Genomic DNA, 57,671 nt, shown 5'->3' with positions numbered 1-57,671 from the left:
GCCGTATCGGTCCGTGCTTTGCAGCCTAAGGTACGATACGTAAGAACGGCCCAGTACTTACCGGCCTCCGTGGCTCGAAGCGAATCTGTTATCTGACCAGTTAGGGACTGATTGTCTTTGTACCATTGGTAGGTAACGTCAGTAACACCCGTTGCCACCAATTTTATGGAACCAGTTGTGGCGCATAAATGCCCCGTTGCCGAAACTCGGGCATCACTCCCGATCACATCAACTTTGATTACATCTGAATTTCCCACTTTGCTGCAAACGGCTTTTTGAGAAACCACAACGCTATACTGACCCGATTCCCGAACAGCTAAGGTTGAATTAACGGCCCCCGCAATATTAATGTCGTCCTTCCGCCACTGGTAATTCCAGTTTGGATCCAGGGCGGCTACCAATACAGCCGAGTCACCCTGGCAAATGGTTGTTACGGCTTGTTTAGGTCGATTTTTTACCTGAACAGCCGGGTCGGGTGTTGTTTGGGGCGGGCAGTCGATCACCAGAAGCTGAAAGTCACGCCGTACTTCTCCGATTTTTACACCATTTCTGTACTCCTCAACCTTAACGGCAAAGACAAACAGACCCAGCTGAGTTGCCGTTACAGACAATTCGCCGGTTTTAGCGTCGACCCGCAGGCTTGGGCTACCCGGAATCGCATTGTCGGCGTCATAGCCTGAAAGCCAGTTTACATCGGGGTAGGGGCCTGCCGAAACCGGATTGGTTGTCCCGTTCTGGCCGATGGCTCCCTTTTGGTTAAGGGGAGTAATCATGGAGTAGCGCAACTCGTCGCCATCCGGATCGGTACCGCCAAAAGGAAAGGAGAATGCATCGCCTAAACAGATATATTCTCCATTGATAGGCCCAAAATGCGGGGAGGAGTTGCCAAACAACTGATTATTCTGCTGGATAGCCGGAAACTCCAGATAAAAGGTAAATCCCGTTTGATCGGGTATGCTTATGTTGTTAATGCCCACATTTCGGTTTCGAGTCTGATAGGACATATAATATCCCTCCGGGTCGCTATAGTTTCCGGGCGAGAGTTGAATATCCGCTTCATAAGTTAAGACAATGAACTTGAGGTTGCGTTGGGCTGCGCAAAATCCATTGGCATAAACGACGGGAACGCGGGAACCTGTTTGCCGGACGATGAAAGTTGTCATCAGCGCATTGTCCCGCTTTCGGAAGATACCTAATATCCCTGAAGTAGATTGATTGGCCGCCCCGCGCGTGCCATCTTCGAGGTAATTGATGACGGTAATCCGATACTGCCCGGCAGTGTTGCCCACGGCTTTCATCTCAATATGCCCACCAACCTGATGAGTACCCCTGGCTACCAACGGTACTCCTAAAATCAGAAACAGAACTAGTCGTCTTAAGGTAGATGTGCGCATAAGCAATCCGTTCTAAAACTTCACTTTCACTCATTGCAACTGGTATCAACTGGTTTACTGCGGGTTACGGACGAGGTGATCTTGTTTTGTCAACGGATACGCTTCATTATCTGGTCAAGAAGTTAATCCATATAATAAAAGGAAATTACCTTCTAAATATACGCACTCCATCACGGATAAACGCAAACCAGTGCTGCTCTGGTCGCAGGTATGACTCATTAGCTGTTTACGGAAGATAATGGCCTTTCTGATGCATGAATGCAGGGTTGTATTATGAGTTACGTAAACCCCAGACTTCAATCTGCGTGCCTGAATCCATACAGAGTCGGTATCGCGTATACCTCTGGTCAACATCGGGGTTGCACTGATGTTGACCAGGGTATAGGTTTACGGGAAAAGCCCGATTTCCTTCATGAGCAATATTTATATAAGGAATGTTCATAACTACAACCACCACTAGCTAAATAAGCAACACATTCGGGAAGAAATTATTGCTATTTTTTTTGGTGTTCCGGTTGAAGAAAAAGTCCAATTTACCGGCAAAATGATTAAATGGTTTTAGTGGCTTTGTATAAATCAATTAGGAACTTGAATAAATAATTCGGGAGAGGCAGAGAGACAATTTTATACAAAAAAGGTTTGGTAAAAATAGGAGTGAAGTACCAAAAAAAGATCACTTATACGATTTGATTTTAAAAAAATACCTATCTAGTTTTGATTCATAAATTCAGGTAATAATCTCATTATTAATTATTTAATCTCCTGAATTGTGGATCAAATTTCATTCATTTTCGGTAAATATGTTTATTTGATAATTAAATCTACAGGCCTAGTTTACTGCTTTGATTTACTCTCAGTTTTCATAGACTTGGTACGGTTAATGGTTGCATCGGCCTTAATAAAAATTCCTTATTGGTTAACGGTTTAGTGGTTGATAGTACGCCTGATAAGGAATATAGATTATTTCTTGAGTTACAAACACAATTATACCTTCACTCTTTTTAAATTTTTATAATTACCATGAAAAAAACTGTATTATCCGGCATTGCACTGATGTGTTTTTTTGCTTCCGCTTACGCTCAATCGAACACTGCAACCCTCGACCAGAATGGAACATCGCAGTCGGGAACCATCGGCCAAACGGGACAGCAGCAAACCGCTACGATCCTGCAGAAAGGCACTGGGAATTTAAGTAACAGTGGATTGATTACCCAATCATCCAAGTCCGCTCAAACCAGTACCATTAGTCAGTTGGATGGGGCTAAATCAAACAACGCTATCATAAATCAGACTGATTTGATTCCTGGATCGAGTAAAACTGATGCCAACACGGCTAGCATTCAGCAAATTACGGGTGCTGTCGGCGGTAGCGAATTTAACCTGGCTCAGATTACGCAGAGTGGCCGGGGGGCTACGGCCAGCATTGAGCAGAACAATTTCTCAACTAACAACCAGGCATTTGTTACCCAGGCATTGGATGCTGCGGGGACGGCTACCATTCGCCAGAATGGAGGTGCTTCGGCAAATACATTCTCGCTTAACCAGCGAGCAACCATTGATCAAACGGGGGGTAACCATTCGGCTACTATTGACCAAAATGCTTATAGCGCAAACAACCAGTCATACATAACGCAATCGGGTGGCGGTTCTACAACCGGCCATACGGCGATTACCCGGCAGAACAACACCTCGGGGCCAAACATAATCACGATAAATCAGTCGGGAACGTTGCAGAATGCCACAGTCGAGCAGTCGTTCGAAAGCTATAATAACGGTGTAGAACTTACACAGACGGGTTCGCAGAATAACGCAGTTATTACACAGACGCTGGTATCTGACGGAAACTCCGTTGAATCGTCGCAGTCTAGTACCCTCAACACTTTAAACGTGGAGCAGAAGAATACATCCATCAATAATGAAGTATATACGAATCAAGGTGGCTTTGTAGGAGCTATCGTAATTCAGCAAAATGGAGCAAGGGAAAGTATAGCGACCGTTAATCAGAACGTTAACTCAATTGGGATATTTAACCGGGTTGAGCTAGTACAAACGGGTAACGACCAGGCAGTAACAGCCACGCAGGAAAACAGTTTGAATACAATTCGTTTTAAACAGGAGGATGGTAACGGAACCACGGGAGGAAACGTAGCCACACTGACTCAGACCGGTGATACGAACCTGATTCAGGATATTAGCGGTACGGGCGGATATGGCTTACAAAGCGGTACGTCAAACGTGCTGACTATTTCGCAAAACTCGACGGGTGCTATTTTGTCGAACATTGCCAATGTAAGCCAGATCGGTACGAGCAACATTGGATCAATCACTCAGATGAAAGGTAACTAAACCGGATTTGCTCCCGTATTGGCAAGCCAGTAACAGGGTAACTACAATTTAATGCATACCAAAGCCAGACGAAGCCCGTTCGTCTGGCTTTGGTATGTACGGGGTATTTTGAAAAAATGACGTTGAGCTACAACTTTTGGATACCGACATACTGTCCCTGACGAAAATTTAAACCATTTTTCAGGATAAAACCGCTACCGGATGCTTTCCTGATAGAGCTGGTCGGTAAACGCTTTTACGAATCAGTTCATTTACCTGAAAACTTTATTATCTGCAATGAAGCTAAATCGCTGGTTGTGCCTGTCTTTGTTTTTCTCAACGCCAGTATGGGCGCAGTCCAATCTTAAACTATGGTACTCGAAACCCGCTGCGGTCTGGACCGAAGCCTTACCCATTGGCAATGGGCGGATTGGAGCCATGATCTTCGGGAAAGTAGAGGATGAACTCATCCAACTCAACGAAAGTACCCTGTGGTCGGGCGGGCCGGTTTCCGGAAATGTCAACCCCGAATCGCCGTCGTACCTGCCTCAGGTCCGGCAGGCCCTCGACCGGGAAGATTATAAGCAGGCCGTTACGCTGGTGAAAAAAATGCAGGGTCTTTATACCCAATCCTACATGCCGCTGGGCGACCTGTCCCTGAAACAAAACTTTAACGGAGCCACGCCAACCGGTTATTACCGGGATCTGGATATTCAGAAAGCCATTGCCACAACCCGCTTTTCGGTCAATGGCGTTACGTATAAACGCGAGTTGTTCACCTCTGCGCCCGATGGCGTGATGGTCATTCGCTTAACCGCCAGCAAACCCGGTCAGCTTAGTTTCGATGCCTCGACGAGCAGTCAGTTACGAACCGAAAACATGCGTGGAAGCAACGGTGATCTGGTTATGAAAGGCAAAGCACCCGCCCAGGTCGACCCGAATTATTATAACCCCAAAGACCGCGAGCACGTTATCTATGAAGACGCCACGGGCTGCAAAGGAATGCGGTTTCAACTGCGGCTGAAAGCCCTGAATTCGGGCGGTACGGTGCAGACCGACAAAGCCGGTATCCACGTTCGTAATGCGTCGGAGGTACTGCTGTTCGTGACGGCTACCACTAGTTTCAACGGCTACGATAAATGCCCGGACAAAGACGGTAAAGACGAAAACAAACTGGCCGAAGACCTCATCCGCAAAGCTACCGCCAGCAATTACCAGACGCTTCTCAACCGGCACGTAGCTGATTATCAGTCTTATTTTAACCGGTTTTCGTTTCAACTTACTGATACTACGGCTGTCAATAAAAACGCGGGCTTACCCTCCGACGACCGGCTGGAAATGTACAGCAAGGGTGTTTATGACCCCGGCGTTGAAACGTTGTATTGCCAGTATGGCCGCTATTTGTTGATTTCCAGTTCGCGGGTGACCGATGTGCCCGCTAACCTTCAGGGCATCTGGAACAAGGAACTGCGGGCACCCTGGAGTTCGAACTATACCATCAACATCAATACCCAGATGAACTACTGGCCGGTTGAGGTAACAAACCTATCGGAACTGCACCGGCCATTACTGAGCTTCATTGGTGAACTGGCCAAAACGGGAGCCGTAACCGCCAAAGAATTTTATAATATGAAGGGCTGGGTGGCGCACCACAACACCGATATCTGGGCCATTTCCAACCCCGTAGGCGACAAAGGACAGGGCGACCCTAAATGGGCCAACTGGAACCAGGGAGCGGGTTGGCTGAGCCAGCACCTGTGGGAGCATTACCGCTTCACGGGTGATAAGAAATTCCTGCGCGAATCAGCTTACCCAATTATGAAGGGGGCCGCTCAGTTTTATCTCGACTGGCTCATCGCCGACAAAGATGGCTACCTGGTGGTGTCGCCGTCGGTATCGCCGGAGAACGATTTCATCGATTCCAAAGGACAGCCCGCGTCGATTTCCACCGCGACAACTATGGATATGTCCATCATGTGGGATTTGTTCACCAACCTGATCGACGCATCAACGGCTTTGAACATCGAGCCGGACTTTCGGAAGCTGCTGATCGAGAAACGAAGTAAATTTTATCCGCTGCACATTGGCCATAAAGGAAACCTACAGGAATGGAATAAGGACTTTGAGGATGTCGATCCACAGCACCGGCACGTATCGCACCTGTTCGGCTTGCACCCCGGTCGGCAGATTTCGCCCATCAGCACGCCCGAATTTGCCGCTGCGGCTAAAAAAACGCTCGAACTCCGGGGCGATGCCGGAACAGGCTGGAGCCGGGCGTGGAAAGTGAACTTCTGGGCCAGACTGCTCGATGGCAACCATGCGTATATTCTCCTGCGTGAACTTCTGCGCTATACCAGCCAGACGAATACCAATTACAGCAGCCAGGGTGGGGGCGGAACTTACCCGAATTTCTTCGATGCTCATCCGCCATTTCAGATCGATGGTAATTTTGGCGGTACGGCGGGCATGGCGGAGATGTTGGTGCAGAGCCATCTGGAGGCCATTCATCTGCTGGCGGCTTTGCCGGATGCCTGGCGGGACGGCCGCGTTTCGGGCCTGCGGGCACGGGGTGGATTTGAGCTGGCCATGCAGTGGAAAAATCGCCAGTTAACGACCGCGACAGTCAAATCCCTGAACGGCGAACCCTGCACAATCCGAACGAGTCGACCGATTCGTGTAAAAGGTATCAAATCCGAATCGAAAGCAACCAATTTAGGCTACGTTACAACGTTTAATACAAAGACCGGTGCAGTGTATGAACTAACTGGCATGTAACTTTGTAGGTAAAGCCTTCTTAAATCAGGTTAAATCATGTACCGTAAATTTTTCTGCTTACTGGTCGGTCTGCATCTCTATGCGCTGAGCACGTTGGCACAATCGAGTGAACTGCCTTACTCAACCGTGAATCTCCAGAATCTGGCCGATTTCAAACCAACCGGTTCGAACTGGAAGATCGTGGGCGATGTCTTTTACGACCTCAACAAAGAGGGGAAAGGGACGACCAAAACCGGAATAGGGGTGCTGGTCAATGATCTGTCCGGCAAGAGTAAAGAGCAGCTTTTTACCAAACTGGAACACGGCGATCTGGAACTTGACCTCGACTTCATGATGGAGAAAGGGTCCAATTCGGGCATTTATCTTCAGGGGCGATACGAGGTTCAGTTGTTTGACAGCTGGGGTGTAAAAGTGCCCAAATCGAGCGATTGCGGGGCCATTTATGAACGCTGGGACGACAAACGACCCGATGGGCAGAAGGGCTACCAGGGGCATCCGCCAACCCAGAACGTAAGCAAGGCACCGGGACTATGGCAGCATTTCCATATCGTTTTCCGGGCTCCCCGCTTCAACCAGGCGGGCGAGAAAATTGCCAATGCGCGGTTCCTGAAAGTGATTATGAATGGTGTTACCGTTCAGGAGAACATTGAAGTGCTGGGACCAACGCGTTCGGCTGGTTTTCAAGACGAAAAACCCACAGGGCCGCTCATGATCCAGGGCGATCATGGGCCGGTGGCGTTTCGGAACATCCGCTACAAAGCATACGAAACAGAACTCGTTACGCTGTCGGATCTCAAGCTGAGTGCTTACGAGGGTAAATTTAAATCGGTGAGCGAGTTGGCTTCTCTGGCGCCTAAACGGCAGATGGCCATCGATATACTGGCCCATCAGGCACCCGGCAGCCGCGACAATTTTGCCGGTAAGATTACGGGAACCGTCCACATTCCCCGTGCTGGCGAATACGTGCTGTCGTTGCAACTGCCCTGGATTCCGGCGGAGGTGAACAAAACCGTGCGCAATGGGGCCGGTGAGCTGAAAATTGCCGGTAAAAAAATCTTGTCTATCGACACCGAAGATGGCGGTAAGGCATCGGCTAAGGTAAGCCTGCAGGCGGGCGATTTTCCGATCGAGCTGGCCTACTATAAGAATTTTGGGCTGTGGTACGCTCGTAGTAACGACATTACGCTGGCGGTAGAAGGTCCCGGTGTTCCGTACATGGCCCTCAACCAGATGATCCGCACGGAGGAGCCCGTCGGTGAGATTTCATTGCTGGCAAAAGACGAACCCATCATGCAGCGGGGCTTCGTTAACCACCACGGCATCAAGCACACGCATACGATCTCGGTGGGCGAACGGGGGGCGGCCAATTACACCGTCGACCTTCAGAAAGGGCAGTTCCTCCAGATCTGGCGGGGAGATTTTCTGGAAACGACGCCCATGTGGTACGGGCGTGGCGAAACGCAGTTATCCGTGCCTATTGGCAGCGTAATCGAGCTTGCGGGTAAGCCATCGCTGGCTATGCTGGCCAATCAGAATACCGCCTGGCCCGACTCCAATGCCACGTACACGAACCTGGGATATGATGTCGATAAAAACGGCCGACCCGTGTTCAAATACACCCTGGGGAGCGCTTCCGTTCGGGAGTCGTTTGCCGCCGAGGACAATGGCCGGAAGCTGGCGCACTCGTTTACCATAACATCGGGAACGGCTGGCAACGGCGAAATCTGGTGTCTGGTGGCCGAAGGAGCCGACATTCAGCAGTTGCCGAATGGATTATATGCCGTAAACGATAAGCAGTATTTTGTTGAACTGCCGGGAAATGAGAAACCCCTCATCCGGAGCACTCCCCGGAATACCAAAGAGCTGTTGCTGCCGATCAAAACGGCAACTAATACGGGCAGTGCGAATTATTCAATTATCTGGTAATCAGTCAACGTTTTGATTGTCCCTTTCATGCAACGTAATCAATCAACCATACATCATTTTGCCAGAATGGCCCTGTTGGTCGCTGGCCTTGCCTGGTTCGGCCAACCGGCTGCCTGGGCGCAGATTCAGTCCAAAACCGGGCTACCCGTTAGCTCCAGCAGCAAACAACCGGCACCAACCCCTAAAGGGCTGGCTAGAGTAGAAGCGGACCCCGAAAAAGAAGACGATTTCTACAAACTTATTTCGCTACCCGTTCCGGAAGATATTATCCTGGAAGTTGGTGGGATGGTTACCCTGCCCGATGGCAATCTGGCGGTCTGTACCCGCCGGGGCGAAGTCTGGATTGTTTCGAACCCCTACATTAGTGGCTCAGCCCGGCCCACCTACAAGCGGTTTGCCTATGGGCTTCACGAGCCGCTGGGACTGGCCTACAAGGATGGCGACATCTACGTAACGCAGCGTAGCGAAGTAACCCGCCTGCGCGATACCGACCAGGACGGACGGGCTGATTCCTACGATAAAATGTATTCCTGGCCCTTATCGGGCAATTACCACGAGTATTCCTACGGGCCGACTTTCCTGCCCAACGGGAATATGCTGGTTACGCTGAACGTGGGCTGGAGCAATAGCCTCGGGCATGGTGTGAGTCTGGTTCCCTGGCGCGGCTGGACGCTGGAAATTACCCCCGATGGTAAAATGATGCCCTTTGCGGCCGGGATGCGCTCTCCGGCAGGCTATGGCATGAATGCCGCCGGTGATTTTTTCTACACCGAAAATCAGGGTGACTGGGTTGGATCGGGTCGTATTTCGCAGGTGGAGAAAGGTGATTTTCTGGGTAATGCCGAGAGTTTACGCTGGACGGGCCTGCCGGGTTCGCCCCTCACCATTAAGCCGCAGGATGTGCCCAACACCGGCGAACCGCTTTACGATGTTGCTAAACAGTTTACAGCCCTGAAAGCCCCTGCCGTCTGGTTACCCCACGGTATTCTGGGTATTTCGACATCGGGTATGTTGCTGAATAATACCAAAGGCGGTTTTGGTCCGTTCGACAATCAGCTTTTTGTGGGCGATCAGGGGCAAAGTATCGTATCCCGCGTTGATTTTGAAAAAGTGAAGGGCAAGTACCAGGGCGTCGTTTTTCCCTTCCGGGAAGGATTCTCGTCGGGTGTACTGCGGATGGTGTGGGGCCACGATGCATCCATGTTTGTGGGCATGACGAGCCGGGGCTGGTCGTCGACCGGAAAAGAACTATTCAGTTTGCAACGGGTGGTCTGGACGGGTAAAATGCCCTTCGAGATGAAAACGATCCACGCCATGCCGGATGGGTTTGAGATCGAATTCACCGCGCCCGTCGATCAGGAGCTGGCGGCCGACCCTGCTTCGTATAAAGTAACGGGCTTCAACTATAAATACCACGCCACCTACGGCAGTCCGGTGATTAATCGGGCGGGCTGCCCGATTCGGGGAATCGTTGTCTCCAAAGATGGCCTGAAAGCCCGTCTGGTTGTGGACAGTTTACGGCTGGGCTACATTCACGAGATTACCACCGCCGGTATCCGCTCAACTACCGGAAGGAAGCTGTTACACAACGTGGGCTATTATACGCTGAATAATGTTCCAGATGGCGAAAAGCTTGCCGTTGCTCCGTTGCCCGCCAGGCATGACCACTCAGGCATGGTAACGGCATCGACCTCAACGGCACCGCCCGTGGGTCGTAAAGCTACGGGCCTGAAAACGACCTCGGCTAAACCGGCCGGTGTGGTTAACGCTTCGGGTAAGGCAGTGGCCAAGCGAATTACTGAGATGCCCGCTTCCTGGGGTGAGCCGGACTATACGATCAATGTGGGAACCAAACCCGGCCTCAAATTCTCGACCGAGCAGTTTCAGGTGAAAGCCGGTAGCAAGGTGCGGGTTGTCTTTAATAACGAAGACGACATGCTTCATAACTTCGTGGTAGTAATGCCCGGTTCGGCTATTCAGGTGGGCGAACTGGCTATGAAACTGGGACTGGAAGGACAGGAGAAGAACTACGTCCCGCAAACGGATAAAGTACTGTATCACACGAATCTGCTCCAGCCCAACACCAACGAGTCGATCTACTTTATCGCCCCCGATAAACCCGGCGACTACACATACGAATGTTCCGTGCCTGGTCACTTCTACGTAATGCAGGGGACCATGAAAGTAGTGAAGTAGTTGCTGGTTAATGGTTATTGAGTTAATGGTTATTAGTTATTGAGTTACTGAGTAAGACGCTGCTAGTCAAATTCCATCAACTGAATAACTAATGACCATTAACCAATAACTAATAACTAAAACTCCGGTAGGTATACGCTGAAGGTGGCCCCCTGGCCGAGCTGGCTGCTGGCACTGATGGCTCCCCCGTGGTTAGCCACTACTTTCTCACAAATAGCCAGACCGATACCCGTTCCAACAAATTCGTTTTTGCCATGGAGCCGCTGGAATACCTGAAAGATCCGGTCAACGTACTTCTCCTCAAAGCCAATCCCATTGTCGGCCACGTCGATTCGATGGTAGGCTTTCGTTTGCTGGGTTGGTTTGACGGATGCGGGTAACTGCCTGGCGGGCACTCGTTCGGCGCATACGCGAATAACGGGGCGCACGTCTGGACGGCGGAACTTTAACGCATTACTCACCAGGTTCTGAAATAACTGCTCCAACTGCGACTGGTCACCCTGGAGGCCCGGTAGTGGATCGATTGCGATAATTGCGTTTGTTTCCTGAATGCGCAGGTCCAGATCATTCAGCACATTTTTGAATACAGCCGCCAGCGAAACCGGCGCAATCGTATCCTGTTGAGTTGAAATACGAGAGAAGCTCAGCAGATCACGAATGAGCGTCGACATACGACTAGCTGCCGACTGCATTCGTTCGAGGTAATTAACGCCATCGCCCAATTGGTCGGCATAGCGGTTTTTGAGCAGATCACCGAATTGCTGGACCTTCCGCAAAGGTTCCTGCAAATCATGGCTGGCTACATAGGCAAATTGCTGGAGATTACTATTGGACCGGTTCAATGCCTGGTTGCTAATTTCCAGCGCTGTATTCGTTTGCGCCAGTTGCTCGTTCTTTACCTTCAACAGCTTCTCCGTCTCTTTCTGGGCCGTTAAGTCCGTTAGAATAAGACTCAGGCAATCTCCGCCATCCAACTGCATCGGCGTTACGGACAACTGGCAGGGCACGCGTTTACTAGTGGTAGTAGTCACCAAAAGCTCGGCTTTGTGATTTCCAGTCCAGCCTACTTTAAAAAGAGTATCGAATGCTTCCTGAGAGTGGTCGGCAACAAACTGCCGGAAGGATAAGCCAAATACTTTGGTAAGGGGTAAATCGACCATAGCTGCAAAAGCCGAGTTACTGTATAGAATAAGGCCTGACCGATTAAGGGTTACGGCCCCTTCGTTCATTGTTTCAATAAAGATACGATAGGTCTGATCGGCCGTTTTGAGCGTGTAGAGTTCATGCCCTTCCCTTCCCTGAACTACCAGCGCATCGATCTGGCCAGTTCGAATGGCCTGAATTGTTTCCGTTGCTTCGTCAAGTTGCCAGCGCAGGCTTTCATTTTCGGCCAGCAGTTGCTCATATGTTTTCGCCCCGTTCATCCTCTCAATTAATAATGCCTAAGCCTGATAAAACTTTTTTTGTGTCGGACAGGTCGCCTATCAACCTGCGTTCCGGGAGGGGTAAACGTTTGATCAGTAAGGGTAGGGCGATGAGCTGCTCTCGCTCGGCGAGTGTTTTTTGCTGATGAACATCAATAATTTCCAGCGAGTATTTACCCGGCAAATACTGTTCACAAATTTGCTTGATATTGGCAATCGCCCGTACCGAATTCAGAGAAATGCCGGTTACAAATAATTGTAAGACATAATGCTGACCTTCATCTTCCGGGTCAGTATTCTCCTGGGTTGGTGATTGATTGATCATTTACTTAATAGCCGGGCGAATATTCAAGCCTACCAGCACTTTCTCTTCATTCGATAAGTCGCCGATAATCTTCCGAATAGGTTCAGGTACTTTTTTTACAAGGGTTGGTACCGCAAATATCTGGTCGCCTTCTGCCAGTTGTGGTTTTACCAGCAGGTCAATGACCTCAATCAGGTATTTACCTTTTAGATGCTCTTCGCAGTACTTTTTTAAGTTCGAGAGGGCAAGTTGGGATTTAGGGGTATTACCAGCAATGTAGAGCCGCAGCTCCCACGTTTCATCGTTCGTTTCCATTCATTAAGTAAGTAATCATAAGCATTGGATTGCTGGCTATTCGCCCGAGCGGTTATTGGCTGACGATCAGCGGGTCATCCCATGACAACTAACCTTTGCGCTATTAAACAGTATTCAACGAGCCAGAAATGAATTATTCGTTGTGCCGACTCCGGGTCATCTGCTCCCGATTTTTCTGCATCACTTCCTTCCGTAACTCATCCTCAATGTAGGTCTTGTTCAATTCGTCCTGGACAGACTCAAATTCCTCTTTCAGGCTGGCAATCTTCGATTCCAGAATCAATTTTTTACGCTCAATTTCGCGGTCTTTCCGGGTGGTCGCGTATTCGCGTAAGACAATGCCCGTTTCTTCAAGCAGTTGCTGGGCTTCCCTCGCCGAACCGGTCAGAACCCCCTCCGAGCCAAGGTAAACATCAACCAGGTCGAGCCCTTTGTCGGTAATGATAAACTCCCGTACCTGATTGGAGTGTTTCATTCCCCTCGATTTCATGACATACAAGCCCCGGTTTCGTTCCCCATTGAACTCTATGTCTTTTACCAGTAACCAGGCGTCGACCAGCGACGAAACGCCTTCGTCGGTCTGCTCATTGATGACATTGTTGAGCGTCAGGGCCGTAAATAGAACCGTAATTTGCTCGGCCTGCAAAAAGTCGATTAACCGGATCAGCATCGATTTTACGTCACTCACCGTGCCAACAGTAATCAGATTGGTAATCGGGTCCAGAATAACGACCGATGGTTTAAATTCTTTTATCTGCCTGTGGATCGCTACCAGGTGCATTTCCAGCCCGTTCAAGGTAGGGCGGGAAGCCTGAAACTTCAACAGGCCTTTATCGATGTGCGTCTGAAGGTCGAAACCAATGGAGCGCATGTTGCGGATGATCTGATGCGAAGACTCTTCAAAAGCGAAATAGATACACCGTCTGTTTTGCAGGCAGGCTTCGTTGGCAAAGCTGGCCGCAATACTTGTTTTACCCGTACCAGCGGTGCCCGAAATCAGAATACTGCTACCCTTGAAAAAGCCCTGCCCGTCCAGCATTTTATCCAGCGCCGGAATCCCGGACGATATGCGATCAGACGATACCGGATGATCCAGCGTCAGGGAGGTGACGGGCAGCACAGAAATGCCTTTCTCATTGATCAGGAACGGGTACTCGTTCGTGCCATGCATAGACCCCCGGTATTTGACGATGCGTAGCAGCCGGGTCGAAATCTGGTTGCTCACCCGATGGTCCAGGAGTATAACGCAGTCCGACACGTATTCTTCCAACCCGTGTCGGGTCAATGTACCATCGCCCCGTTCGCCGGTAATGATGGTTGTTACTTTCCGTTCTTTAAGCCACTCGAAAAGGCGCCTTAATTCTGCCCGGAGAATTCCCTGATTGGTCAGACCGGAAAACAAGTTTTCAATGGTGTCCAGAACGACCCGTTTGGCGCCTATCTGATCAATGGCATAGCCGAGCCGGATAAACAGCCCATCGAGGTCATACTCGCCAGTTTCTTCTATTTCACTTCGTTCGATATGAACGTGATCCAGCCTGATGAGCTTATCCCGTTGTAATTGATTCAGGTCAAACCCCAGCGAGGCTACATTTTGGGCCAACTCTTCCGATTTTTCTTCAAAAGCCATAAAGACCCCCGGTTCATTAAATTCGAGGGCACCCCGTACGATAAATTCAATAGAAAAAAGCGTCTTACCGCAGCCAGCGCTACCGCAAATTAGGGTTGGACGGCCTTTCGGTAATCCACCTTTGGTAATTTCATCCAAACCTGTGATGCCGGTCAGCGTTTTAGGGAGAGATGATAAATAAGAATTTGACGTGTTAGCTGTTTCTAAACTCATTTACGTACAAAAAGGAGGAACGACTTTTACTGTTGACTTAGTAAAAAAAGTATCCGAATCTAACAAATAACAGGCTTACAACTGTTCGTTTTGACAATATTGTGTCTTTGTTAGTCGAACAGGGTTAAAAGTTTATGCCAAACAAGATAGTATATATACTATTAATCATGCTGAATAGTTTGAAGATCTGACCAGATCGAAGCCTGGAAGCAGGGGTTAATCAGGTCAGCCGTGGTTACAACTTAACTTTCAATTGAATAGAATATTTAAACTATTTTTTAACTAGAATAGTGATCTATGAAGATAGATAATCCATAACAAATTTAGGTGTTGACCGATACTACATCAGCGAGAGCTGGGTACAAGTGATGAACTTGTACCCAGCTCTCGCTGATGTAAAACGCATATTATGAAGCAGCCGGACGCTTACCCTTGACCGGCTCAGGTTCCAGAGGTAACAAACAGTTTTAATTGCAACTGGTCATTCTGCTTGAATTGATCCCCAAGCGCAGACCGCTGAAGTAACGTCCGAATTGTATAACCACCTTGAGGAGTTGGAACTCCAAGCAGGAGCGGTTGAGTAAGTGCTTTTTTCTTGATGATCTGGCCAATGTAATAGGTCAGATCGATCGTATAACTATCGGTAAACAGGATAGCTAACGGATCTACGAAGTAGTTGCCACTAGCAGCTTCACCTCCTGAAATACCACCCGGTATCGAAGCAATAAATTCGTTCTGATTATTGGTCTGGTACAGTTGCAGACTCGATAAGGGCGGACTATTGTCGCGTCTGTCGAGCCGAACGGAGTTGATGACTAAAAGTGCTCTGTTCAAATCGGCAAGGTTCTCTGGCCGGAAAAAATCATTCAGGTAGGGAAATTCGACCCGGGTTTGCAAACCGGCACCCACCGAAACAAAGGTCGTATTGTTGGTCAGGGTACTGCTAACAACGTCGGATTTGCTTTTCAGCGCGCTTAGTGGTGTACCGCTGCGGTCATTGATTATCTTGGTGAAATGCAGCGATGTAATCGGGAACAGAAGGGTAGCGGCCGTGCGATTCAGGTCTGTATCGTGGTAATACATACGTAAGCCACTAACGGTGCTGTTCGTCGATAAACCGAGCATTGTATTGGCCGTAGACGTGGAGGTCATGGCAAAACCTGGCAGGAAATCGTTCAGGTTTATGTTGTTGGTAATCTCTCCGCTAATCAGTTTGTTAAATAGGTTCTGCGCCAGAGAATCCGGCATGCGAACCTGCAGTTGACGAGTACCGCTCAGTGGACGAGGCAGAAACGAACGTTTGGCAATTGGTTTGGCCGCGTACCCAACCGAACTGGTGTTGTAATAGAACTGGGCCGGCATGGGTCTGTTCAGCAGACTGACATTCAGATCAAAAGTCGATGTTGTATCACCATAGACAAAGGAGTAGCCGAATTCCAGAACCAGTGAATCCAGTCGAAAATTTGTCTGGGATACTAACGAATTGGCGGGGTAATCAATAGCCGCAAACGATTGAACGGTTTGCTGTCCGGTTTGCGCGTCCTTCCAATAACCAACCGCTATATCCGGCTCAGAAGAGCCTGATGTCAGGAATGAATCGGTCCGCATAACTGTGGAGGTTTTCACCGTCATGGAGTCAAGGGAAAAAACCTGCAACTGCTGCGGATTTATAACCGACTGACCCACGTTGAGATCGCCCGACTGACAACCAAATAGCACGATACCGGTTAGCCAAAGCAAACCGGCGTACCAGAGAATACGCATAAGCAAATAATTCAGGGAATTTTTACGCCCAACTGGCGTAGTTCGTCATTCGTCAGGGTAGGCAGGGCCTTATCCTTTTGTATTTTCTCCACTACCCGTTCGCCAACGCGCTTTGCTTCGTCTTCGGAAGCAAAGCCTACGATTCCGGGCTGACCCGGAATCGTAGGCTGATGAATGAGCAGCTTGCCATTAGTTACGATTGAATAGCCCCAGCCACCGGTTGTTGCAAAAACCTCAACCGTATACGGATTCTGACGCTGGTAAACGAGCCTGACCGTTAAAATTGCCAGTACCAGTAACACCAGAAGTAATCCTTTCCGGACCAGATTTGACTGCATCGATGGGCCAGCTTTTTTCAATGAGCTATCCTGCACCTTACTTAGTTAATAACCTGTTCAATGGTTGGATCGAAATCCCACAGATCGTCGAAACGGCTCGTACCGCTGGCGCTACCGGTAGTTACGTATCCTTTGTTGCCAATGGCGAAACCAACCGCGTTCTGGCGGGGTGAGCCTTCAAACGAGCCGAGTTGTGCCCAGATATCAGTGGCTGGATTGTACTCCCAAACGGCTACGTTATCGCCAAGGGTTACATACCCTTTTCCGTTGATGGCAAACCCAATGCCATAGCTCCGCTGAACGGCCTGGTCGGTTAGGAAGTCAAGCTTCTGCGTCCACGTATCCGTAGCAGGGTCATATACGTACCAGTCGCGCTGGGCAATGCCATTGTTGTTTCCGGTGCCCGCATAGGCCTTACCCTCAATCACAAAAGCAACACCGCCAATGCGTTTTTCACCACCGTAGCTGGCTACTTTGGTCCAGGTATTGGCCGTTGGATCAAAGGCCCACATGTCTTTCAGGTAGTTGCCATCATTGCCGGTAGCTACATATCCTTTGTTGCCAATCCCGAAAGCAAGCGAACCATAGCGGGCGGTTCCACCAAAATCAGCCACCTTAACCCAGAGGTTAGTGGTTGGATCATAGCTCCAGAAATCCTTCAGCCTATCGCTGTTCAAATTGATGCCAGTGCCGATATAGCCTTTGTTACCAATGGAAAAACCTACGCCCGAATAACGGGCTAAGCCACCGTAGTTAGCTTTTTGGGTCCAGGCGTTTTTGGCCGGATCATAAGCCCAGAAATCCTGAAGCCGCTGGTTGCTGCCATCGAGGCCGGTACCCATGTACGCAATATTATTAATGACAAAACTGGAGGCACCGGAACGGCCTACGCCTTCGAATGCAGATCGTTTTGTCCAGTCGCCCAGAGTCGACACTGTAGTAGAACTATTACAGCCGATCAGCAGTCCCGCCCAGCCGATGGAAAGGGCACCCAGCACCCAGTTTATCCGTTGCTGTTTTTTGCCTGTCTTGGTTACGGGAGAGAGCGATGCCTCCTGGAGTACAGATTGCGGCTGGGAGTTGGTAGCCGAAAGAAATCGAAATGGTAAATGAATCATGAACAAGAGCGTAAACGAACGAACTAAAACGTAAAGTTATACCAATTTGAGTTAAGAACGATGATTTTGCCATCCCGGCGGGGATGAGTTAGCCCGGAAAGAAGCCTAAACGTATCACAAATGAGGTAAACTGGACAACCTTCAGCGTGAATGGGGACTCAAAAGCGTTCTGCAAAATTACGTCAAACAGCCCTTACATACCAACGAGCTACTTTCATAAAAATTCTTAATTATTGGCGAATAGACGAAGCAAACAAATAAGTAAGACGACTACCACACAAGGACCCGCCTGATGTGGTAGTCGTTGGAATCGTGCTAAAAAAAAGCAATTATAATTTCAGACTCTTGATGTCCCGTATCATGGATTGACCACCGGCTTTCCGTTGAATCGACGAACCCATCTGGATGAATGGGTTCCGCACAGCTGCCCGGCGTCCGCCCGCTACATTGCCCGAAATCTGATTCAGTGCTTCGTTGAGCATCGGTTCGTTCGTATCGCCCAGGGGCAACAGTGGCGACGTTTCATCTACCTCAACGTTGGGCGTAAATCCAGTTGCGTAATCGGACTGGCCCAGACTGTTGTACGACTTGAACACAATGGGCTGCATTCCCCATTTAATCTTGCCCGTCTCGTCGGCAATGGTAATTGACCCAACGTTTTTGCCATGGGTGGTTGTTCCTATCGTCGTGACGGGCATGTACGGACGCAGACCGTTAATGATCAATTCACTGGCCGAAGCAGTTAAATCTGTTGTGAGCACAAATACCCGCGACAAGTTATTGCCGATGTTCTGGGGTTTGTCGAGGAAGTTCTGAATGTTGAAATTACTGCCCCACTCCTGTTTTAAATAGGGCGTGACGGTGCTGTTCCACTCTTCGCGGAAGTAAAGTTTATTGGAACTGACACCCTTCCCGATCAGGCTGGCCAGATTGGCGGAAGACGACGTATAACCGCCTGGGTTATAGCGCAGATCCAACACTAACTCATTTACGCCCTGGGCTTTGAAGTTACTGAATATGGCATCGACCTGCGCGTCATATTCGTTGGCATTACTGCCATTGGCACCGCGAACAAACTGGTTGTACACCAGATAGCCGACTTTTTTGGTGCCAACGGTATAAATAGAATCCAGGAACACCGGATTTTCCTGAAACACCGTTGCCGTAACATTACGGGTTTGGTCGGAGTCTGCGATCGTTGTACCACTCACTGTACCCAGACCATACGTAAAGGTCGTGCCAGTGAACAACAGGTCCGAGTAATTTGTGGTGGTCATTAACTGACCGTTCACTTTCGTAATAATGTCGCCCCGTTTCAGGTTTGCTTTTTCGGCCGGAGAGCCGGGCAGTACGTACAACACCTGGGCAATGACCCCGCTTGACCCCCGCAAATACAGGTTAAAATCCATGCCGGTCGTGACCGATTCGCCACTCAGTTCCGCCGTTAGCGTGTTGGCATCGTTTTCTATCCACGAAAAACGGTCGCCATCCGGGTTCGTGGTCGCGTTGAATTTGTTCAGGATCGAGTCGAAGAATACATCGGGCGACAGGGTCGTGTCGGGGTTAGCCGGGATTTTGTCATTCCAGTAATATAAATCCCGCATATTGGCCAGTATCCAGTTGTCTACCGTACTGTTCTCGCTGGCTGCGGTTGTGGTCGTTTTTGGAGTTACGTCATCGGTTGTTTTTTTACATCCCGACAAAGACCCGATAAAACCAAGCAGCGCTACTGCCACAAATGATTTGTTTTGCTTGAAAACCTGATTTAAGGAAGCCCGCCGGGCTTTGTTCACAACGTGTTGTTTCATAGAGTTTTTAGGCGAGCTGAAAGAACTACCTGCCTACTCTAGTTTACGTATCACAAATGCTAAATGTTGCAGAAGTATACAAAAGAAACATGATTTAATTGGCATTTAACCCCTTTGATAAATACTAGTTGTGATTGTATTTACTAGTATAGTGATGTGGTAGTCTTTTCGGTTGTGGGCAGGGCATGTTTAGTGTATGAAGATAAGACTATAGGCTAGGGGATACCCTAAGATTGGCTTTAAATCAGGGATTTATAAAAAAAGTTGCTATACAATTCGCTCATTTATATCGTTTAAAGGGTATAATTCGTCCATGTTTGTTTTATATCTTTGACAGACTAATCAACGATTGTAGTAACTATTCCTGTGGAAAGACGTAATGCGTTAAAAACAATGGCGGGTGCCCTTGGCGGGCTTGTAAGCCTACCTGCCTGGGCAAATGGCTGGACGGCCGAAACTGTCCATTCACCCCAACAGATCCTCTCCCGAAGCCAGACCGACCTGCTGGCTGAATTTGTCGAAACGATCATTCCGACAACGGATACGCCGGGAGCAAAGGCCCTCAATGTACATCAGTTCGTGCAGAAAATGGTGGCCGACTGCTACCCGAAACCATCGCAGGAGACGCTTCAAAAAGGGCTCGATTCGCTGGATGGCCTGGCTAAAACCTCGTTTGGCAAGCCCTTTGCAGACGGAAACACCGCTCAGCGCACCGCCCTGCTCACTCAGTTATCAAAATCGTCGGATACCGCTCAGAAAGACTTTTACTCGCTGGTGAAGGGTCTAACCGTTCGGGGCTACATGACATCGGAATACGTCATGACCAACCTGACCCATTACCAGTTTATTCCCGGCCATTATTACGGGTGCGTTCCTGTTCAACCCAAGGCTGTTTCACAGACCAAATAAGTTGACTTTGCCAGCTTTCTTTACCTTAATCGGCTGGCAACGCTCAACGACTAACAAACCACGATAAACATGTCTTATTTTAATATAGATGCTCAGGCTCTCAACACCTACGACGCCATTGTCATTGGCTCGGGCATAAGTGGAGGATGGGCCGCCAAAGAATTGACCGGAAAAGGATTACGGACGCTCGTTCTCGAACGCGGTCGTGATGTCCGGCATATTACCGACTACCCAACAACCAACACCCAGCCCTGGGAATTCGAACACCGCAATCAACTCCGGCGGGAGGTCAAAGAAGCCAACCCGATCATCAGCAAATGCTACGCGTTTTACGAAGGTACCGAGCAGTTTTTCGTGAAGGATGCCGAGCACCCGTACATTCAGGAGAAACCGTTCGACTGGATTCGGGGCTATCAGGTGGGCGGCAAGTCGCTGATGTGGGCGCGGCAAACGCAGCGGTGGAGCGACTTCGATTTTGAAGGCCCCGCCCGCGATGGCTTTGCCGTCGATTGGCCCATTCGCTACGCCGATATTGCTCCCTGGTACAGTTACGTAGAACGCTTTGCCGGCATTTCGGGTAATAAAGACGGACTGGCGACGCTGCCCGATGGCGAGTTTCTGCCCCCGCACGAGTGGAACTGTGTGGAAAAGCATTTTCAGAAAAAAGTAGCCGGGAAGTACAAAGACCGGCACGTTATTATGGGGCGGGCGGCTCACATCACCAAGCCGCAGCAGGTGCACTACGACCAGGGCCGGGCGCAGTGCCAGCACCGCACCATTTGTGAGCGGGGTTGCCCGTTTGGTGGCTATTTCAGCAGTAACTCATCGACCATTCCCTGGGCGGCAAAAACGGGTAAAATGACCCTTCGGCCTAACTCGGTCGTGCATTCGATCATCTATGATGAGAAAAAAGGCCGGGCAACCGGGGTGCGGGTGGTCGATTCCCAAACCAAGAAGATGACCGAGTATTATGCCCGGATTATTTTCCTGAATGCAGCCGCGCTGAACTCGAATCTGGTGTTGCTGAACTCAACCTCCACCCGGTTCCCCAATGGCCTGGGCAACGATAGCGGTGTGCTGGGTAAATACGCTGCCTTCCACAACTACCGGGCGGGTATTTCGGCGGAATACGACGGTGAACTCGATTCAACAACCGACGGACGTCGGCCCAACAGCCCATACATTCCCCGTTTCCGCAATGTACTGAAGCAGGAAACAAACTTCCTGCGGGGGTATGCCGCCGGTTTCTCGGCCGGGCGTAGTTCGTATTCGGATCAGAACGCCGTGGGCGCTGATCTAAAGCAGAGCCTGCTCAACCCAAAACTGGGCGGCTGGTATGTGGGTTCGCACATGATGGGCGAAACCATTCCGAAAGAAAGCAACTACGTAGCGCTCGATTCGTCATTGAAAGACCCGTTCGGGATTCCGCAACTGAAGATAGCCATTGCCTACGACGACAACGACGATAAGATGGTGAAGGATTATCAGGAGCAGCTTACGGAGATGTTTACCGAAGCGGGCTTCAAGAATATCCGCGTTCGGGATAGCCACGCCAGCCCCGGCCTCGACATTCACGAAATGGGTGGCGTTCGGATGGGAAAAGACCCTAAAACGTCGATGCTCAACAAGTGGAACCAACTGCACGCCGTTAAAAACGTTTTCGTAACGGACGGCTCCTGCATGACCTCCACTTCTACGCAAAATCCGTCTCTCACCTACATGGCACTCACCGCTCGTGCGGCCGACTATGCCGTGAAGGCCATGAAGAAAGGTCTGGTGTAGAGTAACTTATTCTTTGAGACGCACAACGCCATACGTATATGTACGTATGGCGTTGTGTTTTTAATGGATTTTTTATTACATAAAACGACTGCTTCCGTACCTTTAGCTATTGAAAGCACGGGTACTTGGCCCGTTGCCCGTTAATCGATTTCTCTACATGAATCAGTCCACTAAAATTACCCGCCAGCAGTTTCTTAAGCTTGGTGCTTTAGCAACATCGGCTGTTTTTCTGCCGCAACTGGATGCGTTTGCAGCCTCGTCCAAAAAAGTTGGTTTGCAGTTGTACACCCTGCGTGACCTGATGGCTAAAGATCCTGAAGGAACCCTGCGAAAAGTTGCCCAGATCGGCTATAAAGAAGTTGAACCGTTTGGGTATTCGGATGGGAAATTCTTCGGTAAAACACCCAAAGAGTTTGCTGCCCTGATAAAAGAGTTGGGCATGACAGTACCCAGCGGTCACTACATGACGGGCAAAACGATGCCCAAAATGAAAGGAACACTGACGAACGACTGGAAGCGGGCCGTTGACGATGCGGCTGCCATTGGTCAGAAGTACATGGTTTGTGCGTATCTTTTTCCTGAAGAGCGGACCAAACTGGACGAATACAAAGCCTTTGCTGATCTCTTCAATAAATCGGCTGAGGTGTGTAAAGCGGCCGGAATTCAGTTTTGCTACCACAACCACGACTTTGAATTCCAGGAACTTGGTGGAAAAATTCCCTACGACGTCATAACGAGTGGTACCGATAAAAATCTGGTTAAACTCGAACTCGATCTATACTGGGCAACCCGGGCCAATCAGGACCCCGTCGCGTTATTCAAAAAGCACCCCGGACGGTTCCCGCTTTGGCACGTGAAAGATATGGAGAAAACACCCGAGAAGGCGTTTGCACCGGTGGGTACCGGCTCTATTGATTTTCAGCGCATTTTCGATGCAAAGAAAACGGCAGGTATGACTCACTACTTTGTGGAGCAGGATGTTTGCAAACTGCCACCTTTGGAGTCAATTGCCATCAGTATCAAAAATATTGATAAGCTGAAAGTATAAGACGCTTGTTGGCAGGACCGTTTGGCCCGTGTTCAGGTTCCAGACCACAGAATACGGGCCAGATAGTTCTGAAAGATCGAGCCAAAGTTGTTCTGATCAGATTGGGAGCGTTACGGTTAGTGTTGTGCCCACGTTGAGCTCACTAGATAGGTCTATTTGGCCCCCCATAAGCCCGACGTATCGATTTACGATATGAAGACCCAGACCGGTCCCCTGAATAGTCGATACGTTTTTGGCCCGGAAAAATCGCTCAAACAGATGTTTCTGGTCTTCCGGGGATATACCAATTCCCTGATCCTGAACGATCATTGTCAATAGTTTATCCGTACAGGAGATCCGTATCGTGATGACAGTGCCTCCGCCCGAATATTTTACGGCATTGGAGAGCAGGTTGATGAGGATTTTTCGGAATAGGGATGGGTCCAGTAGAATAGTACCCACGCATGAGAGAGCCACCTCAATCGTTTGCCTGGGCTCCAGTGCATCCTGAATGTAGTTTACGGTTTCACCGACCAGCTGCGACAGATCGACGGCAACAGGATGTGCGTTGATCTGCCCTTCCTGAAGTTTTTCCAGCGACAAAAACTCTTCCAGAATATCGTTGAGGTGTTTGACGGCAGTTTTTATCCGTTCGATATGTTTTACCTGCCTGTCCTGCTGGTTGTCAATTTCGGCATACTTCTCAAGGAGCGACGTAGAGGTCAGAATTGTGGTTAAAGGGGTCCTAAATTCATGGGAGGCCATAGAGACAAACCGGACTTTTAACTCGCTCAATTCCCGTTCAACAGCCAGTGCCCGTTCCAGTTCATTTCTTGACTGCTCCAATTCACTAAGCGTTCGGGAGAGCGCTTGTGTCCGGTCGGCTACTTCCTGTTCCAGTTCAGCGCTGTAGCGAGCCTGTTCTTCAGCCCGCCGTTGCTGAGTAACGTCAACAAACGTAATGATTGCACCCGTACCTAATTTTGAAATGACTGAAAAGATGACCTTGCCGTCGGGACTTTTTGTATCACGCCGAACCGTCTCGCCGGTTCCTACGACCCTGTTCAAAAGCTCGATCATCTGGTCCGCATTTCCCAAATGGTTAATGGAACGTACTGTCTGGTCTGGAATCTGGTACCACGATGCAGGTAGCGAACTTTTTGCCTGCTCGTTAAAATAAGTATACCGAAAATCAGTTATTCGTCCTGTTTCATCGCGAACGGGCTCGGTTGTCAGGATACCGATCTTCACCGACTCGCTGATGCGTAGCAAAAGATTGCTCTGTTGCAGACTGGCTTCTTCGGCCAGTTTTCGGGCAGTTATGTCTACATACGTAAGCATTAACCCGTCGCCGAGTGGTACGCCTACGATGTTGTACCATTTATTCAACGGCAAATAAAAATACTCAATTTCAAACGGGATACCCTTTTCGCAAACATTCGTGAAGCGGGTCATGGTTGCAGGAGTTACTGACTCCGGAAAAACATGCGTAAGCAGTTGACCGGTTACATTGGTTGAACCGCTAATCAACTCCTGACCGACTCGATTGATCTGTACAATGCGGAAGTCCGTTATATCACCCGTATGGTTTCGAACCGCCTGATAAACGATAATGCCCAGTAAGGTTGTCGAAAATACACGCTCCAGCAGGGTGTCTTGCTTCTCACGTTGAACTTCAGCTTCTTTTCGTTGAGATATATCGGTATAGGTAACGACAATAAACTCCTCAAATTGACGGAGAGACGCTTTTAGCCAAATGTAAACGCCATCCGTTCGGTAGGTGAACACTTCCCGATCGAGCGGTTGACCGGTTTCACTGATCAGTTTAAGTGCTTTGAATCGTTCGTCATGGACTCCTCCAGGAATCAACTCGCTGAATAATTGGCCGATAACATGATCGGTGGAAAAAGATAGGATTTGAGAAGACAGCTTATTGGTCATTATTAACCGGAAGTCTATAGGAGCGCCCAATTCATCGTAAACAGTTTCAAAAACACTAATAGCGTCGGGCGAAGCATCCAGAATTCCTTGAAGCAATAATCTGGTTTCCATGTTATGCACGGTGTAGAGAAAAAGAATAGCGGACTTTGATAATGTAAGAGGATTACTGTATGAGGCAGGATACGGATAGTTAAATGTAGTGAAATAGGTAAATAATCAAACTATTCAAGCTATTAGTGTAAACAAACCATGAATGGGTTTATAAATATGGGTATATATTTATGAAATCGGTTGTAGTGTAACACCTTCCAAAGGATTAACGCTGTAAAACGTCTGCCCTTTGGAAGGTTTTGTTTTTATCCGTCGCTGGCTGGTGTCTTCTCCTTAAGGGACTCCAGCTTTAAGATAACCGGCCAAAGCGCTCGAACGCCTGACGGTCCAGCTCTTCCCGGTGGTCGGGGTGGGCAATGTTAATGAGTGCCCTGGCACGCTGGCGCAGGTTCTGTCCATAGAGGTCAGCAATGCCGTATTCCGTAACGATGTAATGAACGTGGGCGCGGGTGGTCGTCACGCCAGCGCCTTCTTTCAGGAAGGGCACAATTTTGCTGAGGCCTTTACTGGTCGTTGAAGGTAGAGCAATTATGGGTTTTCCGCCTTCTGAAAGCGATGCGCCCCGCACAAAGTCCATTTGTCCGCCAACACCCGAATACTGATAAGTACCAATGGTATCGGCACAAACCTGACCGGTCAGGTCAATTTCAATGGCCGAATTGATGGCCGTAACTTTGGGGTTCCGTCGGATAATGGCCGTGTCGTTGGTAAAACTGGCCTGCTTCATGGCCACCCCCGGATTATCGTCGATGAAATCATACACGCGCTGGCTGCCCATCACAAAGGCCGAAACGATTCGGTAAGGCAGTACCGTTTTATGTTCGCCGGTAATGACACCCCGCTCTACCAGATCAATGACCCCGTCCGAGAACATTTCGGTATGAATACCCAGCCCTTTGTGGTGAATCAACTCGGCCAGGGTTGCGTTGGGAATCCCGCCGATCCCTAGTTGAAGCGTAGCGCCATCTTCCACCAGACTAGCTACGTACTGCCCGATTTTTCGATCATCGGCACTGATTTCTCCGGGCAGTACTTCATAAATGGGTTCATCGACTTCCACAGCCGCGTGTAACATCGACATCGGAATCAGGCCGTCGCCGTGGGTGCGCGGCACACGTGGGTTGATCTGGGCAATCACGTATTTAGCCGCGTGGATGGCCGACAGCGAAATATCGACTGATGGGCCTAAGGAACAGTACCCGTGTGCATCCGGCGGTGATACCTGAATAAGAGCCACGTCGATGGGTAATATATTCCGACGGAACAGGAGGGGGATCTCACTCAGAAAAACAGGTACGTAATCGCCTATTCCCTGATTGAGCTGCTTTCGCATATTGGCGCCGATGAAGAATGAATTAGGACGGAATGATGCCTGTAGGTTACTGTCCAGATAAGGCAGGGGACCTTCTGTATGCATATGGCATACTTCTACATTGGTTAATTCACTGGCCCGGTCCACCATGGCCTTTATGAGCACATGGGGTGTTTGAGCGACGCTGTGAATGAAAACACGATTGCCGGACTGGATGGCCGAAACGGCCTGCTCGGGAGTTGTAATAGGAAGGATGGATGGCATAATAGCTGACTTAAAACAGGCTTCGGCTGTTTTGTTCTACTGAAAAATGGTACTGAAACAGCCTGAGCCTGTTTCGGCTCTTAGCGGCCTATATACACAACGCTGGGATGAAGAAGGAGGTTTATAGAACACTACTATTAGTGAGTCTTTAGTACAGGATGGGCTAACATCTGCTGAAACCAGCGTCCCGAGGCCTTCACAATTCGTTGCTGCGTCCGGAAGTCGACATACACCAGGCCGAATCGGGGACGGTAGCCTTCGGCCCATTCGAAGTTGTCGAGGAAGGTCCAGGCAAAATACCCCGCTACCGGAACACCTTCCTGTTTGGCCCGAAGAACGTTACGCAGGTAGTTTTGATGATACTCCATCCGGGCAATGTCATTTACCCGGCCCTGCTCAACCCGGTCGTAGAAGGCGGCTCCACTTTCGGTAATGTATATTTTTTTGACGCCGTCGTACTGCGCAAACTGATTGATAATTCGGTACATACTTTCGGGGTACACTTCCCAGCCCATTTCGGTAATGGTCTGTACGTTTCGGCGGAGGGGCGAAACTTCCTTCGCCCATAAATAAGGTATAAAATACGACTGCTCGACTACGGCCCTGAAGTAGTGCTGCAACCCAATGAAGTCAAAATCAAAGGCTAGCCGCTCCAGATCACCGGGTTTGGCTACTTTTTTGGCTATACCAGCCAGAAACGGCAGTTCCTTTGTCGGGTAACCCAGTCCGAGGGTGGGTTCCAGAAAAAGTCGGTTGAGCAAGGCATCCACCCGGCTAGCGGCTGTCCGGTCGCCGGGGGTAAAGGGATCAATAGGGGAGCAGGAAAAGGTGGTGCCTACCTGCGCATCGGGGATATTCTGCCGTACGACCCGGCCTCCTTCGGCCTGCGCCAGAGCGGTATGGTGAATGGCTGGTAATAAATTCCGGAAGCTGCGTCGGCCCGGCGCGTGCTGGCCGGTGAAATACCCAAGAATAGACGAGGCCAGCGGTTCGTTGAGAATGAGCCAGTGCTTGACTTTATGCCCAAACGCTTTTGTACACACATCGGTGAAATCGGCGAACCAGTCAACAATTTGCCGATTGGGCCAGCCCCCTTTGTTTTCGAGCGCCTGCGGCAAATCCCAATGGTAGAGCGTAATCCAGGGGATTATTCCCAAGGATAGGCAGTGATCGATAAGCCGGTCGTAAAAGAGAAGTCCCGCTTCGTTGATGCGCCCCCCGTGTTTTGGTCCGACGCCATCGGGCAGGATGCGTGACCAGGAGAGCGAAAACCGAAAGGCATCGAAGCCCAGTTCTTTATGCAGCCGCAGGTCTGATTCATAGCGGTCGTAGAACTCGCAGGCGATGTCGCCGTGCTCGCCGGTTTTAATTTTACCTTTCTGATGGCTAAAGGTATCCCAGATGGACGGCCCCCGCCCGTCGCGGTCAACTGCCCCTTCAATCTGGTAGGCGGCTGTGGCCGTTCCCCAGACGAAATCGGGTCCGAAATCGTGCTTCATAGATCGTTTACAATCGACATTTTTCGGCCTGCCATCCAGACGTTAAGATTGGCGTTAGCCGTTGGTCAGCAATGCCATACTCTGCGTACATTTAAGGCAAAACTAAGGCGTTAAGTGGTTATGCCCATTATTACCCGAAAAAAGCAAATTTATTCGATAGGTAACCGGTTGAGGGACTACCTGGTTCAGTACAATCGCGAACACCCGCTGCCCATTCAGTATACCGATCTGCTCCGGTACGATAATTCAATTGCGCTCTTCGACAAACGCGACCGGGACACGCTTTGGGAAACAGTTTTTTATCCGGCCTCCGAAGTCGACGAGATTTTGCTGGCGCTCAAAACGATCTACGCCATTCTGAAAGCCGACGGCGACATGTCGGTAACCGGGCATTTAACCATCGACCGGGTCGATTTGTGCTCCTACGGCAACACAGTGCCCTTTCGCGTCCGGGTCCGAAACCTGGTAAACGATAATTTCGATTATTTCTACATCAAAAACGCCGATGCCTCCAGGGTGTATGGACTGGAACTGGAGCACATTTTGTCCCCTAATCGGATCAGTTATCTGACCAGTGGGAAGACGCTGATCGAAGAACATATTGCGGGAATACCGGGGGATATGTTTTTTGAGCAGCAGATGCAGGACCCTGATCGGAACCCGGTTCGGTTATGTAAAGAATTTGTGAAGTTTAATGAACGGTGCTTCCTGCGGCTGTTGGGGGATATGCACTCCAGCAATTTTGTGGTGGATATCACGCCGGATTTTGATGAAGTCTACTACCGAATCCGGGCCATCGACTTCGATCAGCAATCCTACGAAGGCCGAAAATCGGTGTACATGCCGCAGTATTACCGACAGAATCAATCCATCATCGACCTGGGCCGGGCCTGCCTGACGCCCGAAAGTGTACACCAGTATCAGGTTGAAGAGCGGTCGCTGGTGGCGGGGCGGTTGCGGGTCGAGCAGATTCGGATTCGCGAACTGATGACTGCCATGCGTCAGGATTCAATTGCCCCGATAGCCAACGTAGAGCAGCTTCGCGAAGCCCTGAACCGACATTACCACACCCGAAACTTTACCAAATGCCGCACAATGGGCGATATCGTCTGGCAAAGTCTGGAGGTCGTATCTGCCCATTAGCCCGTAACGATCAACGGCCCCAATCCTTAGCAGGGTGGGGCCGTTGATCGTTACGGTAGGATAGATAAAGCGCTGGGCTGATTAGCCGCGACGACCGTAGGGCATTGGGCGACCGGGTCGATTATTTTGCTGGTAAGCGAACAGTCGATCCCGTTGCGAAGAGGTCAGCACCGCCAGCACATCCTGCCGTTTACGAAGCTGAAGCTGACGGAAGCCATCGGGTGTCATGCGGGCACTGGCAAAAAGCTGGTCGTAGTTATTTTCGATCTTACGAAGCTGCTTTTCCTGCCTGCGGGACAGCCCTACGATGGCGTCGATCCGGTCAATCTTGAGTTCGTCCTGAACCTGGTCGTTGTTGTAACGACCCTGTGCCTGTGGAGCGCGATTGTCAAAAGGTCTTGAATAAACACCCTGGGCAAAGCTGGTAGCGGTGGTAAGGGCAAAGAAAGTAAGGGCGGCTGCGATTGTCTTTTTCATGATCAAGTTGTTTGTTTTTATGGGTTTCTTGATCGTTAGAGGTAAAACGGTGTGCAACGTTTAACGAAGCAGCAGGGCATACTCGCCGAATGCCCGTTTGCGCGCTCTGAATTGGCCTAAATTACGCCTGAATGGCCTTTTCTTTTTCTTCCTGCCGATGGGCCATGCCCTGGGCGATGATACTGGCAACAATTAATTGAAGCGCATGGTAAACCATAATGGGCAGCAGCACAACCCCGGCAATAGTGCCCGGGAAGAGCACCTTGGCCATGACACTGCCCTGCACCAGCGATTTTTTGGACCCACAGAACAGCGCCGTAATGCGGTCTTCGCGGTTAAAGTTGAAAAGACGGCTGATGAGGTGAACAAAGCCAAAGATAAGGAAGAATAAGCCCAGCATCATACCCGCCAGTTCGGCTAAATCGCCCGCCGAGTAGCTGGCGAATAAGTTAAGCGAGAACGATTCGCAGAACGCCGTGTAAACGATCAGCAGAATCGTTAACTGGTCGAAGTAGCGTAGATAGGATTTATATCGTTCGGCAAACCAGCCCAGCCTCCGATTCAGCAGCAAGCCCAGCACTACGGGCACAATAACCTGAATGGTCAATTTTCCGATGACGCTATTGAGATCGTACTGGCCATTGGTGCTGCTCAGTAAATAACTCATCCAGAGGGGGGTAATGAACACGCCAATCAGACTGGAGATACTGGCGTTGAAAATGGCGGCAGGAATGTTGCCACCGGCAATGGAGACCATCACAATGGATGAGGAGACGGTAGAGGGTAGCGCAGCCACGTAGAAAATGCCCAGCCAGAGTAATTCGGTATCGGGCGTAAGGAGAAACGAACGGGCGGCCAGCACAACGGCCGGAAAAACAATAAAGGTGGTTGTATGAATGAGTAGATGTAACCGGTAGTTACGCAGTCCTGCCTTTAGCTGGTCGAAATTCAGGCGAAGGCCATAAAAAAAGAAAATCAGGGTGACCCCGTAGTTGGCCAGCGAGGACGGGGAAAGGATTCCTTCCTGAATACCGGGTTCGGGCCAGACTTTCGCCAGTCCAATCATGGCCAGCAAAGCGAGAATAAACCAATCGAGCCCAACGCGGGCCATAAGAGTGCCTAATGAATTTTTTGCCATACAATCCGGAAACGTATCCGTAAACCTATCAAATAATTGCTCAGTCCTGACTGATCGGGCCTAAATCCCGTCCGATTTATAAAACAAAACGAAGCCGTGTTGTTAACCGGCAAGTCTACATCCTGAAGTATATGCCATTTACCTGTTCGTATAGCGCGTCACGACATCGAGTAAAACCTTATTGGCTTGTTGCGTCGACAAGGAATGGGTGTGCATAATCCCTTTCGCCAGAGCAGAATACAATAGGGTAATTCCATGGCGGCACCGGTTTATTTCGGGTGAATCGGCGAACTGTATTATCGGCGACTTCCCGATCAAATCATCGTAACGAAGCATCCTGCGTATAGGCTTCTCTGGTTTGGCAGGTTCTGACAGTTCCTCTAACGCCGATTCAAGCGTCGCCCGAAGTTTGATAATGCACAATACTTCACTCCGGTAACTTGGGTTGTTGAATACGGCCTCCACTAACTCGTCATGGGTTTGCATGGTGTTGTAAAGAGATCTATGAATTAAATTTAATTCGTTTGTCTGTTTCTGATAAAATTGACTCAGCGCTTCAGGGATTACTTCTATAACGGCTTCGGTTAACGAAAAGATTACCGCTTTGCCAAATTTTCGGATAGGCGGTTAGACCGGCCCCCCATCCTGCTTTAGCTAGTGTGGGCTTTGGCCAACCATGTAGGTGTAAAATGCATTCGAACAATCCTCTATTTTCATGTTTCCACTACTAAATTATTTTACCCTGGGTGGCGCATTGGTCAGTGTCTTAGGTTTGCTGACTGGTGAGTCTGGTAAACGAAATAAGTCGCTACCTAAACCAATGGTGGCGCAGGTCGATACCACAAAGCGGCCGGAAGAAAACCGCTTCACCAAAACGGTGCTGTCCAACGACCTGAACGAGCCTATGGAACTGGCCGTAGCTCCCGATGGCCGCGTGTTCTTCGTTGAACGGGGTGGTAAATTCTACATGTACGATCCGGTGCAGCGAAAAACCCGTTTGCTGTATGATTTCCCGGTAAAAGCCGTCGATAAATACCTGAACGGGCTGCTCGGTATGACCATCGACCCGAATTTCAGCAAAAACCACTACCTGTATTTCTTTTACACTATTCAGGATAAGGAACAGACAAGGCAGCGGATTGCCCGGTTCGTGATGAACAATGACAATACGCTCGATATTGCCAGTGAAAAGTCCATCATCGAATTTCCGATCGACCTCGAAGTGAGTGCCCACACGGGGGGCTCGATGGCCTGGGATACCCACGGCAACCTGTTTATTTCGACCGGCGACAACACCGTACCCTTCGAATCGAACGGGTTTGCGCCCATCGACGAGCGGGCCGGTCGGTTAACGTTCGATGCCCAGCGGTCGGCGGGGAACCCGAACGATCTGCGGGGTAAAATTCTCAGAATTCATGTCGAAGCCGATGGGTCTTACACCATTCCGGATGGCAATCTTTTTCCGAAAGGTACAACAGGAACGCGCCCTGAAATTTATGTGATGGGTTGCCGAAATCCGTACCGTATTTCGGTCGATCCGGCTACGTCTATTGTCTACTGGGGCGAAATCGGGCCGGATTCCGGTACCGACGGGCCGCAGGGACCACGGGGCTATGATGAGTTCAACCAGGCGAAAAAGGCCGGTAACTACGGCTGGCCGTATTTTGTGGGCGATAGCAAGGCCTATCATCAGTACGATTTCGCCAGTAAAAACGCCGGGTCGCTGTTCGATCCATCGGCACCTGTTAACAACTCCCCGAATAATACCGGTGCCAAACAGCTCCCCCCAACAACCAAAGCGATGGTGTGGTATCCGTACAACAAATCGGATGAGTTTCCCGAACTGGGGGTTGGCGGTCGTTGTGCGATGGGTGGCCCTGTATATCACTACAATGCGGCCCTCCAGTCGAAGACGAAAATACCGGTTTATTACGATAAAGCCCTGTTCATGTACGACTGGATGCGCAACTGGGTCTTTGCCGTGCGACTCGACGATCAGCAGAATTTTCAGTCGATGGAGCCGTTTATGCCCGCAACGGGCGATTTCCGGCGGCCGGTCGACATGGAAATTGGCCCCGAAGGCTCGTTCTACATGTTGGAATATGGCTCGGTTTACGGCATCGACAACGACGATGCGCGGCTGGTACGAATTGATTTCAACCCCGGCAACCGGGCACCCGTGGCCAAAGCTGCCGCCAAAGATACCATTGGCCTGGCTCCGTTGACGGTCGCGTTCAAAAGCAAAAGTTACGATTACGATAAAACGGACAATCTACGCTACCAGTGGCGGTTTGAGGGCAACAAAGTAGCCTCGACCGAGGCCAACCCGACCTATACCTTTCGCAAAAATGGGATTTACAACGCCCTGCTGACCGTTACGGACCCGTCCGGCAAAACAAGTACCGATACCCTGACGATTAAAGTAGGAAACCGGATGCCGCAGGTCGCCATTGCCACTACGGACAACAGCACGTTTTTCTTCCCGGATCAAACCCCACTGCGGTATTCCGTAGCCGTGACCGATCAGGAAGATAAGGTGATCGACAAGAAAAAGGTAAATGTGGCGCTGACCTACATTCCCAAACTAGCCGGTAACGACCAGCCGGTAGGTCACCAGCAGATTTCGGCTTCGTACAACCTGGGTAAATCCCTGATTGCTGGCAGCGATTGCAAAGCCTGCCATCAGGTAGCCGCTAAGTCGGTGGGGCCGTCTTTTACGGAAGTCGCCAAAAAGTACCAGGGTGATAAGACCGCAACGGCCAAACTGGCCAACAAGATCATTATTGGGGGCGGGGGCGTTTGGGGCGAACACGCCATGAGTGCTCACCCGCAGCTCTCGCGGGAAGAAACAACCGAAATGGTCAAGTACATTTTCTCCCTGGCCAATCAGCCCACCGACAATCGGCTTCCGCAGCAGGGAAGTCTGGTGCTGAAAGACCATGTCGGCAACGACGCCCAGAGCCGGTACATCCTGACTGCATCGTACACCGACAAGGGTAGCGTTGGCGCACCCATGCCCAAACTGGCGCTCACAAAAAACGATGTCCTCGTGCTGCGTCCGGCTAAAGTACTCGGTGCCGAAGCCGACTCCGTTTATAAAATGTCGAAGCAGGGGCGACGCCTGGGGAACGCCAAACATGCGTCGTTCTTCGTATTGAAGGGCATTGACCTGAAGGATATTGATCAACTCATGTATCATTATTCGTCGAAGGATGAAGCGGCCACGATCAACGTTCATACCGGTTCGCCCACCGGGCCGGTTATCAGTACGCTGAACTACACGCCCACCGGCGAGTGGAAAAACTATTCGGATGCGAGCGCTCCTATTCAGAGTGTGGGCGGTAAGCAGGATCTTTATTTTGTGTTCGACAAGCCCGGTAGTCCCGATAAACCCCTGATTTCGCTCGAATGGCTCCAATTCAAGCGAAAAGCAACGGCCACGAGTGAGCTCAATAAACCTACTGGAAAGTAAACCTAATTAAACCAAGTCAAGTACGATTATCCCCAATCCATGAACAAATCTTTTGTAGTAATTACCTGTCTGGCTACGTCCTTGTTCTCGCTGAACGGTGCGTCTGGGTTGCCTGCCAAGCCACCCGTAAAGGCTGCTGCCAATGCGAAGAAATCCATTACCGGAGCGGAAGTGAAGCTGCCCGCTGGTTTTTCGGCTACTGTTGTGGCGGAAGAAGTGGGGGCAGCCCGGCACATCGTTGTGAATAAAACCGGCGATATTTATGTGAAACTGGCCAAACTGAAAGATGGTAAGGGTATTTACCGCTTACGCGACACCAACAAAGACGGTGTAGTCGATGAACGGGTTGGCTTCGGCGATTATCCCGGTACGGGTATTTTTATCCGGAATGGCTATTTGTACACCTCGTCCAATAACAGCATTTTCCGGTATAAGCTGAACGAAAATCAGGAAGTGATCAACCCGGATGCGCCCGAGAAACTCGTATCCGGCTTGCGTGAAAAAGACCGCGATAAGTCGAAATCCATTGCCGTCGACAATCAGGGAAACGTGTATGTTAACATTGCTTCAGATAACGACGCCTGCCGGGAAGCCGGAACGGGCAAAGGCCTGATGCCCTGCCCGCTGCTCGACTCGGCCGCCGGTATCTGGCGCTTCAAAGCCGATGTTCTGGACCAGCCTTTCTCCAGCGGGGTTCGTTTTGCTACCGGCCTGAAAAACGTGGTTGGCCTGGACTGGAACAGCAAAACCAACTCGCTGTTTGTGCTACAGCACGGTCGGGGCAAGTTCGATGATTTCTACCCGCAGTATTACACCCCCAAACAAAGCGCCGAGCTACCCGCCGAAACGATGTACGAAGTGCATCAGGGCGACGATGCGGGCTGGCCTTACGTGTATTACGACCATTTTCAGAAAAAGAAAATTCTGGCTCCGGAGTACGGTGGCGATGGCAAGAAAACCGGAACGGCCAAAACCATTAATCCAGTAGCGGCTTTCCCGGCGCATATGGGGCCTAATGGCCTGTTGTTCTACACGGGAACGGCTTTCCCGGAGAAGTACCGTAACGGGGCTTTTATTGCCTTCCATGCGCAGTCGCAGGAGTTACACAAAGGGTATTTGATCGGGTTTGTTCCGTTCAAGAACGGCAAGCCATCGGGTCAGTGGGAAATCTTCGCCGATAATTTTGCCGGTACGGATTTGGTGAAGCCAACGGGTCCGGTTCAGCACCGCCCCTGTGGACTGGCGCAGGGACCGGACGGTTCGCTGTACGTGACCGATGACCTGAATGGAACGCTGTTTAAGATCAGCTACCAGGCGTCGAATGCGAAAGCAACGGCTTCGTCGAAGAAATAAAGTCTAATGCCACCACCATGGACAAATCTTATATAGCCCCGCTAGTCGGGGCTATTTTTTTGCCTGATCCGGTTTAAACAATGGCAGATCAATGATAAACTCAGTTCCCGTATCTACTTCCGAATTCACCGTAATGGTCCCATCATGACCTTTGGTGATGATATCATAGCTAAGCGAAAGGCCCAGTCCAATTCCCTGGCCGGTTGGCTTGGTCGTGAAAAATGGCTGGTAAATCTTTTCAATGATGGCGGGAGGAATACCCCTGCCATTGTCTTTGATCACCAACTGTATGGAATTGGCGAACCGTTGGGTACTTACCCAAACTTGGGGTTCATAGGTCTTCCCAACTCTCTCTGCCTTTTCCAACACGGTATAAAAAGCGTTTGTGAACAGGTTTATGAGAACCCTGGATAACTCTTGATGCATAACACTGACGGTCACAATTGTTGGGTCGAAATCAGTATGTAGTTGAATGGGTGTACCAGATGTATTGGCTTTTGTGCTTCTATAAGTAAGGTTAAAGTAATCCTGGACAAGTGCATTCAGGTCTATATTCTGTTTCGCCCCGGAGCTGCTACGTGAATGCTCAAGCATAGACCGGACAATTGATGAAGCCCGTTTGCCATGATGGGTAATCTTTTGCAGGTACAATTCCAACTGGCCGAATAGCTCCTGGGCGGGAGCCGACTGGTCGTTTTTTAGCTCCGCCTGAAGTTCCAAAACGATCTCTTCGCCTAATTCTGAAAAATTATTGACCAGATTAAGGGGGTTTTGAATTTCATGCGCGATGCCTGTCATTAATTGCCCCAGACTAGCCAGCTTTTCTTTTTGTATGAGCTGGGTTTGTGTTGACTGTAATTCCTTCAGGGTTGTTTTTAACTCCTCCTGCCGGGCATTAAGTTGCTGCGTTCGCTCCTGTACCTTTTGTTCGAGGACGACATTCTGCGTTTCTACCAGTTGGCGGTTGTCTTCCGACAGCCGAAGCTGCTCCCGTATGGCTTCGTCCTGTTTTTTCTTGAGCAGGTTTACCTTGTAAGAAAGGGCAAGGGTAAACAGAATAATCTCAAATCCGGAGCCAATATGAATGCTGTTGTAGGTCCAGAACAAGTGGGGCAAGAAGCCGTAGGCGTACTGTAGAAAAACAAAAATTGACACAAAAAAGACCAGGTTACCGACCAGATAAAACAAGGCTGGTTTGAACCCCTGTCGGTAAATGACAAAAGCAGTTACGATACTGAAAATGCCTTCTGCCAATGCCATTAGTGGAATCAGGTCAATGGTTCGGCCGGTGCCGTTACCCCAGTAAACGGAAAAAACAAAGAGGATGGTACTCAGCAAGTAGGCGCCAATAGCCACCAGCCCCACCAGATAAAAGCGTCTGGCCCGCTGTCGTAAACGAAGGAAGTATAGGGTAAAAAGCACATGAAGAAAACCCGTCAAACCGGCTACTGCACTGCCGTAGCGTTCGAGCGATGGGTTGGCTGACCACAAAAACTCAGCCGTGAAGCCCCTGTACAAACCCAATTGAACGCCTACACTCAACACCCAGATGGCATAAAGCAGGGTGTCCCGGTCTCCCAGTCGAATGAACAGCAACAAACTGTACACGATAATAATGAGAATAAATCCGTAATAAAGTCCGTAAAAAAGATCTTCCCTATGAATGGTGCCCAGCAGGTTAATCGTCGACCGGGCGTTGAAATACAGGCAGGTCGTGTAGATACCCTGCATGTAGATGTACAGGGTGTGCGTCTGCCCATTTTGAATTTGCAGCGGATATATCAGCTTACTGTATCGAAACGGTTCCTGTGGCTCGGCAACAAGCCGCCCTAAATGTTGCCGGTTGATAATTCGGTTATTGGCTACTTCATACACGTCAATCCGCTCCGTACCCGAATACACAAAGTGGAGAAAGAAAGGGTCGGTTGTTGGGTTGGTGAGGTCGATACGAAACCAGTAGGCTCGCTGGTAATCGTCCGGACGAATTTTCTGATTTTCGGTAGGCGTAAACGGATACCGGTTCGGGTGTTGTAACAGGGAGTCGATAGTAATCCGGCCGGGCTGAACTTCAAGGATCAGGCTCTGCCGAAACAGATCGTAGGTCTGTAGTGGGTTTCGCAAAAAGACAGATTGGCTCTTTCCTTGCAGAAAGAGCAGGTATAGGATAACGAATCCCCCCAATCGAATTATAGCTCCCATATCGGCATCTTGTTTGCAAGTCTTTATACCTATTATGCACCTCACCAGCTACTTGCCTTGGTCTTCCTGCGAACCTCACACAACAGCGACTGACTAAAAACCTGATTGGTTTTGAAGAATGGGTTTATCAAGGTAAAAGTAGATTGCCGCCTGAATACAACTGTTCTGTAATCGGCCAACTTAGTTGGTATTTGAGACAGCCCGTACTGGATTTTGATTTGCCAGATAATCCGATGGAGTCTTTCCGAAAAACTCTTTGAAAGCCGTACTAAAATGCGCCGGGCTTTCGTAACCGACCATGTAAGCCGCTTGAGATACATTGTTTCCCTGCCGCATAAAATGCAACGCTCGTTTCAGCCGGTATTGCCGGATAAATGCATTTACGGGCATATTGATAAGAGCCGTCAACTTCCGGTGCAGTGTTCGGCGGCTCATACCGGCTTCTTTAGCCAGCTCATCGACCCCAAACGTCGTATCGTCGAGTTGTGCTTCGATCAGCTTATTCAAGGTGTGTACAAAACTGTCTTTTACGGACTCGGCAGCTACCGTGTTCTCCGACTGGATAAGTTCTCTATGATAATGTTCCCGCAGCTTTCGTTGCCTGTCCAGGATGTTATGCAGTTTCAGTTTGAGTTCGTCAACATGAAATGGCTTGTTAATATAGTCATCAGCACCGGTCTGAAATCCTTCTATACGGCTTGATTGCGCAGTTTTTGCTGTAAGTATCAGTATGGCGATATGATCGGTATCGGGATTGGACTTTAGTCGCCGGGTTAATTCGTAGCCATCCAGGCCGGGCATCATAATATCGGTCAGGACGATATCCGGGAGTTCATTTCTGGCAATCTCCCAGCCTTCGATACCATTGTTGGCTGTAATGATCCGGTAAGTGTCTGCCAACTCGCCAGATACAAATGTGCCTAATTCCTGATTGTCCTCAACCACCAGTACCAACGGTTTATCTTGATCCGATGAATTATAAACAGGGACTTCCAAAGGGACGTTATAAGCGCTTCCCACCAGCAGACCCGGTTCCAGTGTGATGCTTTCAGTTGTATCATTCAGAGCGGGAGAAAGTGGCAGGTCAACGGTGAACGTAGTGCCCGATGGCTGATCTATGCCATGTGGAACGCTTTGTACATGCACTTGTCCGCCCATTAATTCGGTCAGTTCTTTTACCAGCGACAGGCCAATGCCCGTACCGGGATTAGACACATAAACCGCTTTATGGACTGGGTTGCCCGGCTCTACCTGATAGAAACGGTTAAATATATACGTCAGCTTTTCGGGTACAATACCGATACCCGTATCCGTTACGGCTAGACGCACCCCGTTGTTATGCTCGGTAACCTGGATGTGTATGTTGCCTTCCGGTGTAAACTTAATGGCATTGGAAAGCAGATTATGGACAATCCGCTCCAGCTTACCCGTGTCAAACGAATATAGGCTGGTTAATTGACATTCATACGACAGGGTCAGTCGTTTCTGGTTGGCTATCGGCTCAAAGGCCATGACAATCTGCTCAATAAAATCACCCAGATCTCCAACGGTTTGTAACAGGGTAAGGTGTCCTGATTCCAGCTTGGCCAAATCGAGCAGCTGGTTAATCAGTTGAAGCAGTTGCTGGCCATGCCGTTCAACGTTACGCAATCCATTGGATAAGTCCGGCGGGGTAGGATACCGCTGGATCAGTTGCTGCATGGGGGATAAAATCAGCGTAAGCGGGGTGCGTAACTCGTGCGTGATGTTGTCGAAAAAACGCGTCTTGAGAGCATCGATTAGTTTTAAATGATCAGTTTCCCGCAATTGCCGTATATGGTGTACCGTTTTTTCGATCGTGAGTTCCATATCTGCAAAGTCAATGGGTTTACAGACAAAATCGAAGGCTCCCCGGTTCATGGCCTGCCGGATATTACTCATGTCGTCGTAGGCGGATACAATGACGGTGCCCAGTAGAGGATTTAAGGAAGGAAGTTGCGCCAGGACGGATAGTCCGTCAAGTTCTGGCATGTTAATATCCAGCAGAACCAGATCAATATCGGGTTCCTGTTCAATTTTCGCTAGTGCCTCACGGCCATTGTGGGCAAATCGAAATTGATAAACGCCTTGCTGAATCTTTGATCGAAACTTCCCCAGAAAGATGGGCTGTATATCTTCTTCATCATCGACGACAAGAATAGTGGTTATCATGTAAGGTGTTTAGGAAGTTTCGTAGGGTAGGTAGGTAAATATATACATAAAAGTGGCGTTTATATACTTTTTTGGCATTTGAGGGCAGTATTATTTGAAATAAAAGTTGACATTTCGCCTAAAGGCGACATATAATGGCCGAATCCCCGCGTTTGAAAAGAATACCCACTACAGGTCTAAAGGAGCTTTCCAGATTGGGGTGGCAACGGAAGAGAATGGATCAGTATCGTTGCAAATAGGCACCTTCCTGCTAACGTCTTCAAATGAGATCAAGAAAATCCTGTTCTTTAAGTCCACAAAAGACAAAACGAATCTGGATTACTGCTCCCGAAAAGGGGTGCTTAACGAACAGGTATACGGTGCCATTCGTGACGCCATGCAAGTGAAGCTTGGGCAAAAAGCGACCGATTTTATCGCTGAAATTGAGTTATAATTGAACTGTCCGTTGGCGGTTTCGTAAACGTTACGGTCTACGAAACCGCCAACGGACAGTTCAATTATAAGCCGCTAAGGTTTCTTATTTCACTTCACTCACTTCCAACACCACGCTGGTTCGGCGGGTGTCTACCTGGGGATTGAAGCCGATGGTCATCAAGTAGTTGCCTGAATAAGTTGCCGTATTGGAATTGATTCGGGAGGTTGTGCCGGGATAAACATTCAGCTCCTGAATGCGGTAGTTTTTGGCGGGGTCGAGGCCATTTAGTTTTACGGGTGCCTGGCTACCCGCTTTGTATCTTGAATTGACTAAATACGTGAACCAGACCGCCCGGTCGCGGGACTCGCTGACATACATGGAGGCCGCAACATCATTCGTATACGGAGAAGCAAGTCGGTACAAATCACCTTTCCAGATTACGTTTTTGATGCGCTCATAGGTTTTCAGCGCCTGCTGGCTGAAGGCTAATTCTTCCTCCGTCAGTTTACTTACTACAATATCGTACCCGATTTTTCCCATCATGGCCACGTCGGTACGGAACTTGATGGGTTGTTTGCCCCAGTCGGTCACGTGGTTACAACTGGCAATGGACGGGAAGAAATAAGAATAATTCCACTGGATGAATATCCGTTCCTGGGCATCGGTATTATCACTCGGCCAGTATTCGGTGAAGTATTTCAGGGCACCGTAATCGACCCGGCCACCGCCACCCGAGCATAGCATCATGGGCAGGGTAGGGTACTTAGCCCGCAGCCGGTCCAGCACTTTATAAAGTCCCTGCACATAATCTACGTACAGGTTTGACTGGTTCTGGATAGTGGCCGAAAACGCATTGTAGATCACGGCGTTGCAATCCCACTTGATGAAGCCCAGCGTTGGGTTTTTGGTCAACAAGCCGTTTACAAGATCGTACACAAAATCCTGCACTTTGGGATTCGACAAATCGAGAACCAGCTGATTTCGGAAGTAATACTCCGACCGATTGGGCAGTTTAATGACCCAGTCGGGGTGCTTTTCGTACAACTCGCTTTTGGGACTCACCATTTCCGGCTCCAGCCAGATGCCGAATTTAACGCCCGCACTTTCGGCGTCCTTCACCAGATAGCCGAGGCCATGCGGTAGCTTCTTCACATTTTCCTGCCAGTCGCCCAGCCCGGCCCGGTCATTATTGCGGGGGTATTTGTTGCCGAACCAGCCATCGTCAAGCAGAAACAGATCGACGCCAAGTTTTTTGCCATCCTTAAACAGAGCACTTAATTTCTCCTCGTTAAAGTCGAAATAGGTAGCTTCCCAGTTGTTCAGGAGTGTCAGACGGTTGCCTTCTCCCTGCGGGATTCGGTGTTTACGAGCCCAGCGATGAAGACTCCGGCTTGCTCCGCCCTTACCTTTATCGGAATAGGTAAACAGGAAAGCGGGTGTGGTAAATTCGGTGCCGGGTGCGAGGGAATAGGCCGAGGCATACGGATTGATGCCCGGTATGATCCGGAGGTTATGCAGCGGGTCGACCTCAAACGCCAGCTGGTAGTTCCCCGACCAGGACAGCGTACCAGCAATCACTTCGCCCTGCTCTTCTTCGGCGGGTTTGTTCAGCGATACCAGAAACGAAGGCGGCTGGAACAGATCGGCGCGGGTGCCGAGCTTCGAGTCCAGTATTTTGATTCCTTCGGTAAGCGGTATTTCGCTGGGATTCATTTCGTTGGCCCAGTCGCCGTGAAAATGGGTCAGGTAGTAATTCTGCGCCGGGATGTACAGGTTTGCCGAAGCGTACTTCAGGAGCGTTACGGGTTTCTTCTCCGTATGCCGAATGGTGCTCCACTGCTCAATTACATCTTCGTTCTGGTAGGCTTTGTAATAAAGCGTAACTTCAAACGGGTACTGTGGATCTTTCAGGTATACTTTGGTTAGCACGACGCCGTCGGCCACCGACTGGCTTTCATGCCGAACGTACTTCAGGTCGAGGGAAGGATTGCCATCGGCATGGGTAACCTGGATGGCGGGTTCCAGCAGATTGCGGCTGCCAGCGGGTGTATAGACTGAATTATAGATGTCCGTGTAATCTTCACCCCGCTTACCTCTGGCCGGGATCGATGCATATTCTGCCGCGTTACGGAGCTTTGGTCCAAGATGAACAAGGGTAGGGAGCTGGTCTTTGTCGACCCGAATAACAAGGGCTGTTTGCCGGGTTTCAATGGCAATATGGGTATCGCCCGGTGCCGCCTGTATGCGTGAGATGACCAGAAAAAAAAGAAAAACTGACAGACAGAGCTGTTTCATCGAAATTACAAAAAGTGGTGAATTGAATAGTTAATATTTTGTTAATGGGTGCTTTCCAGTTCCTGGTACAGTGCCTCCAGATCAATTTTATTCGATGGGGTCGTATCGGCCTGTAGCACCCGCTTCATATAGGCAAGCGCATCATGTGTATGCGCGGGTTTGATGGAGGCCACGCAATCGACCGGGATAGAAAGCGTTAAGTCACGCATATAAGCGTCATTTGCTGAAAAAAGGATACACGAGTCCGTACTCAGGCCGGTCAGAATCACGTGCTTCACTTTCAGATAGGTGAGCAGCACATCCAGCGAAGTTTCATAGAAGGCGGAGTTCTTGGGCTTAAGTACGAAATAATCGTCTTTATCGGGTTTGAGCACCTGGGCCAGATAATGTCCCCGAACACCGTCGTTCAGTACATGTTCAACCACTTCGTTAAAATCAGATCGCCATCGCCCAAAGTTATCATTGGCATAAATGACCGGTATATTCTGTTCTTTAACGCGCTGTTTTAGGGTCGTAATGGCCTCGGCTACCCGTTTGGCGGGCTCCAGAAACTCATCACCTCCCGGAAACTCCAGATCGTTGATCATGTCAATAATCAGTAGAGCAACCGGCGAGGAGTCCGGGGCGTTTCCGTGTAAGTCGTTATTTTTGGTGTTCATGGTGGTCCGTCGAGGAGTTTAGTAGTCGTTTCTTTATCTGTAGATAAACGAATGGAGTACTGAAATGTCCCGTTCCAGGCCACCAATTATTAGTTGGTGGGCCTGGTGGTGTATTCCATAAATCGGTAAACTTCCTGCCGGGTAAAATCGAAAACCTGGGCTGTTTGACTACGGAGTTGCTTGTACGCCTGGGCGGGCATAATGGGCGTTGGCGAATCGGCCAGTACCGGGTTGCCAACCGCTCCTAAACTCGTCACGTAATGGGCAATACTGAATTCATACCCTTTTTCACTGCCGTTGGGAATAACCAGCGAGGAAAAATCCCAGCCCAATAAGTTACCCCGCTTAATTCGCTCGGTGCTTAATTTCTTAAGTTGGCCAACAACACCATCGTAATCTGCACCGGGAGTCCGGCGACGAATACGATCAACGATCATGAATTGAGTACCATCGGGTGCGAATTTTGGCGCGAATGTGCCATCGTTTATCTCCCAGATTTCAATTTTAACAACGGGGGCCGTCTGCCGGTCCCGTTTTTGCAAATCGGCCATTTTAGCCTGAACGCTGTCCCCATAAATGCGTGCCAGTGCTTCGGGCGATGCCCCTTTAATGGCCATTTCGGGCGTAACGATCCGCGTCACATAGTCGTATTCAGTTTGGTTTGGGTTCGATGTGAATTGTTTGACCGTCATGTACCAGCCTTCCAGCTTACCTTCATCAACCGCAGCCTGATTGATCTTTTTCCATTCTCGTTCTACGGGTAATGCATCCTGAATGGTAAGTCCCGGCGATAGCTTGTGGTAAATCAGGTACATGTACTTTTTCTGGGGTGTGGTTGACTGAGCATGCCCATAATAGTGGACAGGAATGAACAAGCTTAGCAGGATGAGTTTTCTGAGTAAACGAGATAGCAAAGGCATGAGCGGAATTTGGTTATGCATAGAGTTTTAGGAGCGCAATCTAATCAAAAAGGGCTTTTTGGGAGAATATACTACAGTGTGAAACGCATACAGAATCGGGAACAGCGGGCGTTAACCAAGCTAAATGGCGTATATATAGACATACAAAAGAGGCCCGGCAGAATGCCAGGCCTCTTGTTGGTCAATGTACTGTCTGCTTATTTATAGGCAGGATTTTGAGTAAGCGTTGGTTTGCCCGCAATAGACGAATTGTCGATGGCTTCCTGTGGGATTGGGAAATACTCGTTCTTCCCTTTAGCAAATCGGGCTCCTTTCAAGTACGTCCGCTTATTGCCTTCTGTAGCCGTGTAGGCAGTTAGCACGTCGGCGGCAACACCCCAACGAACGAGGTCGAAGAAACGGTGACCTTCCATGGCAAACTCAAGGCGTGTTTCGTGCCGAACGGCTTTGCGGGCGGTCACTTTGTCGGTCCAGGGGGCCGAATACTCCTTGATGACGTAATTGGCTGCGGGCTCATTCGTTTCCGTATAAGCATCCCGAGTGCTTCCCTGAATGGCTTTTTTTACCCAGTCGTTCGGGTTAGCAGCGCGGGCGCGTACCTGGTTGACGAGGGCTCTGGCCCGTTCGAGGCTACCAATTTCCACTTCACATTCGGCCAGCCAAAGCAGGACGTGTGCGTAGCGAATCAGACGGAAATTGTTGCCGGTCAGGTTCGTCCATCCAACACCCAGCAACGTGTTTTTCTTAGAGGCAACGTGCTTCTTAGGTGAGTAAGGGCCAGCATACGTTTGATCCCGGATGAAATCACTGTTGTGAATTTTGAAATCTTTATACAGAATTCCCCGACGGCCAACCGTCCAGTCAAGGCGTGGGTCAAGCCGACCGGCATCGGGTGTATAAGTTGCTTCGAGCGGAATACCCTGGTCGTTTTTAACGTCTACATCGTTAAACGTATCCAGCAGTGGCAAGCCGTTCGCATCGGTTTTGTAGGCGTTTACCAGGTTCTGAGAAGGCTGGTAGAATCCGCAGCAGCCCCAGGGTGAAGCATAGGGGTGAGCCAAGCCCATACCTGCCGTGGCGGCTCCGTCATCAGAAGCTGATTTGGCGTACTGTACTTCAAAGATGGATTCGGCATTGTTGCGGGTGTCCGAATCGAAGTTCTGCGAGAAATTATCAATCAGTTTATACTTACCGCTGGTCACGATCTGGTCCAATACCGTTTTTGCCTGCTGTAATTTCGCCGTGTTAGCCGCACCTGTAGAGATATCGAAACCCTGAAACATGTACGTTTTAGCCAAATGCGCTAAGGCCGCAAATTTGGTTGGACGACCCGGCTGACTCTGCGTTTCAGGAAGTGCGGCAGCCGCTGCGGTAAAATCAGCTTCGATGTTCGGCCAAATCTCTTTATCGTTGGGGATTTTGGTCGAATTCGGGTCGCTAATGTCGTAGATCTTCTCATCAATGTAAGGCGCGTACCGGAAGATTTTCCGGGCTTCGAAGTGGAAATAACCACGAAGAAATTTAGCCTCTGCTTCAATCTGTTTCCGCCGGGCATCGGTGATATCCTTTACCGTAGGCAGAATATCGAGTACGTTGTTAGTCCGGGCAACCCCTTCATACAACCCACGCCATTTGTTGCGGATGTGGTTGTTCGTTGGCTGGAAGTCGTACCGTTCAATGAAGGACTGCTCGGGCTGGTCGCCCGCATCGGTACCTTTATAGGCATCATCGGAGGGAATACCGCCGAATACCCAGTTCTGTACCTCATTGTTCCAGGCATCCTGACCACCAATTCCCTGGCCATCCAGCATACCATAGGCACCAACCAGAATGCCCTCAATTCCTTTAAGATTCGATAGCGACGCCGGGCTATACTGACCCTGGGGCGGGCGGGTTAAAAACGAATCGTTACAACCATCAAGCACAATAAGGCCCGTGACAGTGAACGCAGATAGTAAAAGCTTTTTATGAAATGTATGCATGATTTTTTAAAGTTGTCAGGTGAAGAGTAGCTTAGAATCCAACACTTAGGCCAAACAGCAACGTACGTGAAGCAGGCAGGTAACCACCGTCGAAACCGAGATTCCGGTTTCTGTCGCCGTTGAAGTTGTTCGAAATGCTAATCTCTGGGTTAAGCCCCTGGTATTTGGTGAATGTGAGCAGGTTCTGGCTCTGTACGTAAACCTGGCAGCTGCTCAGGCCCAGTTTGGAAAGCAAACCGGCAGGCAGGGTGTAGCCCAACTGGACGTTTTTGATCCGGAAATACGAACCATCTTCAATGAAGTAGGAGGAAGGACGGCTACTGATCTGGTCATTGGCATCCGGAATGGGTACCGTACCACCCGGGTTCGATTTTGACCAGGCATCGTACAACGACCGACGGGAGCGGTTACCCTGGAACGTATTGAAATCCGTGAAATACCGGGTATAGTTATAAATTTTGTTCCCCTGCGATCCGTTGCCAAAAATGGTCAGGTCGAAGTTTTTATAACCAAGGTTCAGGTTGATACCGTAGGTGAAATCAGGGTGGGGGCTTCCAATAACGGTACGGTCGGCATCGTCGATTTTACCATCGCCGTTGACATCGGCCATTTTGAATTTACCGACGGCATTGTAATCACTATAGGGAGCCCAGGCTTTCGCTTCTTCGGCCGTCTGGAAGATGCCGAGTACCTGATAGCCAAAGAACGACGAAATGGGCAGACCAGCCTGCGTCAGGGTTACCGCTGGCACACGTGAACCATAACCGAAATAACGGGTATTATCGCTTTCGTCCAGTTTCAGCACTTTGTTGCGGTACGTAGCAAAGTTGATGCTGGCTCCGTACCGGAAATCTCCCTTGCGGTCTTTGTAGCCAATGGCCAAATCGATACCCCGGTTCTGCATACTACCCACGTTGTAGGCGGGGATGTCGGCATCGCCTGCCGTAAACGTGAAGGGTGAGGTGAAGAGCATGTCGGTCGTTTTTCGGCTCCACACATCAAAGCTCACATCTAACTTATTCGACAACATAGCCAGGTCGAAACCAAAATTGGTCGAAGCCGTTGCTTCCCATTTTGCATTGGGGTTACCAAAACGCTGTGGGCTGAAACCAGCCGTGGCCGTGGACATACTCCCATCAATTGGGTATCCATTCGTAGATGTATTGGAGCGGTAAGTGGTGTAGGCATTGTAATCACCAATGGCCTGGTTACCGGTTTTACCCCAACCAGCCCGCAGTTTCATGTCACTAACGAACGTCAGGTTATTCTTGAAGAAATCTTCCTGCGAAATACGCCAGCCTGCCGAAACAGCCGGGAACAAAGCACTGTTCGAGGCCGACAGGAAGCGTGACGACTTGTCCTGCCGAATAATGGCCTGGAACAGGTATTTGTCGCTATAGGCATAGTTCAGCTTACCGAAAACCGAGAATAGGGAGTAATCCTGCTCAATGCGTCCTTCGTTACTTGCCGAAGACTGGGTGCCGAGATCAAGATAGCTTTGAATGTCCTTCTGTTCGGTGAAGTAACCACTACGGGCGGCCCCGAAGAATTCCTGATACTGTCGGATGGCTTCGGTACCAACGAAAGCATCGACCTTATGAACGTTTTTAAACGTTTTCGAGTAGTTCAGCGTGTTGGTCCATACCCACTGATAAAAATAACGGTTCTGGTCGGTCAGGCTATTGTTGAAGCTACCCTCGATGTATTCCGGATTAGCCCGTCCGAGGTACTTGGCACGGTCTCCGTTGGCATCGAGACCCATTGAGGTACGGGCCGTCAACCCTTCTATGATGTCGACTTCGGCATAGGCATTACCAAATACGCGAAGGCTATTGTAGCGGTTGTCCCGCTCCCGGAACAGGGTGGCTACCGGATTGGAGTTGTTGCCCAGGTTGAGTCCCCGGCTACCGGCAAAGTTCCCGGCAATGTCATAGACCGGAAGCAGCGGATGGTGTTTGTACGAACCCGATACGGCGTTCTGTTCTTCGTTATTGTTAAAACCTCCTTTACGGCTGCTGTAAGCGGCTGTCAGGTTCTCACCAACACGAATGCGCTTTTTAACATTGAACTCCGTGTTAGCCCGGATGGAATAACGGTCGTAGCCAATATCCCGCACGGTTCCCTGCTGATTGAAATAGCCTACCGATAGGGCATAACGGCCGGTTTCTGAACCCCCCGTTGCGCCGAGCTGATAGTTTTGAATGGGGGCAACACGAGATACTTCATCGAACCAGTTCGTATTGGCCGAACGGGTAATGGCGTAGATGTTGTCTGGTGTGAGCGAATACTTGCTGGGGTCAACAGCGGCAGTGCCCTCGGCACCTTTGCTCGGAAACACATAGGCCGGGACCGTCACCTGCCCAGTAGCACCATAGGTATACTGGCCGTGTGAAGGGGTTTTCCCGGCGTTAACATCCGCCAGATACAAATACTGACCCAGTTCCGTAGCGTTCAGAACCTCGCCTTTTTTAGCCCATTGCTGCGAACCATAATAGGCATCGAACGTAATCCTCGATACACCGGCTTTGCCTTTTTTGGTCGTTACGATAACTACCCCGTTAGCCGCTCTGGAGCCATAGATAGAGGATGCCGAAGCGTCTTTCAGCACCTGAATGGTCTCAATATCATTCTGGTTGATCGTTCCCAGGTTCTGGGTGGGTACGCCGTCAATAATATAGAGCGGATCGTTGTTGCCAATGGTGCCAAATCCACGAATCCGTACCGTTGCCGAACCGCCCGGTGTGGCATCGTTCGTTACCGTTACGCCGGCTACCCGACCCTGTAATTGCTGCGCAACGTCGGTTGCCGGAATAGACAATAACTCTTTGGTGTTCACCGTCGATACCGCACCCGTAATATCCCGCTTGGATTGGGCACTATAGCCCGTGACGACAACCTCGTTGAGCGTGGAGACATCTTCCGACAGGGCGACATTAATTACGGACTGATTACCGACGACAACCTCCTGTGCTTTAAATCCGATAAACGAATAAACGAGGGTAGTTCTGGCAGGCGCTACAATGCTGTATCCACCATTGGCATCACTTACAACTCCGCGCGATGTGCCTTTAATTGAAACGTTTACGCCGGGAAGCGCGCTGCCTTCGCCCTTGGATGTGATCCGCCCCGTAATAGTACGATCCTGGGCTAAAACTGCCGTGTGCATCAATAATAAGGTAATCCATAGTAAAATGGACCCCCTACGTAAATAGTAGAGATTCTTCATACGATTTAAGTATAAATACTTAGTAAGGTTAGTTTGATACTTTTGCAAAAATAAATTCTTTCGGGATAAATAAATTTAATTATAAAATTATTTGATGAAAATGTTACCTTTTTCGGGGGCTAAAAGGCCTTAAAAAATTATTTTGTATACTAAAGGAATTATAAATATTTAAAGAAAGCTAGCTGAGCCTTTATCATTCTTATCATTGACTATATTGTACAAATACTCAAAAAGCGACATTATAGACTAATGCCATGCAAGTCTTATATTGATCACTTATTAACTTGTGTGAATTTTATTGCCAAATCATTAATACTGCCTGCACTTTTTTGAGTAGTTGTGAACAGCCGTCATTAATAGATTGTATCGAGTGGTTTGATAACTAAAAATTAGATTTTTTTTATGGGGTCATTTTGACACGTAATTGGGGGTTGATGTGGGAGTCAGATTCGTCAAATTCTTAAAAAAATTTTCCCTCTCCGACGACGAGTAGCGTCTATAGTCAATTTATTGTTCGCTAATGCTTTTCTAACACATGGAAAGATTCTCACGCGAGCGAGTAGCAAGTGTAGTGGCCCAGGCGTGTAGCTCTGTTTTACGTTAAAAAATGAACAATATTTAATGTGACTTTAAACGGTAGAATGTGTAAAGTGTAGCTTTCAGGAATAGACCCTCATTCGGACAAAGCGTAAACCGGTATTTTCCCCAATGAAAAAGCTACAAATTAATCTCCTGTTCTGTCTAATCTGCCCATTGTTGTTAACCAGCGGTATGGTTATGGCCCAAAAACAAAGTCTGGGCGTATTCGACGGTCATGGCGATATTGGTGCTGTTCTAAAACCAGGCTCTGCCGCCTACAATCCGAAAACGCATGAATATGAGCTTTCCGGCTCTGGTTATAATGTGTGGTTTGACCACGATGAGTTTCATTTTATGTGGAAACGCATGAAAGGGGACTTTATCCTCTATACCCGAGCCGCTCTGGTAGGAAAAGGCGTTGATCCGCACCGGAAAGTAGGCTGGATGGTACGGACAAGCCTCGATGGAAAATCGCCCCACATCAACGCCGTTGAACACGGCGACGGTCTTACATCCCTACAGTTCAGACGAACTGCCGGTGCCAACACAGAAGAGATACGCTCCAAACTAACAGGTGCCGATGTCATTCAACTGGAACGAAAAGGCAATACCTACACCATGCGGGTGGCTAAATTTGGTGAGCCTTTTGTAACCGAACAGGTCGCCGACCTTCCCCTCGGAGATGACGTGTACGTTGGGTTGTTTGTGGGCTCGCACAACAAAGATGTGCTTGAACGGGGTGTTTTTCGCGACGTTCGCATCAGTGTTCCTGCCCATGATGGGCTGGTGCCTTACCGCGATTACCTGGCCAGTAATCTGGAAATTCTGGATGTAACAACCGGTAATCGGCAGGTGATCTATAACGTACCCAAGTCAATTCAGGCACCCAACTGGACACCCGATGGTAAAACGCTGCTCTATAACGGCGATGGGCTGATGTACACCTTTAACCTGGCTAAGCGCAAGCCGTCCGTGCTCAATACGGGCGATGTAAAGAACAACAATAACGACCACGTACTGTCTTTCGACGGAAAAATGCTGGGGCTTAGCAGTGGCGTAAAAGAACTGGGGGGCTCAATCATTTATACCGTGCCTGTTACGGGTGGAGCGCCCAAGCAGATAACGCCTAAAGGACCTTCTTACCTGCACGGCTGGTCGCCGGACCAAAAAACGCTGGTCTTCACCGGCTCCCGCAACAATGAATATGACATATACAGCGTACCATCGGCCGGTGGTCCCGAAGTTCGGTTAACCGAAGCAAAAGGCCTCGATGACGGTCCTGAATATACGCCCGACGGAAAATACATCTATTTTAACTCCAGCCGCAGCGGTACCATGCAGATTTATCGCATGAAACCCGATGGCAGTGAACAGGAAGCCATTACCAATGGCGAATTCCACGATTGGTTTCCCCACATCTCGCCCGATGGCAAATGGATTATCTTCCTGTCTTTTCTGAAAGAGGAAGTCAAGCCGGATGAACACCCGTTTTATAAACATGTGTATCTGCGAATGCTGCCGATTTCGGGGGCGGGGCAACCTAAAGTACTTGCGTACATCTACGGCGGTCAGGGTACGATCAACACCCCTTCGTGGTCGCCGGACAGCAAACGAGTGGCGTTTATCAGCAACACTGCCGAGAGCAGTGTCAGCCCAGTCGAAAAGTAAATGACAGTCATAACGGAACAGGCAGACTGAGCCGGTAAAGCAGGGTCGAGAGCCAGCTACCGAAACCGGCTTCGTTTCCGTACTTTTGTGCGATGGAATTACTCCAATTGGAAATGCCTGGAATGGAAATACTTAAAAGTGATCGGCTTACACACCTAAAATATGACATTCGGGGGCCGATTTATGAAAAGTCCCTGGAGCTTGAAAGTCAGGGTTATAAAATAATCAGTCTGAATATTGGCAATCCGGCCACGTTTGGCTTCGACGCCCCCGACGAAATTGTTCATGATATCATTCTGAATATCCGCAATGCACAGGGGTATTCCGATTCGCGTGGATTGTTTGCGGCCCGTAAGGCGGTCATGCACTACACCCAGAATATTGGTTTACCCGGCATTGCCATCAACGATATTTACATTGGCAATGGCGTAAGCGAACTGATCATGCTCTCCATGCAGGCATTGCTGAATGAAGGAGATGAAGTGCTGGTACCCTCGCCCGATTACCCGCTCTGGACGGCCTCTGTGGCTTTCTGTGGCGGTAAGCCTGTACACTACAGCTGCAACGAAGCGGCCGACTGGAATCCTGACCTGGCAGACCTGGAACGTAAAATAACTCCCCGAACGCGGGCCATCGTTGTCATAAACCCGAACAATCCGACAGGTGCCGTGTACGAAAAATCGGTACTGGAGGGAATTGCCCGGATTGCCGAAAAACATAAACTCATTGTCTTCTCCGATGAGATTTATGACCGAATCCTGTACGATGAAGCCATTCATTACCCCATTGCCAAGATGATACACGAAACGCTGTGTATTACCATGGGCGGCTTGTCGAAAAACTACCGGGCGGCCGGTTTCCGGGGCGGCTGGATGATCCTGAGCGGGGCACGTCACCGGGCCAAATCGTACATCGAAGGGCTAACATTACTGGCCAGTATGCGCCTGTGCGCCAACGTACCCACGCAGTTCGCGATTCAGACGGCATTGGGTGGCTACCAGAGCATCAATGATTTGGTCATGCCAACGGGCCGACTGCACAAGCAGATGATGATGGCCTATGAACGCATGATTGCTATTCCGGGTATTAGCTGCGTAAAGCCCAAAGGAGCACTGTATATTTTTCCGAAAATAGATTTAACCCAGTTCGACCTTATCGACGATAACGATTTTGTCCTAAACTTGCTCATTGAGCAAAAGGTGCTGGTTGTGGCCGGTAATGGGTTTAACTATAGCCAAAATGACCATTTTCGTATTGTCTGTTTGCCAACACTCGATGAATTGACCGTGGCCATGGACCGTATTGAAAACTTCCTCGAAAGCAGACGGAAATAACACAATACATTCTGGTAGTACTTACACATGAATCATCCCGAATGTTAAGTGAGTGTAAAAGCTCCGCTTACTATTCGGGATGATTCATGTTTGATTAAGTTGTTCAGCGTGCTTTCCTGATGAGGCAGTTCGTTCGGCTTGAGCCCTGGACTGGGATGTAATGATGATTCCGTGACAATAAGTCCCCTTACTCTATTTATGATAGCTTGCCTGCGAAGTGGTTCTTAAGAACCCGTCAGCGATCGGAAAGGAAACAATTCGTTTGTCAAACGAGTAACAGTTGTGTCAGCTGTTCTGGCGGTTCCCGAAGCGGTGAAAGCCGTACGGAAGTTGTTAAACCGGCAAAGCTTATTAATTTACCCACGTTGATTCGTATTCAATAAAAAGCCAAACCTTATGGGCACGTATTATGATCCGGCGGATCTTAAAAAATTTGGTAATATCGGTGAGTTTCAGAAAGAGCTAGCCGATAAATTTTTCTCGTATTATGGGTCTGTATTTGCAGAAGGTGCCCTGACAGCCCGTGAGAAATCACTGATTGCCCTGGCAGTAGCCCATACGGTGCAATGTCCTTATTGCATCGATGCTTATACAACCGATACGCTGGAGAAAGGATGTTCGGAAGCGGAAATGATGGAAGCTGTTCACGTGGCGGCCGCTATTCGGGGTGGTTCGTCGCTGGTTCACGGCGTTCAGATGATGAACAAAGCAAAGGAACTGTCGATGTAAGGTAATCAAAGAGTGAATGAGTGAAAGTCAAAGCACAATTCACTCGTTCGCTCTTTCACTTTTTTACTTGATGAAATCACTCAAAGCCAGTGGGCACAACCTAGCCGATTCTGCTCGGCAACTGCAATCGTTACAGGATAAAGTGGCCGAAACGCTGCAACTTCCCCGGTTTAGCCAGAAATTGGAAGCAGTCGGTTTATTTCCCCTTCGCCCGGTTGAACTGGCTGTATTTCAGGTCAACATGGGCAAAATGTGCAATCAGGTGTGTCGCCATTGCCACGTCGATGCCGGACCAGATCGCCGGGAAATTATGACCAGGGAAACGATGCAACAATGTCTCGATACCCTGGCTAAAACGTCCATTCCAACGGTCGACCTAACCGGAGGAGCCCCTGAAATGAATCCGCATTTTCGCTGGTTCGTAGAAGAGATTCGGAAACTGAACCGACATGTGATCGTACGCTGTAACCTGACAATAATCCTGGCGAACCCCAAATACCACGATCTGCCCGATTTTTATCGTCAGCATCAGCTCGAAGTAGTCAGTTCGCTGCCGTTTTATAATGCGGACAAAACGGATCGTCAGCGCGGGAAAGGGGTGTTTGATGATTCCATCAAAGCGTTACGCATGTTAAATGCCGTTGGCTACGGCCAGCCTGATTCGGAGCTGCTTTTAAATTTGGTTTATAATCCGGCCGGGGCGTTTCTGCCGGGTTCGCAGGAAGGGTTAAAGCGCCAGTTCAAGCGGGTACTTCAGGATGAGTTCGAGATTGTCTTCAACGATTTGTATGCCATCACGAACGTTCCGATCAGCCGTTATCTGAATTTCCTGATTACGTCGGGCAATTACGATGGATACATGGAAAAGCTGATTAACGCCTTCAATCCGGCAGCGGCCTTGGGCGTTATGTGCCGCAATACGATTTCGGTTGGCTGGGACGGCTTCCTCTACGACTGCGATTTTAATCAGATGCTGGATCTGAAAGTAGCCAGCCCGGTGCAGCACATTCGGGAGTTTGATGCAGAAGCCCTAAGTCAACGGGCAGTAGTGGTCAATGAGCATTGTTATGGCTGTACGGCCGGGGCCGGGTCGAGCTGTGGAGGTACCACCGCATGACGGCCTTCGACCTCATTGTTATTGGTGCTGGTTCGGGCGGGCTTAGCATTGGGTTATCCATGCATGAGCTGGGTTTCCGGGTGCTCCTTATCGAAAAAGAAGAGCAGGCCATTGGGGGCGAATGCCTGAACACGGGCTGCGTACCCAGCAAGGCCCTGATTCACGTTACTCGCCTGATTCAGGAAGCCAGACGAGCCGAGGCATTTGGAATGCATGCATCTGGCAAGCCCGATTTCGAGCGCGTTAAGCAGTACATCAACGAGCGCATTGAACACATCCGAAGCCACGAAAACGCCGATTATTTCCGCCATCAGGGAATGGGTGTCGTGATTGGGACCGCACATTTTACCGGCCCAAATTCAGTAGCCGTTTCCGGACAGGTGTACACGGCTAAACGAATCGTGATCGCTACGGGCTCTCAACCAATAGAACTTCAGGTTCCGGGTGTTGAGCAGGTTAAGTGGTACGATAATCGCACCATTTTTTCCATGCCCACACTACCGGCCCGATTGCTGGTGGTAGGTGGCGGCCCGATTGCCGTGGAACTAAGTCAGGCGTTTCACCGGCTGGGTTCGCAGGTAACGGTGGTCCAGGCGGGTGATGGCATTCTGGAAAAAGAATCGCCGGAGGTGTCCCGTTTGTTGCTGGAGCGCCTTTCGCTGGAGGGCATCGCCTTTCGGCTACAAACCAAATTGATCAACTTTCCGTCGGCACACACAGCCACTTTGGAAAATAAATCCGGTCAGCAAAGTCAGCTTGACTTCGATGCCGTGCTGGTTGCCATTGGACGGCAAATCGACGTAACGGGACTACAGCCCGAAGCGGCTGGTATCCAAACCGAATCGGGGCGGCTCAAGCTGGATGCCCATTTGCGAACCACGAATCCGCGCGTATACGCCATCGGTGACGTAACGGGTCAATTATATTTCTCGCACACGCCCGAAATGCAGGCCCCGATTCTGATCAATAATTTCCTGTCGCCGTTCAAGCAGAAAGTGGATTACCGAAACTTTTCCTGGGTCACCTTTACCGATCCGGAAGTGGCTACGTTTGGCCTGACCGAAGCCCAGTTGCAGCAACAGGGAATCCGCTACGAAAAGATCGTTTATGCGTTTACCGAAGATGACCGGGCGGTGGTCGATGACTACACGTATGGCAAACTTTGGCTGTATTTGTCGCCGGGGCGCAGTTTACTAAGCAAACGCAAACTATTGGGTGGCAGTGTGGTGGCTCCGCAGGCCGGAGAGATGATTCAGGATCTGATTATGGCCAATACCTTCGACTTGGGCGCTGGCGCCATCCGACAGAAAATTTATCCGTACCCGGTGGCTTCACGTGTGAGCAAAATGGCCTTACTTGACCAACTCAAACGAGAGATTCCAGCTTGGGCCAAGGCGATTCTTCGCCGGTTGTATTAAATTTATTAAATACATCGGACCGATCAGTAGCTGGTACTTGACCTTTACAACGGCTTTGCCCCCTTTTTTAAACAGTATGCGATTTTTCGAGAGTCGGTTTGTCATGGCTAGTCAGCACGGCGTCGTATCCCCGTCGTATCGTTTCAAAATCCTGGGTCTTATAGTCGATCAGCACGTCGTCAATACTCACACCCGCTATCCCTTTGGTATTATAGAGGGAACGGCCGTTTCCAGGATTAACTGTTTGGTTTCTTATGCCTTCGTCAGCATCGGCCTGTTCATTACGATTAAAATATACATAAAGGTACATTTAGTAAACAAGGAAATTTTTTCTTTGACAGCGTGTCAACCCGTACCGGTTGTCGCAGTTACTGCGTTTTCAATCGTTGATGGTGCTGAAGCTCCAGTGGTTCCCAAAATAATGATCAGATGAAATTAGTTATCTTTCCGACATGGGTCAAATCGTTAAACCGTTTGTGCTGTTGAAAGCCGATCTCACAACACTCGACCAACTCGCATTACCTGCTCATGTCTAAAAAAACTTATTTCTTTCTAATCCTGATTTTGGGAAGCCTAACGGCGCTGGGTCCGTTCTCCATTGATATGTATTTGCCTGGCTTTCCCGCTATTGCCAAAGACTTGCACACAACGGCGGCCAAAGTTTCTCTCTCCTTATCTGGCTATTTTATTGGTATTTCGCTGGGTCAACTCCTGTATGGACCCTTGCTGGACCGTTTTGGCCGCAAACCTCCCTTGTACGTCGGGCTGATTGTGTACATCCTGGCCTCGGCCGGTTGCGCCCTCGCGACCCGCATTGACGGCTTAATCCTCATGCGGGTTATTCAGGCTATTGGCAGCTGTGCAGCCGCAGTGGCGTCGGTGGCCATGGTACGGGACTTGTTTCCGGTGAAGGACAATGCCAAGGTGTTCTCACTTTTATTACTGGTGGTGGGCGCTTCGCCCATGATCGCCCCCACTGTTG

At 49.7% G+C, this 57,671-nt stretch carries 40 protein-coding genes (2 of these 40 cut by a window edge); 17 read left to right on the top strand and 23 right to left on the bottom strand.

Translation table 11 applies throughout. The features are described from left to right. Positions 1-1,394 carry the 5' portion of a T9SS type B sorting domain-containing protein gene (locus CRO74_RS09570; RefSeq protein WP_097125721.1) on the bottom strand. 991 nt of this gene lie to the left of the window's left edge, so 1,394 of the gene's 2,385 nt are visible here — the first part of the coding sequence; the start codon lies at positions 1,392-1,394; its stop codon lies beyond the left edge, outside the window. A gap of 1,020 nt (positions 1,395-2,414) precedes the next feature. On the opposite strand from CRO74_RS09570, the gene CRO74_RS09565 reads away from it, so the two are divergent. The 4 genes from CRO74_RS09565 (at position 2,415) to CRO74_RS09550 (ending at position 10,616) form a co-directional block, all read left to right on the top strand. Continuing rightward, positions 2,415-3,740 carry a hypothetical protein gene (locus tag CRO74_RS09565; protein ID WP_097125720.1) on the top strand — a complete coding sequence of 442 codons (1,326 nt, stop codon included), beginning with the start codon at positions 2,415-2,417 and terminating at the stop codon, positions 3,738-3,740. A gap of 276 nt (positions 3,741-4,016) precedes the next feature. Continuing rightward, positions 4,017-6,494, top strand: a complete 2,478-nt coding sequence (locus tag CRO74_RS09560) for a glycoside hydrolase family 95 protein (RefSeq protein ID WP_097125719.1) — start codon at positions 4,017-4,019, stop codon at positions 6,492-6,494. Between the two features lie 36 nt (positions 6,495-6,530). Next, on the top strand, positions 6,531-8,420 hold the full coding sequence (locus CRO74_RS09555) for a 3-keto-disaccharide hydrolase (protein ID WP_097125718.1): 1,890 nt from the start codon (positions 6,531-6,533) through the stop codon (positions 8,418-8,420). A gap of 66 nt (positions 8,421-8,486) precedes the next feature. Then, positions 8,487-10,616 carry a plastocyanin/azurin family copper-binding protein gene (locus CRO74_RS09550; protein ID WP_245877793.1) on the top strand — a complete coding sequence of 710 codons (2,130 nt, stop codon included), beginning with the start codon at positions 8,487-8,489 and terminating at the stop codon, positions 10,614-10,616. Positions 10,617-10,732: 116 nt separating this feature from the next. Here CRO74_RS09550 and CRO74_RS32215 read toward each other — a convergent pair whose 3' ends face one another. The 8 genes from CRO74_RS32215 to CRO74_RS09510 form a co-directional block, all read right to left on the bottom strand. Further along, the gene (locus CRO74_RS32215; protein WP_097125716.1) at positions 10,733-12,040 is read right to left on the bottom strand and encodes a sensor histidine kinase; all 1,308 of its coding nucleotides are present in this window, start codon (positions 12,038-12,040) and stop codon (positions 10,733-10,735) included. 4 nt (positions 12,041-12,044) lie between these two features. Then, on the bottom strand, positions 12,045-12,365 hold the full coding sequence (locus CRO74_RS09540) for a circadian clock KaiB family protein (protein WP_097125715.1): 321 nt from the start codon (positions 12,363-12,365) through the stop codon (positions 12,045-12,047). Beyond that, positions 12,366-12,659 carry a circadian clock KaiB family protein gene (locus CRO74_RS09535; protein WP_097125714.1) on the bottom strand — a complete coding sequence of 98 codons (294 nt, stop codon included), beginning with the start codon at positions 12,657-12,659 and terminating at the stop codon, positions 12,366-12,368. It lies immediately after the preceding gene. A gap of 133 nt (positions 12,660-12,792) precedes the next feature. Further along, positions 12,793-14,502: a circadian clock protein KaiC gene (gene kaiC / locus CRO74_RS09530; RefSeq protein ID WP_097125713.1), complete on the bottom strand. Its 1,710-nt coding sequence runs from the start codon at positions 14,500-14,502 to the stop codon at positions 12,793-12,795. Positions 14,503-14,943: 441 nt separating this feature from the next. Continuing rightward, positions 14,944-16,266 (bottom strand): DUF4270 family protein, encoded by a 1,323-nt coding sequence (locus CRO74_RS09525; RefSeq protein ID WP_097125712.1) that lies wholly within the window; start codon positions 16,264-16,266, stop codon positions 14,944-14,946. Positions 16,267-16,277: 11 nt separating this feature from the next. Beyond that, positions 16,278-16,604 (bottom strand): DUF4907 domain-containing protein, encoded by a 327-nt coding sequence (locus tag CRO74_RS09520; RefSeq protein WP_097126079.1) that lies wholly within the window; start codon positions 16,602-16,604, stop codon positions 16,278-16,280. 41 nt (positions 16,605-16,645) lie between these two features. Continuing rightward, positions 16,646-17,722 carry a Kelch repeat-containing protein gene (locus CRO74_RS09515; RefSeq protein ID WP_097125711.1) on the bottom strand — a complete coding sequence of 359 codons (1,077 nt, stop codon included), beginning with the start codon at positions 17,720-17,722 and terminating at the stop codon, positions 16,646-16,648. A gap of 329 nt (positions 17,723-18,051) precedes the next feature. Next, positions 18,052-19,530, bottom strand: coding sequence for a S41 family peptidase (locus CRO74_RS09510; RefSeq protein ID WP_097125710.1), 1,479 nt, complete (start codon positions 19,528-19,530; stop codon positions 18,052-18,054). Positions 19,531-19,923: 393 nt separating this feature from the next. Between CRO74_RS09510 and CRO74_RS09505 the strand changes: the two genes are divergently transcribed. The 3 genes from CRO74_RS09505 (at position 19,924) to CRO74_RS09495 (ending at position 23,269) form a co-directional block, all read left to right on the top strand. Continuing rightward, on the top strand, positions 19,924-20,439 hold the full coding sequence (locus CRO74_RS09505; RefSeq protein WP_097125709.1) for a gluconate 2-dehydrogenase subunit 3 family protein: 516 nt from the start codon (positions 19,924-19,926) through the stop codon (positions 20,437-20,439). A gap of 69 nt (positions 20,440-20,508) precedes the next feature. After that, a complete protein-coding gene (locus tag CRO74_RS09500) occupies positions 20,509-22,221 on the top strand; it encodes a GMC oxidoreductase (RefSeq protein ID WP_097125708.1) in 1,713 nt (570 codons plus the stop codon). Between the two features lie 157 nt (positions 22,222-22,378). After that, a complete protein-coding gene (locus CRO74_RS09495; protein WP_097126078.1) occupies positions 22,379-23,269 on the top strand; it encodes a sugar phosphate isomerase/epimerase family protein in 891 nt (296 codons plus the stop codon). A 96-nt stretch (positions 23,270-23,365) separates the two neighbouring features. Here the strand turns inward: CRO74_RS09495 and CRO74_RS09490 are convergent, their stop codons facing one another. The 3 genes from CRO74_RS09490 to CRO74_RS09480 all read right to left on the bottom strand — a co-directional run bounded on the left by CRO74_RS09490 (position 23,366) and on the right by CRO74_RS09480 (position 28,375). Continuing rightward, complete coding sequence (locus CRO74_RS09490) at positions 23,366-25,300, bottom strand: sensor histidine kinase (RefSeq protein ID WP_097125707.1); 1,935 nt, start codon at positions 25,298-25,300, stop codon at positions 23,366-23,368. A gap of 289 nt (positions 25,301-25,589) precedes the next feature. Further along, entirely contained in the window at positions 25,590-26,876 is a 1,287-nt protein-coding gene (locus CRO74_RS09485) for an acetyl-CoA hydrolase/transferase family protein (RefSeq protein WP_097125706.1), read from the bottom strand. Between the two features lie 137 nt (positions 26,877-27,013). Further along, positions 27,014-28,375 carry a GH1 family beta-glucosidase gene (locus tag CRO74_RS09480; RefSeq protein WP_097125705.1) on the bottom strand — a complete coding sequence of 454 codons (1,362 nt, stop codon included), beginning with the start codon at positions 28,373-28,375 and terminating at the stop codon, positions 27,014-27,016. A gap of 120 nt (positions 28,376-28,495) precedes the next feature. On the opposite strand from CRO74_RS09480, the gene CRO74_RS09475 reads away from it, so the two are divergent. Beyond that, the gene (locus CRO74_RS09475; RefSeq protein WP_097125704.1) at positions 28,496-29,518 is read left to right on the top strand and encodes a hypothetical protein; all 1,023 of its coding nucleotides are present in this window, start codon (positions 28,496-28,498) and stop codon (positions 29,516-29,518) included. An 81-nt stretch (positions 29,519-29,599) separates the two neighbouring features. On the opposite strand, the gene CRO74_RS09470 is transcribed toward CRO74_RS09475, so the two are convergent. The 3 genes from CRO74_RS09470 to CRO74_RS09460 form a co-directional block, all read right to left on the bottom strand. After that, entirely contained in the window at positions 29,600-29,995 is a 396-nt protein-coding gene (locus CRO74_RS09470) for a hypothetical protein (RefSeq protein ID WP_097125703.1), read from the bottom strand. 121 nt (positions 29,996-30,116) lie between these two features. Continuing rightward, positions 30,117-31,133 carry a bile acid:sodium symporter family protein gene (locus CRO74_RS09465; protein WP_097125702.1) on the bottom strand — a complete coding sequence of 339 codons (1,017 nt, stop codon included), beginning with the start codon at positions 31,131-31,133 and terminating at the stop codon, positions 30,117-30,119. A gap of 138 nt (positions 31,134-31,271) precedes the next feature. Continuing rightward, positions 31,272-31,619, bottom strand: coding sequence for a hypothetical protein (locus CRO74_RS09460; protein ID WP_097125701.1), 348 nt, complete (start codon positions 31,617-31,619; stop codon positions 31,272-31,274). Between the two features lie 229 nt (positions 31,620-31,848). Here CRO74_RS09460 and CRO74_RS09455 point away from each other — a divergent pair, with 229 nt between their 5' ends. Beyond that, positions 31,849-34,605, top strand: coding sequence for a PQQ-dependent sugar dehydrogenase (locus tag CRO74_RS09455; RefSeq protein WP_097125700.1), 2,757 nt, complete (start codon positions 31,849-31,851; stop codon positions 34,603-34,605). 39 nt (positions 34,606-34,644) lie between these two features. Continuing rightward, positions 34,645-35,958: a PQQ-dependent sugar dehydrogenase gene (locus CRO74_RS09450; RefSeq protein WP_097125699.1), complete on the top strand. Its 1,314-nt coding sequence runs from the start codon at positions 34,645-34,647 to the stop codon at positions 35,956-35,958. 51 nt (positions 35,959-36,009) lie between these two features. On the opposite strand, the gene CRO74_RS09445 is transcribed toward CRO74_RS09450, so the two are convergent. Then, a complete protein-coding gene (locus CRO74_RS09445; protein ID WP_097125698.1) occupies positions 36,010-38,157 on the bottom strand; it encodes a sensor histidine kinase in 2,148 nt (715 codons plus the stop codon). A gap of 180 nt (positions 38,158-38,337) precedes the next feature. After that, a complete protein-coding gene (locus CRO74_RS09440) occupies positions 38,338-40,347 on the bottom strand; it encodes a response regulator (protein ID WP_245877792.1) in 2,010 nt (669 codons plus the stop codon). Between the two features lie 106 nt (positions 40,348-40,453). On the opposite strand from CRO74_RS09440, the gene CRO74_RS09435 reads away from it, so the two are divergent. Continuing rightward, positions 40,454-40,780, top strand: coding sequence for a hypothetical protein (locus CRO74_RS09435; protein ID WP_097125697.1), 327 nt, complete (start codon positions 40,454-40,456; stop codon positions 40,778-40,780). An 84-nt stretch (positions 40,781-40,864) separates the two neighbouring features. On the opposite strand, the gene CRO74_RS09430 is transcribed toward CRO74_RS09435, so the two are convergent. The 5 genes from CRO74_RS09430 to CRO74_RS09405 form a co-directional block, all read right to left on the bottom strand. Next, positions 40,865-43,057, bottom strand: a complete 2,193-nt coding sequence (locus CRO74_RS09430) for an alpha-galactosidase (RefSeq protein WP_097125696.1) — start codon at positions 43,055-43,057, stop codon at positions 40,865-40,867. A gap of 41 nt (positions 43,058-43,098) precedes the next feature. Continuing rightward, positions 43,099-43,716: a cysteine hydrolase family protein gene (locus tag CRO74_RS09425; protein ID WP_097125695.1), complete on the bottom strand. Its 618-nt coding sequence runs from the start codon at positions 43,714-43,716 to the stop codon at positions 43,099-43,101. Positions 43,717-43,805: 89 nt separating this feature from the next. After that, the gene (locus CRO74_RS09420) at positions 43,806-44,657 is read right to left on the bottom strand and encodes a hypothetical protein (protein ID WP_245877791.1); all 852 of its coding nucleotides are present in this window, start codon (positions 44,655-44,657) and stop codon (positions 43,806-43,808) included. 176 nt (positions 44,658-44,833) lie between these two features. Continuing rightward, complete coding sequence (locus CRO74_RS09410) at positions 44,834-46,618, bottom strand: RagB/SusD family nutrient uptake outer membrane protein (protein ID WP_097125693.1); 1,785 nt, start codon at positions 46,616-46,618, stop codon at positions 44,834-44,836. Positions 46,619-46,649: 31 nt separating this feature from the next. Continuing rightward, entirely contained in the window at positions 46,650-49,844 is a 3,195-nt protein-coding gene (locus CRO74_RS09405) for a SusC/RagA family TonB-linked outer membrane protein (RefSeq protein ID WP_097125692.1), read from the bottom strand. Positions 49,845-50,552: 708 nt separating this feature from the next. On the opposite strand from CRO74_RS09405, the gene CRO74_RS09400 reads away from it, so the two are divergent. From CRO74_RS09400 to CRO74_RS09380, 5 genes are all read left to right on the top strand, one after another. Beyond that, a complete protein-coding gene (locus CRO74_RS09400; RefSeq protein ID WP_097125691.1) occupies positions 50,553-52,091 on the top strand; it encodes a TolB family protein in 1,539 nt (512 codons plus the stop codon). Positions 52,092-52,213: 122 nt separating this feature from the next. Beyond that, positions 52,214-53,425 carry a pyridoxal phosphate-dependent aminotransferase gene (locus CRO74_RS09395; RefSeq protein WP_097125690.1) on the top strand — a complete coding sequence of 404 codons (1,212 nt, stop codon included), beginning with the start codon at positions 52,214-52,216 and terminating at the stop codon, positions 53,423-53,425. Positions 53,426-53,821: 396 nt separating this feature from the next. After that, positions 53,822-54,154 carry an arsenosugar biosynthesis-associated peroxidase-like protein gene (locus tag CRO74_RS09390; RefSeq protein ID WP_097125689.1) on the top strand — a complete coding sequence of 111 codons (333 nt, stop codon included), beginning with the start codon at positions 53,822-53,824 and terminating at the stop codon, positions 54,152-54,154. Between the two features lie 70 nt (positions 54,155-54,224). Next, positions 54,225-55,271, top strand: a complete 1,047-nt coding sequence (gene arsS, locus CRO74_RS09385) for an arsenosugar biosynthesis radical SAM (seleno)protein ArsS (protein WP_097126075.1) — start codon at positions 54,225-54,227, stop codon at positions 55,269-55,271. Then, positions 55,268-56,689, top strand: a complete 1,422-nt coding sequence (locus CRO74_RS09380; RefSeq protein WP_097125688.1) for a dihydrolipoyl dehydrogenase family protein — start codon at positions 55,268-55,270, stop codon at positions 56,687-56,689. Before arsS ends, CRO74_RS09380 begins: the two co-directional genes overlap by 4 nt. 67 nt (positions 56,690-56,756) lie before the next feature. Here CRO74_RS09380 and CRO74_RS31920 read toward each other — a convergent pair whose 3' ends face one another. Further along, positions 56,757-56,999 carry an MDR/zinc-dependent alcohol dehydrogenase-like family protein gene (locus tag CRO74_RS31920; RefSeq protein WP_097125687.1) on the bottom strand — a complete coding sequence of 81 codons (243 nt, stop codon included), beginning with the start codon at positions 56,997-56,999 and terminating at the stop codon, positions 56,757-56,759. A gap of 218 nt (positions 57,000-57,217) precedes the next feature. On the opposite strand from CRO74_RS31920, the gene CRO74_RS09370 reads away from it, so the two are divergent. Continuing rightward, positions 57,218-57,671: the 5' portion of a multidrug effflux MFS transporter gene (locus CRO74_RS09370; protein WP_097125686.1), read on the top strand. 776 nt of this gene lie beyond the right edge of the window; 454 of the gene's 1,230 nt are visible here — the first part of the coding sequence; the start codon lies at positions 57,218-57,220; its stop codon lies off the right edge, out of view.

The sequence above is a fragment of the Spirosoma fluviale genome (assembly GCF_900230225.1).
Classification (GTDB): Bacteria; Bacteroidota; Bacteroidia; order Cytophagales; family Spirosomataceae; genus Spirosoma; species Spirosoma fluviale.
This window is presented reverse-complemented; position numbering and strand designations above follow the sequence as displayed.

Bases quoted from the DNA above. Each gene is read 5' to 3' on its own strand.
- CRO74_RS09420 (WP_245877791.1), bottom strand. From the start codon at position 44,657: ATGCATAACCAAATTCCGCTCATGCCTTTGCTATCTCGTTTACTCAGA.
- CRO74_RS32215 (WP_097125716.1), bottom strand. From the start codon at position 12,040: ATGAACGGGGCGAAAACATATGAGCAACTGCTGGCCGAAAATGAAAGC.
- CRO74_RS09455 (WP_097125700.1), top strand. From the start codon at position 31,849: ATGTTTCCACTACTAAATTATTTTACCCTGGGTGGCGCATTGGTCAGT.
- CRO74_RS09480 (WP_097125705.1), bottom strand. From the start codon at position 28,375: ATGAAGCACGATTTCGGACCCGATTTCGTCTGGGGAACGGCCACAGCC.
- CRO74_RS09555 (WP_097125718.1), top strand. From the start codon at position 6,531: ATGTACCGTAAATTTTTCTGCTTACTGGTCGGTCTGCATCTCTATGCG.
- CRO74_RS09495 (WP_097126078.1), top strand. From the start codon at position 22,379: ATGAATCAGTCCACTAAAATTACCCGCCAGCAGTTTCTTAAGCTTGGT.
- CRO74_RS09425 (WP_097125695.1), bottom strand. From the start codon at position 43,716: ATGAACACCAAAAATAACGACTTACACGGAAACGCCCCGGACTCCTCG.
- CRO74_RS09380 (WP_097125688.1), top strand. From the start codon at position 55,268: ATGACGGCCTTCGACCTCATTGTTATTGGTGCTGGTTCGGGCGGGCTT.
- CRO74_RS09510 (WP_097125710.1), bottom strand. From the start codon at position 19,530: ATGAAACAACACGTTGTGAACAAAGCCCGGCGGGCTTCCTTAAATCAG.
- CRO74_RS09505 (WP_097125709.1), top strand. From the start codon at position 19,924: ATGGCGGGTGCCCTTGGCGGGCTTGTAAGCCTACCTGCCTGGGCAAAT.
- arsS (WP_097126075.1), top strand. From the start codon at position 54,225: ATGAAATCACTCAAAGCCAGTGGGCACAACCTAGCCGATTCTGCTCGG.
- CRO74_RS09565 (WP_097125720.1), top strand. From the start codon at position 2,415: ATGAAAAAAACTGTATTATCCGGCATTGCACTGATGTGTTTTTTTGCT.
- CRO74_RS09520 (WP_097126079.1), bottom strand. From the start codon at position 16,604: ATGCAGTCAAATCTGGTCCGGAAAGGATTACTTCTGGTGTTACTGGTA.
- CRO74_RS09450 (WP_097125699.1), top strand. From the start codon at position 34,645: ATGAACAAATCTTTTGTAGTAATTACCTGTCTGGCTACGTCCTTGTTC.
- CRO74_RS09465 (WP_097125702.1), bottom strand. From the start codon at position 31,133: ATGGCAAAAAATTCATTAGGCACTCTTATGGCCCGCGTTGGGCTCGAT.
- CRO74_RS09475 (WP_097125704.1), top strand. From the start codon at position 28,496: ATGCCCATTATTACCCGAAAAAAGCAAATTTATTCGATAGGTAACCGG.
- CRO74_RS31920 (WP_097125687.1), bottom strand. From the start codon at position 56,999: ATGTACCTTTATGTATATTTTAATCGTAATGAACAGGCCGATGCTGAC.
- CRO74_RS09390 (WP_097125689.1), top strand. From the start codon at position 53,822: ATGGGCACGTATTATGATCCGGCGGATCTTAAAAAATTTGGTAATATC.
- CRO74_RS09470 (WP_097125703.1), bottom strand. From the start codon at position 29,995: ATGAAAAAGACAATCGCAGCCGCCCTTACTTTCTTTGCCCTTACCACC.
- CRO74_RS09410 (WP_097125693.1), bottom strand. From the start codon at position 46,618: ATGCATACATTTCATAAAAAGCTTTTACTATCTGCGTTCACTGTCACG.
- kaiC (WP_097125713.1), bottom strand. From the start codon at position 14,502: ATGAGTTTAGAAACAGCTAACACGTCAAATTCTTATTTATCATCTCTC.
- CRO74_RS09515 (WP_097125711.1), bottom strand. From the start codon at position 17,722: ATGATTCATTTACCATTTCGATTTCTTTCGGCTACCAACTCCCAGCCG.
- CRO74_RS09430 (WP_097125696.1), bottom strand. From the start codon at position 43,057: ATGAAACAGCTCTGTCTGTCAGTTTTTCTTTTTTTTCTGGTCATCTCA.
- CRO74_RS09460 (WP_097125701.1), bottom strand. From the start codon at position 31,619: ATGCAAACCCATGACGAGTTAGTGGAGGCCGTATTCAACAACCCAAGT.
- CRO74_RS09540 (WP_097125715.1), bottom strand. From the start codon at position 12,365: ATGATCAATCAATCACCAACCCAGGAGAATACTGACCCGGAAGATGAA.
- CRO74_RS09560 (WP_097125719.1), top strand. From the start codon at position 4,017: ATGAAGCTAAATCGCTGGTTGTGCCTGTCTTTGTTTTTCTCAACGCCA.
- CRO74_RS09535 (WP_097125714.1), bottom strand. From the start codon at position 12,659: ATGGAAACGAACGATGAAACGTGGGAGCTGCGGCTCTACATTGCTGGT.
- CRO74_RS09440 (WP_245877792.1), bottom strand. From the start codon at position 40,347: ATGATAACCACTATTCTTGTCGTCGATGATGAAGAAGATATACAGCCC.
- CRO74_RS09525 (WP_097125712.1), bottom strand. From the start codon at position 16,266: ATGCGTATTCTCTGGTACGCCGGTTTGCTTTGGCTAACCGGTATCGTG.
- CRO74_RS09500 (WP_097125708.1), top strand. From the start codon at position 20,509: ATGTCTTATTTTAATATAGATGCTCAGGCTCTCAACACCTACGACGCC.
- CRO74_RS09490 (WP_097125707.1), bottom strand. From the start codon at position 25,300: ATGGAAACCAGATTATTGCTTCAAGGAATTCTGGATGCTTCGCCCGAC.
- CRO74_RS09395 (WP_097125690.1), top strand. From the start codon at position 52,214: ATGGAAATACTTAAAAGTGATCGGCTTACACACCTAAAATATGACATT.
- CRO74_RS09400 (WP_097125691.1), top strand. From the start codon at position 50,553: ATGAAAAAGCTACAAATTAATCTCCTGTTCTGTCTAATCTGCCCATTG.
- CRO74_RS09445 (WP_097125698.1), bottom strand. From the start codon at position 38,157: ATGGGAGCTATAATTCGATTGGGGGGATTCGTTATCCTATACCTGCTC.
- CRO74_RS09405 (WP_097125692.1), bottom strand. From the start codon at position 49,844: ATGAAGAATCTCTACTATTTACGTAGGGGGTCCATTTTACTATGGATT.
- CRO74_RS09485 (WP_097125706.1), bottom strand. From the start codon at position 26,876: ATGCCATCCATCCTTCCTATTACAACTCCCGAGCAGGCCGTTTCGGCC.
- CRO74_RS09550 (WP_245877793.1), top strand. From the start codon at position 8,487: ATGGCCCTGTTGGTCGCTGGCCTTGCCTGGTTCGGCCAACCGGCTGCC.